This is a genomic window from Clostridium sp. CTA-19, assembly GCF_054767855.1.
Genome location: NZ_BAAABH010000022.1, coordinates 1 through 57,671, shown reverse-complemented (window position 1 = coordinate 57,671; position 57,671 = coordinate 1). Strand labels below are relative to the sequence as shown.

The following is a 57,671-nucleotide window of genomic DNA, read 5'->3' as shown; positions in this document are numbered from 1 at the left end:
TAAAGAAAGTTTAAAACCTATTATAAAGGAAAGTAAAATAGATTATAAAGAAGAATGGTTAGTAGCTATAGATTATTTTAGTAAATATCATAGTTGGATTGAAGATGAGATATATGGTAGAGAACTTGAAGATAGTTTAAAAAATAATCTAGGACCTTTTGCTTTAATTGATTTAGAGATAAATAAATCAGAGAGTGGTTATCAATGTCCATTCTGTAAAGAACATATGAACAGTATTAATTTTGCAGATAACAGACCCTTTGAACTTTCTACATATGAAGGGATAAAACGTATTGATACAATATATAGTTGTAATAAATGTAAAGTATTTGTAGCACCACAACAGGATAAAAATATGAATGAGGATAAAATGTACTATAAAAAAATGATATCTTCTAATAATTACAAGATACATTTGGATATATTTAAAGGTAATTTATAAAATTTATTATATTTTAAAAAAATATATATAGTAAATGAAAGATTACATATACTATTATAAGGCAATGGAAATAATAAGCCTCTTTATCATGTAAAAAAGTAGGTGGTATTATTAGCAAGAATTATGCTTTATTAAAAAATAAACTTTTAAAGTACAATATATCAAGTGATATAGACATTGATAAAAAAGTATATCATTATACTAATATTAGTGCTTTATACCAAATTTTAACCCAAAAATCATTAATGGTTACTAATAGTGAATTTTTAAATGACAGAGAAGAAATATTATATAGTATAGATATTATAGAAGAAATATATAAAACTATTGACAATGGAGTTATAGACATAAAGACTTTAAAAAAACTACTAGTTGATTCATTAAAATATAAATTTATTTTAAGTTTTTCTTTAAATAATGATTCAATAGGACTTTGGGGAAACTATACTAACTTTGAGGGATATAACATTGAAGTTGATTTAAAAAATATAGTAGGTTCAAAAGAAAATTTTAAAAAATATATAATTGCAAATAATAAAAGCATTACTCCAAAAGGAAACAATGCATTTTATCATGAAGCTTTTGGAAAAGTTATATATGATACTGTAGAACAAAAGGAAATTTTAAAAAGTTTAATATTAATACTGAACCAATCTTTAGATAAAAGTTTCAATTTAACAGAAGAAGAAAGAAAAATTATTAAAGAAGATGTTTTATCAAAAATACTTTACTATATAAATATATTTAAACATCCTGGATTTAAACAGGAAGAAGAATATAGGCTTGTTTTTACTTTAAATAAAGATAGTTATGATAGAGTTATTAAATTTACTAATAGAAATGGTGTAATTATACCTTATATAGAGATTAAGTTTATAAACAAAGATGGTAAATGGGAAATTCCCATAACATCCATAACTATTGGTCCTAAAACCAATATAGAACTTGCTCAAAAGGGTCTTGAAAGATTATTAGAATTACATCAATTGTACCTAGATAGTAAAGGGGAAAAAGAAGATATAACTATAGTAAAATCTCAAATACCATATCGTTAATATTATTAATTTTAAAGAGTTACCATATTAAAAATATTTTATTATGGTAACTCTTTTTAAATTTATTTCCATATATGGTACTTATTAAGAGAAGATAATGTATAATTTATATATGATATTTTATTGGTGTATTAGTGTTATGCATATGATTGCAACACTACAACATTTTATAATAAGTTTTAATATGGAGTGAGGAAACATGGAAGAATGGTTTACAATTGAAAATATAGATGAGAATACCTACTCAATAAGTGAGTATGGTCATTGGGAAAAGGTACATTCATATTTGCTAATAGGAAAGGAATATGCACTTTTAATTGACACTGGATTAGGTATAGGAAATATAAAAAAAGAAGTTGATAAATTGACTAATTTGCCTATTATAGTTATTACAACTCATGTGCACTGGGATCATATAGGAGGACATAAATTCTTTAATCATATTTATGTTCATAAACAGGATGCAGAATGGCTAAGCAAGGGTATTCCCATTCCTAATAGTGTAGTTTGTAAAAATATAATGATGGAGCCTTTTATTAAAAATCCACCAATAGATTTTAAAATAGAAGATTATAAAGTTTACATTGGTAATCCAACTAAAATAATAGAAGATAATTATATTATAGATATTGGTTCAAGAAAACTTAGGGTTATACATACTCCAGGACATTCGCCAGGTCATATTTGCTTATTCGAAGAAGAAAAAGGGTATTTATATACAGGCGATTTAATATATAAAGGAACTTTATATGCGTTTTATCCAAGTACGGATCCTCAATTGTTTAAGAAATCAATTGATAAGATAAGTAACTTAAAGGGGATAGTGAAAATATTACCTTCTCACAATGAGTTAAATATAAATGTAAATTTAGTTGAAAAAATTAAACATGGATTTAAAGAAATTGAAGACAATGGTGAATTAAATCAAGGAAGTGGCTTATTTGATTTTGGTGACTTCAAAATAAAAATATAGTAAGATAAATTACAACTTTAAAAATAAATATTAAATATATTAAAGAATTCATAACGGTGTTATTTTTAAAGATATACTAAATTTATAATATATAATTTAAAAAACTGCCTAAAATAGAATGAAACTTCTATTTTAGGCAGTTTTTGTAAGGTTCTAAGTTGACTTTTAAAATTATCCATTCAAAAACTTGGATACTTAAAATTATTATTTCTCTAATAATTCGTCATAAGGCCAGTTTTTTTGACCATCTTTAAGGATGAATAATCTTCCTTCGTCAATTCCTTTTTCTTTTAGATATCCATAAGTTCTTTCAGCACCACCAGCGCCACCAGGACAAACTATAACAATTGGATCCTTAGATTCATTAAGCTTGTCTAAAACTTTATCAAGCTTTGCTTTATCTTCATCAGTTTTCACTGGATAAGCATGTGTAGGGATTACACCTTTTATGTGGTGTTCGTTAAATTCTTCTTCAACTTGTATATCTAACATTACAACTTTATCTTTGTTTTCTATGGCTTTTTTTAACTCTTCAGCAGTGTAATATTTAAATTCACTTTTATTTTCATCTTCTTTTTTGTCTTCTTTTTGTTCACTACTTTGATTAGTAGCTGTGTTATTTTTACTTTCATTTTTAGTGTTGTTTGCTCCACATCCAGCAAGTGTAACAGATGTAGCAACAAGTAAAGCTAACATTAAACTAGCAGTTTTTTTCATAATATTCCCTCCTGTATAGAAAAATTTACATCTTTACAAACAATGAAAAATTTGTAAATTCAAATTACATTATACTATAATTTGATGAAATATACATATATGAAATACAAATAGAAACATAGATAACTATTTGTATTTAATATACTGTTATTGTTAAATATTTATTTAGTTATATTTATTTTTCTTATCAGTTAAGAAAAAATAAGTACAACTATAGTTAGTTAAAAATTAAAATATAGTAATAAATTTAAGTTAAGATTCATACTAATGCAATAGGAATTTAAAATTGTAAAAACAAAACTAAGGTGTAAAGTGGGGGAACAATAATGGCAGTTGATACTATTAAAAATGACAAATGTTTAACTTTAAAAGATATAGCAAGTTGGGTTAAAAGTAAGGAGTGCCAGTATTATTTTGTAGAAGATATTATAGATTATAAGAGTACAAATCCTATTACTAATAAAGAATATAATAAGCTTATAGAACTATTTAAATCATATTCAGATAAAAATATAAAAGATATAAAAAAATTAAAACTTATAGAAAAAGATATACCCAGTGAAGAGGAATTTATTGATACTTTAAAAGAATATAAGATTTTAAAAAAATATATAGATAATATAGAATTAGAAGATATAAATTCAATTTTTAATAATAAAAATTTTAATATAAAAACTATAAAATATAGTTTAAATTCAATCAAAAATCAATTATTGTTTTTAAATAATAATGGCTTTGAAACTTTAGTTAGTCAATATGAAAAAGATAAAAATGTGCCAGTTAAATTAAATAATTTTTATACAAATTCAATGAAACTTTTAAAAAAATTAGCATTTTTTAATAAAAGAATTTATTCTATGAATATATATGTTCCTAAAAATATAGAAATATTGGACTTTAAAAAAGAGTTAAATGAAATATATAAAGATATAAAAGAAAATGGTAAATTAACATTAAAGTGCAAGATGAAAAATATAGCTATTTTTAATCTAATAAAAAAATGTAGAATAAACAAATGTAAAATAGAAACTGTAAATCACTATTTAGTAATGTATAATTATATGAAAATGAAATCAATAGAGAAAAAACTTATCAATTATTGGAATGAAAACTGTAATGAGTTCTTTTTAGAAAGAATTAATGAAATAAATATAAGTAAGTTATTGTTTATAGAAAATAAGCTACAACAAATAAAAAATATTATAGATTTTGAAGATAGTTATAAATCACAAATTTTAAAAGAATTTGCTAGAGATAATTTAAGAGAATTTTCTATATATAACATAGATAATATAGAAGATTTATATAATTTAGTTTTAATAAAAGAAAGAGAATCTACATTGAAGAATTTAAAAAGAAAAATAGTAAAAACAAGTAGAATGTTCTCTGATATAAGTATTTTAAAAGAGTTCTATACCTATGCTTATAATTATAATTATGAAGGTATAAAGAAAATGTATACCATAATAGAAGATAATCTAAAAAAATATGAAGATATTATTATTATGGAGGAAATAATATCTAAAATAAAGTCAACACTTCCAATGTTTTATGTAAATTTAATGTCAAGAAAAAGTGAATATTTCAAGTTGGACTATGAAGAATTATTTGAGTATGTGAAGTATAAATCTTTATTAAGCGGAAATTTAAAAAAAAATAAAAATATTAGATGTAGTACAGCGATTAAAGAAAAGTATAGACAGTGCTCTTAACATAAAAGTTATATAGGGAAAGAACTCAAATTTAAATTTATTTAATAAGTTTAAAATATTTTTACTCAAGATGCAGTATTAAATTTAAAATGTTTTAGAGAAGTTCTCATTATTTAGGTATCCAAGTATTGAAATGAATAAACTTAGTAGCTAAATTGAAATCTTATATACATGATTGATTAAAATTAAAGTCAATCATGTATTTTTATTTTTAAAATTAGAAAATATTATATAAAATTAAAAAATAATAAAAAAATACATGGTTAAATTAGCATAAATGTCGAAAATTGATATATTTTAACAATAATGATATAATAAATGCAAATTTATAGATTTCATACTATATTTTTAAAATTTAAATTATTTACCTATAGAATGTAGATATATGAGGTGTTATTAATGAGCAAAAATACCAAAAAAGTATTGTCTTTTGTAGCGTTAACATATGTAATTACAATTTTATTTTTTATAATGCTTCAAGGAGTTGGTGGAAAGTCAAATCCAAAAACTTTAAATCTAATAGGATTATCAATGACCTTTCCTCTTATTTCAATTATTATTGTTGAAAAATTTATATTTAAAGATACCTTAAAAAATTTTATTAAGGTTTCTTTAAAATTTAATATTTGGTTTTTTATTGGAGTATTAATACCAGTGGTGATGGGATTAATTATTAACATAGTTAGCATTATTAAGTTTAATACTATTATTTTTTCACAAAAGGAATTTGTATTTAATGTGATAATAGGATTATCAATTGCAGCCATATCAGCCTACATAGAAGAAGTAGCATGGAGAGGATTTTTATATAATAATCTAAAATTTTTAGGAATATTTAAGTTGTCCTTATTAATAGGATTCATATGGGCATTATGGCATACCCCTGTTACTATTTTATATAAATACCCTAGTAATCCTATCATAGGAGTAGTTATCAATTTTCTACAAATGTTTGTTATATCTATAATTATTACATATATTAGGGATAAATCAAGATCTGTATTTGCAGCAGCCCTAATACATGGAATGTTTAATACTATGATTTTGTCAAGTAACATGGATGATTTCAAAATTGTGTTAATAAAGATTTTTTTAGGTATTTCAATTATAACTGCATTAACTATATATGAATTTTATAAAAAAAGTGCAAATTTAATTAATTATAAAATATAGGGATATAGGGAAATAAGCTCCAACTTAAATTTATACATCAAATTTTTGTTATCAGTTAAGAAAAAATAAGCACAACTATAGTCAGTTTCTTTCAATTAGAGGCATTAAATCTTGAATTTGAGATATAAAATTAACTGAAGCTATATCCAAGATATACAGCCGTAATAAGAAGGATAGGCGTAACAAAATATATTATCCATAAATTATTTTTCAGTTAAATTTAAAATTTAGTAATAAATATATATTAAGTAAAGCCGGCCCTAGAAAAAGTATGTTCAGTATTACTAGGAGTACATCCACTAGTAATTAACCATAACTGTTAACATATAACAAAGAATTTATAAATTAAAATGGAATAAAAATGTGGTTTTATATTAAGTTTATGTTAAAAAATAATTAATATATTTAAAAAAGTAAAATATCGTATTATACTAAAATTGTATGTTACAAAATAATACAATATAGTACAAAGTTTTTAAATGTAGGGAGATAGATAAAATGTTCAATTTAAACCCAAAAGAAGAAAAGTTTTATAAGATGTTTTGTGAGCAAGCAACAAATGTATACAATTCAGCTTTAGTTTTAGGTGAGGCTATAAATGATTTGAAAAACAAAGAAAATGTAGCTAAGAAACTAGAAAAGTTAGAACAAGAAGGTGAAGATATTCTGTCCAAAGTGATTAAAAAACTTAACACAGCATTTATAACCCCAATAGACAGAGAAGATATTTATTCTATAAGTAAATCTTTGGAAAGTATTACAGATTTAATTGGTGGGACTATGCATAGATTTACAATGTTTGATATAAACGAATCTAATGTACAAGCTGAAAATTTATGTAGCATGATTGTTAATGTTACAAAAGAAATTATGGAATTAATGAATGAAATGAAATTATTGGATAAAAAGAATAATATACCTACAAAAATAAAAAATATAAAAAATATAGAATTAAACGGCGATAAATTGTTTAGAAAAACAGTTACAGAGTTATTTAAAAATGAAAAAGATGTCCTTACAATTATAAAGTGGAAAGAAATATATCAAATGTTAGAGGATACACTAGATAGTTGTGAAAATGTAGCAAATATAGTTGAAGGGGTTGTCATGAAACATGCATAGTACATTTTTAATAACTGCAATAATAGTTGTGTTAGTAATAATATTTGATTTTATTAATGGATTTCATGACACAGCTACAGCAGTAGCAACTTCAATTTCAACAAGAGCATTATCTCCTAAAGTGGCGATTTTATTATGTGCAGTATTCAACTTTATAGGAGCCTTTATGGGAACGGCAGTTGCTAAAACAGTAGGTGATAATATTGTAAGTCATAGTGCTATACCACAATGGGTTATTATGATAGTTTTAATAGCAGCTATTGCATGGAATCTTTTAACTTGGTATTTTGCAATACCAAGCAGTTCTTCACATGCCCTTATAGGAGCCTTAGTTGGTGGAGGAATTGCTTATACATATACACTGGATGTAGTTAATTGGTATAATCTTTTTCATAGTGTAATTTTATGGTTATTTTTATCTCCAGTTATAGGTTTTGTTGCAGGATATATAATAATGGTATTATTAAATTGGATTTTAAAACCATTTAAAGTACAGGTTGTAAATAAATTTTTCAAAAAACTTCAAATTGTAGCAGCATCTTTTATGGCACTAAACCATGGAGGAAATGATGCACAAAAATCTATGGGAATGATAACGATGGCCTTATTAAGCGGTGGATTTATAAGTGAATTTAAAGTTCCTACATGGGTTATAGCTAGTTGCGCGTTATCAATGGCTCTTGGAACTTCCGTAGGTGGTAAAAAAATAATAAAAACTATGGGAAGTGGAATGGCAAAGCTTAACCCGGTAAATGGTTTTGCAGCTCAAACAGGAGCGGCAACAGTAATATTAGGAGCTACGTTATTTCATGCTCCAGTAAGTACAACACATATAATTTCAACAACTATTATGGGTGTTGGAGCATCTAAAAATATAAAATCTGTAAAATGGTCTGTTGCTCAAAATATAGTATGGACATGGGTTTTAACTATACCTGTTACTGCTTTATTTTCAGCTATACTTGTATTAATAGCTAAATTATTTGTATAAAAAAAATCCTAAAATGTGAATTTAATAAAGCATTTTAGGATTTTTTTATGTAAATTAATATAATTATATACATATTACTAATTTATTTAAAATATCTTATATGATATAATATTTTAAGTATATGAAAAAAATGCCAAGTAAAGCATATCAGTTAATTAAATTGTAAAAGTTGTAAGAGTTATAGGTTAATTTGGTTTTATACATAGAGGCATAAACTCTAATTTTAATTTATATATGAAAAATTTTCACTTAATTTATGTATAGGTTAAAATTCTAGAGAAACTATAGTATGTTTATGTACAAGCTTTTAAAAATTAGGGGGAAAAATAATTTTTATGGAGGGCGAATAAGTGGCAAAAGAAAATTGGATTAACAAGAAAAGTATGAGAAAACGAATTTTAGTTATAATAGGAATTTCAATAACTCTATTTATATATTTATTTATAAGATTAGTATATGTAATGATAATTAAAGGTGATAACTATAAAAATCAGGCAGTTATACAATGGAATAATAATGTTACAGTAGGTGCTAAAAGAGGAAGCATATTAGATAGGGAAGGAAATGAACTAGCAGTAAGTGTAGATGTTTACAGGGTTGACGTAGATTTAAAATCACTTAGAGAGTCTTTAGAAAGAGAAAATATGAAGATGACAGAAGTTTCTTCTGCTGTTGCAGGTATATTAGGTATGGAGAAAGATGAAGTTAATAAAATGATGACAGCTAAATTACCTAATGGAGATCCAGTAAACAATATAATTTTAAAAAGAAGAATAGAAAAAGAAATAGCAGATAAAATTCAAGATTATCAAAAGAAAAATGGTCTTATAGGGTTTATAATATCTCCAGATACTAAAAGATACTATACAAATAATAATTTTGCATCACATGTATTAGGACATACTAATTCAGATGGTGAAGGATTAACAGGTGTTGAATTATACTATAATAAATATTTATCTGGTGTTCCAGGAATAAAAATTGATGAACTTGATGCTTTTGATGAAAATATTCCATATGAAACAGTAGATTATACACAACCGGTAGATGGCAGGGATGTTATATTAACATTAGATGAAAATATTCAACTTTTCACAGAAAAGGCTGCACAAAAAGCGTTAGATGATAATAGTGCAAAAGCAGTTTCAATTATAGTAATGAATCCTAATACTGGAGAAATTTTAGGAATGTCAAATAAACCAGATTATAATCCTAATGCTCCTTGGGACGGAGATTTAAATAGTGAAGAGCTTCAACAACTTTGGAGAAATAGGGCAGTGAATGATGCCTTTGAACCAGGATCTATATTTAAGGTTATAACTTCTATAGCAGCACTAGAAACTGGAACAGCACACGCCGGTGATGTTTTTCAATGTAACGGAAGTTTAACAATAGATAATGAAACAATACATTGTTGGGATAGAAACGGTCATGGACCTCTTACTTTTGAACAAATTATGGAACAATCTTGTAATGTTGGGTTCATGGAACTTGGAGCAAAAATGGGTAAGGAAACCTTATATAAGTATATAGAGCAGTTTGGCTTTGGTAAAAAGACAGGAATAGATCTTCCAGGTGAAGCTATAGGAATTGTAAAAACTCCTGAGCAAATAAGTAATGTAGATCTTGCTACAATTTCTTTTGGACAAACTAATACAGTTACTATAATGCAATTTATGCAAGCATTTAACTCCATAGTTAATGGTGGAAAGCTTATAACACCACATGTTATGAAAGAGATAGCTCATTATGATGAGTCTGGAAATAAAATAGTAGACCAAAATTATAAAGCAACGGTTACAGATAATGGTGTTAAAAAAGAAAGCCTAGATGAAATAAAAAAACAACTTGAATCTACAGTTGAAGCTAATGGTGGAACAAGTGCATATGTAAAAGAATATAAGACTGGTGGTAAAACTGGAACTGCTGAGAAAGCTGGGAACGGTGGATATGCTGCTGGAAAATATGTTTCATCATATGTTGGCATGATGCCAGTAGATGATCCGCAAGTAACAATTTTAATTTCTGTAGATGAGCCAGATTCATCAGCATATTATGCTAGTCAAACAGCAGCTCCAATAGGTAAAATGTTGTTTGAAGAGCTTGGTAATTATTTAGCTTTAAATCCTAGTTATTCATCTAATAAAGCTGGTACAGGTAAAGATGTAATAGTTCCAGAGGGTAGAGGATTAAAACAATCAGAAGGAATAGATTTAATAAAAGCAAGTGGACTAAATTACAAATTAGATGGTGAAGGTGAGTATATTACAGATATTTTACCAAAGCCAGGTCACACTTTAAGTGAAGGAACTGAAATAATTGTTAAATTAGGAAAGCTAAACAATGTTGATAAAATGGTTGAAGTACCAAATTTAGCTAATTATAGTGAGACAGAAACAAATGAAATATTAAATAAATTGGGATTAAAAGGTGAATTTGAAGGTACAGGAATTGTAAAATCTCAAAATATAGCTAAGGGAAAAGTTGTTAATAAAGGTACAGTTATAAAGTGTACTTTAGAAAAATAAATATGGATTTTAAATCCTTAACAGAATAAATTAGAACTGGTATTTAAGATGATATACTTCACCTTAAGTATCAGTTTTTTAAGATTGAAAAATTATGGAGGTTATTATGGAGAAAATTTTACTTGTAGAAGATGATAGTTCAATAATTTTAGGAATAAAATATTCATTAGAGCAGGAAGGCTTTTATGTGGATATTGCAAAGACTTTAAACATTGCTAGAGATTTTATAAAGGATAATAACTATAGTCTATTGCTTTTAGATATAAATTTGCCTGATGGAAATGGTTATGATTTTTGCAATGAAATTAGGGGAAATAGCGATGTAGGTATTATTTTTTTAACTGCTTGTGATGAAGAAGTTAATATAGTAATGGGATTAGATATTGGTGGAGATGATTATATTACAAAACCTTTTAGGGTAAGAGAACTTATTTCAAGAATTAATGCAGTTATAAGAAGGAAAAAGAAATTAATCAATTATGAAGAAAAGAAGATTTTAAAATTTGATGATTTAAAAATAGATACTTTAGCTATGAAGGTTTTAAAAAAAGGTGAAGAAATCATTTTAACATCATCAGAGTATAAACTTTTACTCTTATTTATAAATAACTTTGATATAACCCTTACAAGAGAAGTTATATTAGATAAATTATGGGATGATTCAGGTGAGTTTGTAAACGATAATACTTTAAGTGTTTATATTAAAAGACTAAGAAGAAAAATAGAGGATGATCCTTCTAATCCTAAATATATTATAACTATTAGGGGACTAGGTTATAAGTGGCAATGTAGAAGGAGTGAAGATTAATAAATGAGTAAAATTTTAAAAAATCCAGAGGTAAAGAAAATTTTAACTTTATTTTTAATAGTATTTTTAATATCTACAGTTTTTGCTACAATCATGTCTATATATTTTTGTAATGCTATGAAAAAAGAAGTTATAAATTATAAATCAGCACTTGTAGGAGCTATTTCTGATAAATATCCTATGGAGAAAGAAACAATAGTAAGATTAACTATCTCTGATAATAAAAAAGATAAAATTCATGTTTTAAAAGGAACGAGTTTGTTAAAACAATACGGTTATTATAATGATATGAACTTTGAAAATGAACCTATAGTAAAACATACATTTAAAAATTATATGTTTTTTACCATGGCTTTAATTTTTACAATATTCATGTTGTTTCTAATTATCATAATCATAATACTAAAAATTTATTATAAAGAAATATATTTAGGTATAAATTTTACTGAAAGCATAATAAAGGGAAATTATAATTATAATTTAGATTCCTATAGTGATGGCTATATTGGTATTTTAAAAAGTAATATTGTTAAAATGACCTCTATTTTAAAAGAACATTTAGATAAAGAAAAAAGAATAAAAGTGTTTTTAAGTGACACTATGGCAGACATATCTCATCAATTAAAAACACCAATGACATCACTTATAATGTTTAATGAGCTTATGATTAACCCTAAAATGGATTGGAATATAAGAAAAGAGTTTTTAGAAAATAGTGAAATTCAGCTTAAAAGAATGGAATGGCTTATAAAGAGTTTATTAAAACTTTCAAGATTAGATGCAGGTGTAGTTAAATTTAAAAAAGAAAAAATAAATATTAAAAATTTAATAAGTGAAGTTAAATCTTCATTATGGTCTTTTATAAAGGAAAAAAATATAGAAATTATTTTAAATGGAAATGAAGATTCTTATTATATAGGGGATACACAATGGTCTATAGAAGCCTTTACTAATATAATGAAAAATTCTGTAGAACATACTCCTAAAGATGGAACTATAATTATAAATTATGAGGAAAACAATCTTTATTCTGAAATTAAAATAAAGGATAACGGTATTGGAATTAGTAAAAAAGATTTACATAATATATTTAAAAGATTTTATAAAAGTAGCAATATTAATAAGAGTGATAGTGTTGGAATAGGACTTGCCCTTTCTAAAACTATAATAGAAAGTCAAAATGGTTCTATATATGTAAAAAGTCATGAAGGTAAAGGTGCAGAATTTATTGTAAGCTTTCTAAAATAGTTTATAAAGATTAGTGACTAATTTGTCACTATAATATTCACTATAAAGTAATCTTAAAGGATTACACTTAATAATGTAAGTTGAAAAAATAACTTATTAAGTTTTAGAAAGGGTGTTGTAAAAATGGAAATACTTAAAGCTAGAAATTTATCAAAAATATATGGAGATAATAATAATAAAGTATATGCATTAAAAAATGTTAATTTTTCTGTAAATAAAGGAGAGTTTGTTGCCATAATAGGTGCTAGTGGTTCGGGAAAATCAACATTATTGCATTTATTAGGAGGGGTAGACAAGCCAACTGAAGGAAAAATTTTTGTTGAAGATATAAATTTAGGTTCGTTAAAAGAAAAGAAATTAGCAGTCTTTAGAAGAAGAAATTTAGGAATCATATTTCAATTCTACAACCTAATTCCTGTATTAACAGCAAAGGAAAATATAACACTTCCAGCAGAATTAGATGGCAAAAAAATAGATAAAGAGTATCTTGAAGACATATTAAATACATTAGGACTTAAAGAGCGAGAAGATCATCTTCCAAATCAACTATCAGGAGGACAACAACAAAGAGTAGCCATAGGTAGAGCACTTATAAACAAACCTTCTGTAATTTTAGCTGATGAACCTACTGGTAACTTAGATAGTAAAAGTACAAAGGAAATAATGGAGCTTTTAAAATTAACAGTTAAAAAATATAATACATCATTAATACTTATAACTCATGATTTAAATGTTGCATCTCAGGCAGATAGAATAGTTAGAATAGAAGATGGAATATTAAGTGAAGATGAGGTGATATAGTTATGGGCTTTTACTTATCACTGACAATGAAATATATTAAAAAAAATAAGAAAAGAACTATAGTAACTATTATAGGAATAATACTTTCTGCAGCATTACTTTCAGGAATAGGAACAATAGCTGTAAGTATGCAAGAAACTATGACAAGAGATGTTATTAATGACAATGGAGATTACTATGGTATATTCAAAAATCTAAAAGGAGATAAAGTTAATGTTCTAAAAGATCATGTAAAAGTTGAAAAGGAACTAATATGGAATACCTCTTATATAGGTGAAATTCCTAATGAAAAAGGAAAAAGTATTGTTATAAACAAAGTAGATAAGTTTAATGAAACACTACAACCTTATAATGTAAAAGAAGGAGAATTCCCTAAAAAAGAAGATGAAATAGCAATCACTAATAAAGCTTTAAAAGTGTTAGGAAATAAAAAAATAGGAGATAGTATAACTTTAGATGTATTAAATGAAAATAAAAAATTAGAAAATAGAACTTTTAAAATTGTAGGGCTATTAGATAGTGTAGTAATAGAAAGTAAAAGTAATAATGTGTTTATGGCATTAAGTAATTTAAACAACGTTGATAATTCTACAAATTATGATGTATATGTAAAGCTAAAAAGTAACAGAAATATAAGAGCAGAATTTGAAAGTATTGCAAAGAATTTAAATATAGAAAAAATTGATGGTAAATTACCTATTGAGTATAATGATAGATTACTAGATTGTTATGGTCAAAGTGATTCAGAAAATTTAAACGGTGTTTTATTAACTATGTCAATAATAATTGGATCTTTAGTATTAATTGCAACAATAGCTACCGTTTATAATTCTTTTTCAATATCAATAGTAGAAAGAAAAAAATTGTTTTCAACATTGGCTTCAGTAGGTGCAACAAAATCACAAATTAAAAAAATGGTTTTTGCAGAAGGAATACTTATGAGCTTAATTGGAATACCAATAGGGATTTTCTTTGGAACTGCAACATTAAATTTACTTTTTAAACTTATGAATTATTTTTTAAAAGATTCAATGATAGGGTCATTAAATTTGCAAACTGTTATAAGTGGTAAAATTATTTTAATAAGTTTTACAGTTGTATTTATTACAGTGTTAATCTCTGCTTTAGCTCCTGCACAAAAGGCATCAAAGGTATCTATAATAGATGGTATTAGAGGAAATACAGACTATAAATTAAGAAAAGTAAAATCAGGTAAATTAATAAAACTTGTTTTAGGTGTAGAAGGACAATTTGCATATAAAAATTTAAAGAGAAATAAAAGAAAATATAGAGTTACTATTGCATCTTTAGTATTTAGTATAATATTATTCTTAACTTTTAATGGAATGTTAAGTAATTTTACTACTGCTTTTGACTCAATGTATTCTTTAACTAATTATGATTTTTTTATACCTATATATGATAATTTAAAAGATGATGTTAAAGATAAAATTTGCAAAGTAGATGGAATTGAACGTGTTTCAAATTTAAAACTTTTAAGTTGCAATTCAATTATAAAATTATCAGACCTTACAGATGAAGCTAAGGAGTTAGTTGAAAAGGAGGAAAATGTAAACTTAGGTGCTAATTATATGTCTGTTGGGGATAAAGAATTTGATATAATTAATAAAAAATTAATTGATGGAAATTTTGATGAAGAAGAAGCTTTAAAAGATAATGGTGCTATTTTAGTTTTCACAAATAAAATTATAGATAATGGGAAAATATCAGATATTGAAATGTTCAATTTAAAAGTTGGAGATTATATAACTTTAACTAAAAAGGATAAGAATGTATCAGTAAAAGTTAAAATAGTAGCTCGTACAAATGAGATTCCAACTGGTGTGGAGAATGTTTTAAAAGGACCTATACTTATAACTTCTAATAAAGTTTTTGACAGTGTATTAAATGAAGTTAAAAAACAAGATAGTACTGTGGAGTTTAATAGTTCAATAAATATAAAGTCATCAAACCCAAAAGAAACAAAAACGCAGTTAGAAAAAATATCACAGGAATATTCAAGCTTTAATATAATTGATTTAACAAGTGAAAAAGAATATATGTATAGAAGTAAGGTTGGTATAATGATATTTTTAAATGGATTTATAGCAGTGGTAACACTTATAGGTGTATCTAACATAATAAATACAATACAAACTAATATTGCTCTTAGAAAAAGAGAATTTGCTATGATACAATCCATTGGTATAACACCACAAGGGTTAAATAAAATACTATATTTAGAAAGTATATATTATGGTGTTATGTCTCTTATAATAGCCATACCTATAGGGCTACTTTTATGCTATGGCATTCAAAAATCAATGAGTATGCTAGTAAATATCAAGTTTGTATTTCCATATACATCAATAATAATTTCCATAATAGGAATATTCTTTATAGTTCTTATAGCTGGATATTTTCCAATTTCAAAATTGAAAAAAGAAAATATAATAGAAAATATAAGATTAGAAAATGTATAAAATATAAATTAACTAAGCCACCTTCTCAAAATTTTGTGAAAAGGTGGCTTAAAACTTTTAAAAAAGCTAAAACAAATATAGGGAAACAAGCTCCAATTTAAATTTATTCAATAACCTTAAAATATTTTATACAAGATGCAGTGTTGAATTCTAAATGAGTCTGAGCATGTCTCACTATTTTAGGTATTTAAGTTTTTGAATGGATAATTTGGAAAGTCAACTTGAACTCTATAAAATATAGTAAAAGTAGTAACATTATATATAAAAGTTAATAATTGTATATATAATGTTGTAAATATATTATATAATGATTAGTATTAAGGAAAAATAAAATTTAGAGGAGGACTTAATGGCTAAAAAAAGATATGAAACTAAAATACCAATTATAATTATGATTATATTATTTGCTATAGTTGGATTTTTTTCTGGAGCTAAATTAAGCGTTTTTGAAATACCAATAATTCTTAGATTATGCTTAGTAGTAATTTTTACTTCTATATCTATGATATTTAATATAATAATTCATGAAATAGGACATATAGTATTAGGAGTAATAAGTGGATATGAGTTTAAAGAGCTAAAAGTATTATCATTTACTATTTTAAGAGATGATAATGGTAAGTTAAAGATAAAAAAGGATACAAAATTAAAAGGTACTGCTTATGGTGGACAAGCTGTTTTAAATATAAATAGTAAAAACTTTCATAAAAATTCCATGATAAAGATGTTTTTAGGTGGTGGGCTTTTTAATTTAATATTTTCAATTATAACTTTAATTTTAATCTTTATTATAAATAATCCATACACTAATATATTATTTGCTTTAAATTCAGTTGTAGGAATTATGTTATTTATACTTAATTTAGTAATTTACAAATCAGAATATATGTTAAATGACGGTTATTGGATATATTCTTTAGTTAAAGATAATGAAGCAGTAGATTTATTACTTTTAGAATATTTAATAAAGGAAGGGGTAGAACCTAATAAATTAGATGAAAAATATCTAAATACTAATAAAGAAAAGGCTTCAAAATATTGCTCTGTTGCCTTAGAATATTATAGATATCTTAAAGCTATACATAATTTAGATATGGAAAGTGGAAAAGAAAAAATTAAAACTATAATAGAATTTGATAGTGAATATGATATAACACCACTTATAGGAACAATGTTTACCTACACACATGATATATTCTTTTATTATGCAGTAATAGAGGATAATATAGAAAAAGCAAAAGAATATTATGATAACAACAAAAGTTTTATAGAAAATAGCAAAGCTATAACAAAAGCAAGAGCATTAGCTACCTATGAAGCAAAAATAAATAAAGATACAGAAAAAGCTAAAGTAGTATTTAAAGAAGAATTTGAAAAAATAAAAAATAATGAAGATAAGGGTCTAATCACCTTTGAAGAGAAATTTACAAATAAAATGTTATTTTAGATAAAATAATGAATTTACCAGTAAAATATTCATTAAAAACTTGTAATGCTTTGAAATTACTGAGTTTAAAAGGTGTTTTGCTGGTTTGCTTTAAAAAATAAAAATCACTGGTAAAAAAACAATAAAACCTAGCAAAATCAATGGTTAAGATGTATAATAAAAAATAAAGAATGGCTATTTTTCAATGGTTGAACCTTAACATAAGATGTATTTAAATATAAATAAATTGTCTTTTAACTTTTTCAATACTTTTCGTTGAACCTTAACATAAGATGTATTTAAATGTGATAAAGCTATAACATATCAATTAACATATAAGTTGAACCTTAACATAAGATGTATTTAAATGAATGTGAAACTATTGAATTTAGTATAGAAAAAGCTGTTGAACCTTAACATAAGATGTATTTAAATTTGGGTACCCGAAGGGCGTTATCCAAAGAGGTTAAAGTTGAACCTTAACATAAGATGTATTTAAATTGTGTTGGCCAGTACAAGCCAGAGAACTTTATTAAGTTGAACCTTAACATAAGATGTATTTAAATTCTGTATTTTGCTGGTGAATATGCAGCTGCACAATGTGTTGAACCTTAACATAAGATGTATTTAAATTAAATTTAATTGATGAAATAATTAATGATGAAGAAGTTGAACCTTAACATAAGATGTATTTAAATTCTAGTTTAGACAAAGACAATAGAAATAATTATGAGGTTGAACCTTAACATAAGATGTATTTAAATTATAAATGGATATTCTTCAATATTAAAAAATCAAAAAGTTGAACCTTAACATAAGATGTATTTAAATTATAAATGGATATTCTTCAATATTAAAAAATCAAAAAGTTGAACCTTAACATAAGATGTATTTAAATGCACACCCAATCCTATTTTTAATTTTCTATACATTTTGTTGAACCTTAACATAAGATGTATTTAAATTTTGTAACTTTAATGAATCTAGTGTATTTACCTACCATTGATAAACGGATAAATTTTAGATTTACAATCTTATGGCTGGTGCATTAACAAAAATCATAACCTAAAAGTTCTTTCTCTAATTTATCAAAATCATATTTCCTTTGATGAAAATTATTAAATGTATCTTTGTTAGAAGATGAATTTTTATATTGTCTTTTCATTATTTTTTTACCGTTAATTTTCCAATTTTTAAGAATACCTTCAACATAGCAAAGTCTAACATTCCCTTTGCTAATTGCTTCTTCCATAGCATCTATAACAGTCAATGCGTCATTATCATCTACAAGCCTATCTAAAGTTAAAATTGCATCTGTAGTTAGATTACCAAAACCGTTTTCGCTGTAGTAAGAATAAACTTTAGAGTTTATAGGATTTAAATCCTTATTTAAATTATAACTAAAATTATTAGAAGTACTACTAGTACTACTGTTAGTAGTTGTTGTTATATTATTATATATATTATTATTATCTTTTTGATTATTTATATAAAATCTATTTATAGATTTTATATTATTAAATAACATTGTTATGTTATTTAATATATTATATATATCTTTCATCAAGGAATTATCTCCATGAAGATCTTTAAAAAATCCCTTTGATACGGACATAAAATCACCTAAATCCATATTATAAGGATCTTTATCCATAGCATTATGGGGAGAATTCCAACTATTTTGCAAATTATCCGAAGAAGAAAAAGAATTATCAAGACTATCGGTATTTTTATCCATAGATATATCCGGAGATTTTTCACTATGGTTATTTTTAGAATTGTTATTATTTTTAACATCAAATATTCTATAAAAGATTTCTGTGAAACCATAAAAGGAATATGCTCCGTTATCTCTTAACACAGTATGTTTAAGAATTTTATTTCTGCAAAGCTTTTTAAGCTTTCTATAAAGTGTATCTTTTTTTATATTAAGAATAAGTAGATTTTCTAACATCATCAAAACTAACCTTTGCTTTAATGGCCTCAACTTCATTAAAATTTAATTCATATAACATAAATAAACCCTCCTAAAATTAAGCTCTCACTATTCATATATGCATTAAGAGGAGAGAGTTCCGACTCTTTTTTATGTTTTTTAAAAAAATTAGCAAGTTTATTCAGTTTTATATTACTTTTAAATTTAATATGAAACTGAATAAAAATATTATACTGTAATGAGTCTTATATAAGGAATTCATATTATATAGGGATATAATCATAGGCGTAAAGCTAAGCCTAGAAATCCCAAATTTGTAGTGTTAAAAAGTAATAATGAAAAAATTAAAAATGCTAGTCTGTGAAAATTTCAAAGAAGCTCTAAATATATTTTTATCTGATTTTTATGACTACCCGGAAAAGCGACGTCCTTGTCTGGTGCACCGGCTAATTTGTCCTTGGATTAGGTGAAAAAATCAAACAAAAATCTATAAGAGTTTCTAAATCAATTTTCAATGAATAGCTTATTTAAAATCTTTATTATTACATAATGTATTAAAAGCTTAAAAGAAAAATATTTTATTGGAATAAAGTGGCTTAGCTTTATGCACATGGGGATATAATCTCCAACTTAAATTTATACATAAAATTTTTGTTATCAGTTGAGAAAAAAGACTAACAAAAAATTGTGCTTATATCTGTAATTTTTTAAATATATAGATTATATAGTAGTTAGATTCCATAATTAAAATTTGTAAAGAAGGAAAGCTATCCAAAGGGTTAGTGCCATCTAGAAGTTACTTTTTAATAGTGGCAAAAATAAAAATATAAAATTAATGAATTTTACCAATGAAATATTCACTAAAAACTTATAATGCCTTGAAAATACTAAGTTTGAAGGAGAATTTGCTTATTAACTTAAAAAAAGAAAAATCACTGGTAAAAAACAATAAAACCTAGTAAAATCAATAGTTTGGATGTATAATGGGAAATGAAGAATGGCTATTTTTCAATGGTTGAACCTTAACATAAGATGTATTTAAATACACTATGTGGTAATGGGTTAGAAATGTTACAAAGGTTGAACCTTAACATAAGATGTATTTAAATTAGAGTTAAGTAAATCTAATCTTTAAGTATGTTCCAGTTGAACCTTAACATAAGATGTATTTAAATAAAAGATATAATCATACAATAAAAAAAATAAAAGATGTTGAACCTTAACATAAGATGTATTTAAATGCATCAAAGTAAACATATTCTGTATCCATAAACTTAGTTGAACCTTAACATAAGATGTATTTAAATACAAATAGTATTGTTTGGAGTTGAAAAAGAATATTAGTTGAACCTTAACATAAGATGTATTTAAATGAAGGAATTGTTAGAGTTTCAACAAGTTCTGTTTTGTTGAACCTTAACATAAGATGTATTTAAATGAGCGCAGTGGAGGGTATGAAAATAGAACTAGGTGGTTGAACCTTAACATAAGATGTATTTAAATAACATATGGTGATGATGGAGTGAGCCAACAGGTTGTTGAACCTTAACATAAGATGTATTTAAATTTTTCAATGCTAGCTTAGGCAAAGCCTAGTGTTTCAGTTGAACCTTAACATAAGATGTATTTAAATAAAATTACAATTCCACGGAGATTCTTACACTAATAGGTTGAACCTTAACATAAGATGTATTTAAATGTTTAAAAGAAACATAGAAGAATGTACTCGTTTAGGTTGAACCTTAACATAAGATGTATTTAAATTTGATAACTTCAACTTTTGAAGGCTCCTTTCCAAAGTTGAACCTTAACATAAGATGTATTTAAATAAACAAGGCTTTACTAAAAAAGTTGAAGCACAACAAGTTGAACCTTAACATAAGATGTATTTAAATATAATAATGAGTGGTACCAGAGTAACTATAGAAGCGTTGAACCTTAACATAAGATGTATTTAAATGAGCACCATGGAGAGCCAACCCTTAAATATATAAAGTTGAACCTTAACATAGGATATATTTAAATTTTTTTATTTATGTAGTTGAACACAGATACCTTTTAAGTTGAATATTAACATGAAATGTATTTAGATAGACAACTAAAATTTATGATTTAATTGAATTAATATTTAAAAATGAGCTTAAAAAAATACTAAGGACAGTCATAAACAAATAAATATTTAAAATCTATTTATTGATAATTTATCAATATTATGGTAATGTTTTATTAAGATTAAACCATAATATGAGATGTATTTAAATATCATTATATCTATTTATTAAAATTAAGAATTGAACTATAACATAAGATGTAAAGACTGTTTTAAATAATAAAAATGCAGTTTTAGGAAAATTAAATCATGACTAAAGAAATAATTAAAAATGAATCTTATTTTATTAAAATTGAATGTAAACAAACTGCATAATAATACTAATATAAAAAGATAGTTTAATTTCTTAGAAATCAAACTATCTTTTTTAAATAATGTATTTACATTGAATACCAAAAATGGTAACATACAACTAAAGAGTCAATCATAATATCAATAAAAGGATGTGAGTAATTGGGAAACATAATTATCAAGTTTTTTAAGAATAAGAAAACGATTTTAAGCATGCTTGGAACATTAATTTTTTCTGTTTTTATGAGGAAAAAAGACTTGTTTTTTTTAGAAAAAGATAATGAATCGTTTACTTTAATTTCTATATCTAATGCAAAACAAAACATATAAAAGGTTCTACTTTTATATGTTTTGAAAATAGTTTATATAAGGTGAAAGTACTATTGGCGTTAAATTCACCTTATATGTTTTTATTATAACAAAATTATATACAATAAACTATATTAAATGATATTAAATGGTAAAAATGAAGAGGATGGAGGTGAGGCAATGAACGTATATGAATTAACACTAAAGATATTTCTTCTTAAGGATTTAACTGTGGACAAGTCTTATGAAAAATTAACAGAATTAATTGATAAATCTCTATGTAAAGATGATGAATTATTGGCTTTACATAATGAAAATAAGTATAAATACTATACTTTTTCATTACCTTATAAATTAGAAAAAGATAAAGTATATAAAGCCGGAAATATATATTCGGTAAAAATAAGGACTATAGATGAAAAAGTATTAAAAAATTTCAAAACTGAATTAATAAATATATACACTTCATTCATTAAAGCATTAACTATTGATGTAAAGGTTATTCCCAAAAAATATATTTCAACTATATATTCATTAACACCAGTAGTAATAAAAACAGATAAAGGATATTGGAGAGGGAAAAGTAATTTATCATTAAATGAATATGAAAAAAGAGTAAAAGAAAATCTTATAAAAAAATATAATCAATTTTTCGGTGAAAAAATTAATGAGGATTTTCCATTATACGATTTCATAAGATTTGATAATAGAAAGCCTATTGGAATAAAGTACAAGAATATTATTATATTAGGAGACAAAGTCACATTAAATATAGCTAATGATGAAGTATCTCAAAAAATAGCTTATTTAGCATTAGGTGCAGGTCTTGGTGAAATGGGATCAAGGGGTATGGGATTTGTTAACTACAAATGGATGTAAGGTGGTGAGTATTATATGCTTAAAGATGCCATTGATACCTTTAAAAATATATATGAAAGAAAGGGAGAGTCTTTTATAACAGATTCTTATATACCAGTAGATGGAGATTATGTAATAGTTGAGCCTCATGAAAATACATTTAGACAATTAGATATAGTAAAAATAAAACAAGATAAAAAAACAAAAGAAATAGATAGAAGTAGTGAACACTTTAAATTTATTTGTAATGCTGATTATTTAAGTAAACTTATAGATATGAATAAGCCAATCGATGGTAAAAAAATAATACACAGTAATAATTATTTAAGCTTTTTTGTAAAAAAGGAAAATGTGAATAATGGAAAACTCAATGATGAAGTAATAGACTCCTATTATGAAATTTTAAAAAATCCTGAAATAAAATATTCTAAAGAAAAGCTTAGATTATATAAAGAAGTAGAAGATAAATATGGTAAGGTTAATGAAAATCTTATAGAAAATGTGAAAACATGGATTAAACATAATATTAAAGACTATGTTGATGAGGATAGTAAAGATAAATCATATCTAAAGATATTTTTTAAATATGAATTAGAAGAATATAAAAAGGAAAATGAGAAATATTTAATACCTAATATATTTAACAGTGTAGAGTTTAATGTGAAAATAGAAGAAGAAACCTATGGACTTTCTAATGATAATATGGGGTTAAATTCTAAAAAGCCATATTTAGAGAATAAATCAAGAAAGACTAAAGTTCCTTACTTAATATCATTAGAAGAAGTATTATTACAAAAAAAGTTTTTTGATTATCTTTTAAATCAAGTTTCAATAGGAAAGACAAATATATATATAGATAAGAAAGGAATATATCCTAAAAGTGATAAAGAATCAATGGATAATGATTTTAATGGAATATATTTTAGAATAAAAAAAGGTAAAGAAGTAGAAGTACATGATTTTGATACAATAAACCATTACAAAGCAAATATAAAACCTATAAAGCTTAAAAATGTAATAGATATAGATTTAAATAAAAGTAATCTTACTTATAATATAAGCATTACAAAGCGTAATACTATTAAAGATTTAATAAATAAAGTATTTTTTAGTAAATTTTTAAGTTCTAATTATTTTACAGAATCAAAAGATATGAATATAAATGATAATAGTTTAAAAAGAAACATATTACTTTCTAGAAGAACTTTATTTAATTGGTTTTATAAGGGGAATGAATTTACTGTATGGAAAGTTTTTGGACATAGTAGCTTAAGATTAATAAAAGGTTCTATAGAAAATGGATATATATTTAAAGCAGGAGAACAATTCAATTTAAGATGTGCTTTAAAAGAATATTTTGTAGGAGGGGAAAGTATGGCTGATGTGTTACTAGATGTTAAGGCATCACTAAGAGATAAAATATCTCAAGAAAAGACAGCATCAATAGACAATAACAAAGAATACTATTTTGCAGTAGGTCAAGTTGCAAATTATTTAATATCACTAAGTAAAGCGGCTAAAAAGACTCATTCTTTAGCTAATCCAATTATTAATGCTAAAAGTGATGAGAGAATCAAAGTAGAATTAAAAAAATTATTTGTTAAATATAATTATGCAATAGATAGAAAAATAAGTAGAAGATTTGATAATCTCATGTATATGGTTTCTGCTTATATACCAGAAGGCAAGGTTGATGATGATTTAATAATAGCAGGATATCTTCATAGTAGTTTAATATATGAAAAATCAAGCAAGGAGGAAAATAAAAATGAACAGTAGAGTTTACGGAGTTTTAGGTATAGTTTCAAGAATGAGTAATTGGAATGCTGATTTTACAGGATACCCAAAAACAACATCCTCAGGAGATATATTTGGTAGCGATAAGGCTTTTAAGTATCCAATTAAAAAAATGTGGAATGAACAAGGTGAAAAAGTTATATATATAAAATCTATGAAGTTGCAAGAAGGCAAAAAGGGGGAAATAGAGTTTATTCCAAGATCTTTAAAGGAAAGATATGAATACTTATTTAAGGGAGAAGATTTAAAAAAGGATAAGGATAGTAAAAAGGTTTTGACAAATTTATTTTCAGCAATAGATGTAAAAAATTTTGGAGCTACCTTTGCAGAAGAAGGAAATAATATATCAATAACAGGGGCAGTTCAAATTGGACAAGGATTTAATAAATATTCAGATAGTTTTGCAGAAGAACAACAGATATTATCTCCTTTTAGAGATCCTAATAATAAGAAGAATAATAAAAAAGAAGAAGAAGAGAAAGAGGCAAAATCCTCAACTTTAGGAACAAAAATAGTGAGTAATGAAGCGCATTACTTTTATCCAGTAACAATAAATCCTAAAGCATATGATGGATTTAAAGAGCTTGGTATTACAGAAGGATATACTGATGAAGATTATAAAAAATTTAAGGAAGCATCTATGATAGCAGCGACATCTTTTTCAACAAATGCTAAAATAGGCTGTGAAAATGAATTTGCTATGTTTGTAGAAACTGATGAAGATTTATATTTGCCAGATTTATCTCAATATATTATATTTGAAAAGTGTGCTGATAAGGGGAAAATAGAAATAAAATGTAATAATTTACTTAAAGATTTACAAAATAGAATAAAATCAATTGAGATTTATTATAATCCATATACAACAAATATAGATAAAAACATAGAAAATGCTAAATACTTCAATATTTTTACCAAAGAGGAAATATAAAAATGGATACTTTAAAATTTAGTTTAAAAGGAAGGACTGCATTTTTAAAAAAACCAGATGTTAACACATATTTTTATTTTACTTATGGGAATATTCATAAGGTGGCACTTTTAGGCATTCTAGGAAGTGTTCTTGGATTAAGAGGTTATAATGACCAAAATGAGAATGATAAATATCCAGAATTTTATGAAAAACTTAAAGGATTAAGAATAGGTATAGTACCAATTAATAAAGAAGGATATATTCCTAAAAAAATTCAGACATTCAACAATTCAGTGGGATATGCTTCAAAGGAACAGGGCGGAAATTTAATTATTAAAGAGCAGTGGCTTGAAGATCCTGAATGGGAGATTTATATTCTTTTAGAAGGAAATATAGAAGACAAATTAAAAGATAATATATTAGATAGAAATTTTAAATTTATTCCTTACTTAGGAAAGAATGATCATATGGCTACTATAGAAAATATAGAGATTATAAAAGATGTACAAAAAATAGATAATATAAAAAGAATAGATAGTTTATATATTAAAGACTATTTCTCTTTTAAAAATAGTAAATATGACTTTGATGAAGAGGATGATTTACAAGATACTTGGAAATATGAAGAGATGCTTCCAGTATCATTAGAAGAAAACACTAATAAATATAATCTTAAATCCTTTGTTTATACAAATTCGTTAGTTGAGAGTGCATCTTACGAATCAATATATGAATGCAATAATAAAAATATATTTTTCTTTTAGAGGGGAACTATATAGGAATTTAAAATTTGATTTATCCGATGACTATTTGATTTAGTAATTTTATTTTTAAAAAAATCAGAATGAAAATCTTACATGTCATTGGATAATCCTTTTTTAGCTTTTAAGGAAGTAAAGGTACCATCTAAATGTAAAGATTCTATTCATGAAATCAATTAAAAAAATGGGGGGATTAATATATGTATTTTCTTGATGTAAAAAAATTCCCAATAGATAAATTTATAAAAAAGAATTCAAATATATATGCTCATAAGAGCGAAAATAATAGTAGATTTGAAACTTTAAAAGAGCACTTAGAACTCTCAGAAGACTATTTATATAAAATAATTAAAGCTAAAAATTTGGACAATGTATTGATAAATTTTCAGAATTATTTGTTTGAAGAAAATTGTAGCGAAGGAACAAAAATTTTTAAAGAAATGATATTTAATATAATTTATATGCATGATATAGGTAAAATTAATTGTTGCTTCCAATATAAAAAAATGGATAATGAGTTTTTTAAGGATTATGATGGGATAAACTTTAATTACTCAAATCATTCAATGTTATCATCTCTTATTTATATTAATTATTATTTTAAAAGAATAAAAGAGTTGAAAAATGTAACATCTGATATAAAAGACAAATTAAGATTTTTCATGATGATAAATTCATATATAATATCTAGACATCACAGTCATTTAGATTCTTTTAATGAATATAAAAATAAGTTTTTAGAGGATGATGGTGAGGGAAAAAAACTTTACTTTGAGCAATTATCCATATTCGAATATTCTTATGATGATGATATAGTGTTTGAAAAAAAGCCCAAGCTTATGAAAAGACTCTTTGAATTAACAGAAGAATATTTAAATAACAAGTTAATTAGTAGTAAGAAAAAAATATATCTTTACATATATGAAAGATTTTTTGCATCATTATTACTTGGTTGTGATTATTATTCAACATCACAATTTATGAATAATTGTAAACTTAGTTATTTTGGAGAAATAACGGATATAAATAAATTCTATGATGGTTTAAAGAAAACTGAAATATATAATAAAATAAGAGATTATGAAAAAGAAAAATATTTAAAATATGATAATTTCAATGATGTAAAGGATATTAATATTTTGCGAAATGAAATGTTTTTAGATGCAGAAAAAATGTTAGAAGAAAATATTGAAAGTAATATATATTATTTAGAAGCTCCAACTGGAAGTGGAAAAAGCACTGTGTCATTAAACTTAAGCTTTAAATTAATAGAACAAGATAAAAATTTAAATAAAATATTTAATGTATATCCTTTTAATACATTAGTTGAGCAAAATATAGCTAGCTTAAATAAAATATTTGATTATGATAAAGAATTACTTGATGAAATAGCTGTTATAAATTCTTTAGTACCAATAAAGGAAGTAAAGAAAAAGGAAATAAAATATGAAGAAAATGAAGAAGTTAATTATGATAAATCGTTACTTAACAGACAGTTTTTAAATTATCCTATAGTATTGAATACTCATGTAAGTATGTTTAATTATTTATTTGGTACAGCTAAGGATGATTTATTTCCTCTTATACAATTAGCAAATAGTGTAGTAGTCTTGGATGAAATACAAAGTTATAAAAATAATATATGGAAAGAAATAATTATTTTTTTAAATTGCTATGCTGAAGTTTTGAATATAAAAATAATAATTATGTCTGCTACATTGCCGAGTTTAAATAAACTTATAGATTATGATGATTTTAATACAATAAATTTAATTAAAAATAGAGATAAATATTTTAAGAATCCTTTATTTAAAGATAGGGTATCAATAGATTTTTCTCTTTTAGGAAAAGAAGATAATACCTATGAAGATTTAAAGGAGCATGTCTTAGATACATCAAAAAATACAGAAGATAATATACTTATTGAATTTATAAATAAAAAGCGTGCTTCAGAATTTTATAATGATTTAATTATGGAATTAGGCAATAAAAAGAAGGTAATGCTTATAACTGGTGATGATAATAGTATAGAAAGAAATGACATAATAAAAAAATTAAAGAGTGAAAAAAATATTGTGTTAGTAGCTACTCAAGTTATCGAGGCTGGTGTGGATATAGATATGGATATAGGCTATAAGGACATATCTATGTTAGACAGTGATGAGCAATTTTTAGGAAGAATAAATAGATCATGCAAAAAGCCTAAGAGTATCGTATATTTTTTTGATTTAGATTCAGCATCAAGTATTTATAAGGGTGATTATAGAAAAGAAAAAAATGTAACTCTTAAATCAGATGATATACGATATATTTTAATAGAAAAGGATTTTCAAAAATATTATGATTTAATTCTTAAAAGAATTAATGATGAAAGTTCAAGTTATAATGAAAATAATATAGAAGATTTTATAAATGAGAAAATAGGTAAATTAAGTTTTCTAGAAGTAGAGAATAAGATGAAATTAATAGATGATGATAAAGATGAAGTAACAGTATTCTTATGCAGAAATATAATATTGGAAAATGGACAAGAGTTAAATGGAAAAAAAGTATGGGAAGATTATAAAGAATTACTTAAAGATGGAGAATTAAGGTACTCTGAGAAGAAAGTAAAACTTTCAAAAGTATCAAGTAATCTTAACTATTTTATATATAAGGTTAAAAGTAGAGATTTTCCTTACAATGATAGACTAGGAGAAATTTATTGCATATATGATGGAGAAGATTATTTTACTAATGGTAAGTTTGATAGAAAAAATTTTACCACAGGGGCATCTAATTTTATATAAATAGATAAGAAGCCTTTTATTCATATTAAGATTTGGGAAAAACGTATCTTATATATCTTCTTTGCTTTCATTTTTAAGAAGATGGAAACATTAAATTAGGTAAGTTCTTAGATGAATTATATTAGTAAAGTTTATAAATAGTATTACAGGACTAGTTGAAATAGTTAGAATATTATAAAAGTGTTTATATAGAAGTTCCTTTTAAATATTTAATAGTTATAGAAAAGGAGTATATTATGAAGGTTAATGGCACATTAATTAACTATTATTTTCATTGCAAGAGACAATGTTATCTGCATGGTAACAGGCTAAATTTAGAAGATAATAGTGAAACTGTAAAAATAGGAAAAGCTATTCATGAGGAAAAAAGTAAAAGAGGTAAAAATAGAGAAATTGCAATAGATAATATAAGAATAGATATGTTAACAGAGGAATACTTAACAGAAATAAAAAAATCAGATGCAGATATTGAGGCTAGTAAATGGCAACTTATATATTATTTAAAGGTTTTAAATGATAAAGGTGTGAAGCGTAAAGGAAAGCTAGAATTTGTTGAAAAGAATAAGGGTGATAAAAAGGTACTTTATTTTGATTTAGATGAAAAAATTTTAAAACAGCTAGATTTACATGTAAAGGATATAGAAAACTTGATAAGTAATGATATAGTACCAAATGTTTTAAATAAACCGAAATGTAAAAAATGTTCTTATTATGAATATTGTTATATATAAAGGGAGAATAGAATGGGAAGTACAAGATATATAACTTCTATGGGGGAGTTAACAAGAAAAGATAATTCATTATGTTTTAGAAAAAATAATAAAAATGTATATATACCAGTAGAAAATACAAAAGAGATATATTGTTTAAATGAGATTAGTATAAATTCAAAACTATTAGATTTTTTATCATCTAATAATATAATAGTACATTTTTTTAATTATTATGAAGGGTATAGTGGAACGTATTATCCTAAGAATCAGTATAATAGCGGTAAGCTTTTAGTAAAGCAAGTAGAAACTTTTCAAACTAAAAGATTGGAAGTATCAAAGGCTATTGTAAGCGGAATAGGAAATAACATACATGAAGTTTTATATCATTATTATAAGCATGATATAAAAGAGGTAAAGAAAACTTTAAATTGGATAAAAGATATTTTTTATCAAAGAGTTAATAATTCAGAAACAATAGAGGAACTAATGGCAACTGAAGGGGAATTATGGCAGAGATTTTACAGTGAGTTTGAAAATATTTTACCAGAAGATTTTGTAATGAACAAAAGAGTAAAGAGACCACCGGATAACCCTATAAATGCATTAATATCTTTTGGAAATACATTATTATATACCAAAACTATATCAGCTATATATAGAACACATCTTGATCAGCGAATAAGTTTTTTACATGAACCATCTGAGGGAAGATTTTCTTTAAGTTTAGATATAAGTGAAGTATTTAAACCAGTAATTGTATATAAAACAATATTTGAATTAGTAAATAAGAGAAAGTTAAAAGTTTCTAAACATTTTGATAAAAAAGTTAATTATTGTTTGCTGAATGAAGAAGGAAGAAATATATTTATACAAGCATTTGAAGAAAGATTAGAATCTGTTTTTAATCATAAAAAATTAAAAAGAAAAGTTAGCTATAGAACTGCTATAAAGTTAGATTGTTATAAACTGATAAAATTTATAATGGAAGATAAGAAGTTTATACCATTTAATATAAAGGAGAATATGTAAAATGGGTAAGAACATTAATTTTAACTATGCATTTGTTTTTTATGATGTTAACGAGAAACGAGTACAAAGAGTTTTTAAAGTATGCAAGAAATATCTATCTCATTTCCAAAAATCAGTATTTAGAGGAGAAATAACACCATCAAAGCTAATAGCTTTAAGAAAAGACTTAAATAGGGTTATAAATAAAGAGGAAGATTTTATTTGTATAATAAAACTTATGAACGAAAATGTATTTGAAGAAGAAATATTAGGCATTCAACTTAATAACACTGGTGAAGATTTGATTATTTAGTTGTAAAGATAAGAAATTAAAATGAATTTTACCAGCAAAATATTCATTAAAAACTTGCAGTACTTTGAAATTACTGAGTTTAAAAGGTGTTTTGCTGGTTTGCTTTAAAAAATAAAAATCACTGGTAAAAAAACAATGAAACCTAGCAAAATCAATGGTTAAGGTGTATAATGAAAATGAAGAATGGCTATTTTTCAATGGTTGAACCTTAACATAAGATGTATTTAAATCATTTTCCCTATTTTCAGTACATTTAACCTCGTAAGTTGAACCTTAACATAAGATGTATTTAAATTTATCAGCTATCATCTTGTACCTATCACTTGAATAGTTGAACCTTAACATAAGATGTATTTAAATATTTATACAATTGTTTTAGGTAATAAGAGTTCGGGTTGAACCTTAACATAAGATGTATTTAAATTTAAGAAACTCGATTAACTTAATAAAAGATTATGGTTGAACCTTAACATAAGATGTATTTAAATTCAAAACATAAATATAATGGATATGTATATAGAACTGTTGAACCTTAACATAAGATGTATTTAAATTACTTAATTGATGTTTACTTAAATTCCTGTCCTTTGTTGAACCTTAACATAAGATGTATTTAAATTCAGTTCCATTAGCTTTTATATAACATACAATGTCGTTGAACCTTAACATAGGATGTGTTTAAATTAAATTGCAAAAGCAGCAAACACATCACCACCACCGTTGAACCTTAACATAGGATGTATTTAAATTTATTTACAGATTTCACATACTCATTTATATTATGTTGAACCTTAACATAGGATGTATTTAAATTGGTGTAAATAGTGACAGGATAGTTACCTTAGCTCAGTTGAACCTTAACATAAGATGTATTTAAATTATTTACCAATCTCATTTTCAATCCAAAATTTAATCGTTGAACCTTAACATAAGATGTATTTAAATTTTGTAACTTTCATGAATCTAGCGTATTTATCTACCATTGGATTTTAACGTTAGGTTGAACCTTAACATAGGATGTATTTAAATTAAAATTTACTTGGTTTTGGTTTTTCATAACTAGTAGTTGAACCTTAACATAGGGTGTATTGAAGTTTTATTCTCTTAGTATCATATAATTGGAAACATTTAAGAAAGGTTGTTAAATTTTAAAACATATATAAATTTTCAAGTTGACTTCTAAATTTATTCATTTGAAAACGTGGATATCCAAAACAGTGAGATATGATTAGAAACAGTTAAAATGCCATACTACATTATGTATAAAAATATTTTAATGATATTAAACAAATTTAAATGATAAATTGTATCTTTATAAAACTAAAGTCTAATTAAAATTCTAAAATTAAATAAAAAATATAATTTAAATCACTGTTTAATCGGTGGTTTTTTTATTATAAAATTCATCACATTTATGGTATAATATTCATAAATTAGTAAAAAATGAGGTGTTGTGTTGAGTTTTGTAGAGTTAACGGTTACAGTTATGTTGAATAAAGATATTTACTTTGCTGACTGTGGATATGTAATTGGAAAAAATATAAATAAAGCAATGTTATTGGATGAAAGTTTAAAGGAACTTCATCCTAAGAAGGAATATAAAAATTATGTATTTAATCATTTCTATCCATTAGAAAGAGATAAAATATATAAAAAAGATAGATTATACATATTTAAAATTAGAGGATTAAGTAAAGAATTTATAGATAAAATAGAAAGCTGCTTATGTAATTTAGAAAGTAATGAATTTAATATTATTTCAACTTCTAAAAAGGAGATCGAACAAAGACATATAAAAGAATTGTATACTCAAACACCATTAATAATAACTGTAGATGATAAGCCTTGGCTTCAAAATGATGGCGATTTAGATCTGTTTAAACAAAGGTTAGAAGATAATTTAGAAAAGAAATATAAAAGCTTTTTTAATAAAGATATAGATATAAACAGTAAATTCATAAAGAGCATAGAGTTTAAAAATAGGAAACCAATGCATTATAACTATAAGAATGGAGTAAAATTATTAGCTAATAAAGTAAGTATACAGGTTGAATATAATGAAGAAGCTCAAAAGGTGGCCTTCTTAGCTAGAGCAGTGGGGTTAGGAGAAAAGAATTCATCAATAGGAGCAGGGTTTTGTAAGTAGAATATAATATAAGATATATAGTGTTCATTATGTAGATTTGGAAATGGGGAGGATTTTTACTATGACTGAAGGAAATAGTAAGATTTATAAGTTAAAAAACATAACTGATTTATGTTCTAATAATGGAGTGCAAAAATTAGAGTTGAGACTTACAGAAATAAAATCTTTAATGAGATTTTGGTGGAGAGGATTAAATTTTTATGACAAATGTAGTGATATGAAACAAGAAGAAGAAGAAATATTTGGAAATTCAGATGTTTGTAAATCACCAATAATATTTAAAATAAAAAATCAATATTTTAAAAAGGCTAGCAAAGGTCATATTGTAAACAATAGTTTAAGTATAGATTGTTTACAATCGGGAGGAAGTGCTGAGATTCAATTAAGTTTATTAAAGAGACATTTAAATAAGAAACAATATACAAATAAGGTATTTAATTTTTATGACATATTGTTAAAATTATCATTAATTTTAGGTGGAGTAGGAAATAGAAGTAGAAGAGGGTGTGGGGCTTTTAAGTTTGAAGAAGATAATAAAGAATATAATTTAAGAAATCAAATCAGAAATTATATGGAAAACTTAAATATTAGTAAGTATTATGAATTTTTTAAAGAAAATGATAAGTATTTTAAAATATTTAGGAAAGAAGAATATAAAAATAAAGGATTTCAATATCCTTACGTAGAGGAAATTCTTATTGGTAAAGAAACTATCAATGAAGAAAAATTTTATTTTAGGATAAGAGATGCTATATATGCCACAAGAAATGAAAAGTTTCAGTATAAGGACTACAAATGCGGAAAGCTTGCATGCCCAGTATATGTTACTTGTTATGGTGATCCAAATGAATTATACCCTATAATAGTAAAATTATATAATACAAATCCACATGAAACTTACGATAATTATTACAAAAAATTCAAAGAGGTGATATTATGCAGCAAAGAATAATATTATTTTCTATAGGTTCAATACAAAATTTTATAATAAATTCAAGAAAAGTGTCTGATTTATTTAATAGTAGTAAAATATTATCTAAATTAATAAGCAATGGAATGGAGTTTATAAAAGTTAAAGGAAATGGCAAATTGTTATTGCCTCAATTATTGGACAAAAGTGAAGGGTTACCTAATTATTTTATTATGAAATATGAAAGTAATAAGCATTTAGGGGAAGAACTTGAAGAATATATAAGACAAAATTATATTGATATGCTTATGAATGGTAGCATTAAGACTAGTTTAGAAAAATATAAAAATCAAATAGAAAGGCAGTTAAACTCATCATTAGACATTTATTGGGTTGAATACGATTTAGAGGAAAGCTTTGATTTAAATGATTCTCATAAATATGTGCAAGTATATTATGAGATTTATAAATATTTTGAAGCTGTTAAAAATGTAAAGAAATTTAATAATATTTGGGAGGAAGGGAAAAAATGTTCTATATGTGGAAGTAGAAATGCAATAGTGGTTAGTTCTAAGAATAAAAAAGAGCCTTTCGGAATTCAAAAAATATATAAGTATCAAAATTTTGAAGAATATAGTCTTTTTGAACTGGTAGAAAAATTAAAAAATAAAGATATCAATTTACAGCTGGATGAAATTAAAAAAGTTAAAAGATATGCTAAAAAAAATAACTTGGAATCAAAAGATATAGATATAAAATTAAAAGAAAATGAAACGCTTTGTGGAGTTTGTTTATTAAAAAGAATTTATAAAGGAGAAAAAATACATTCGCTTGCACAAATAACTTTATCTAGTTGGGTTGAAAATGAAAAAAAACATGGAAGATATAATCAATATAAAGAAGTTATAGATAGATTAAATAAAGAAGATAGTAATTTCGATGATTATGAGTGTATGTATAAAGAAAATTGGGACAAGATATTAAAAAATTTAAAGGTAAATAATAAAGGTGAATTAAAAGAAGAACTTATTCAAAAGTTAAGTAATAAAAATTTGCCTAAATATTATTGTATGTATCGCATGGACATTGATAATTTAGGAGAATGGATGAGTGGTAAATATAAGAATAGTGATAAAAACCTATATGAATATCAAATTGATTTATCACAAAGAATATATAAATTTTTTAATAAACTAAGGGAAAATTATTTTAAAGAAAATTCAAAAGGTATTTTAGTATATGCTGGTGGAGATGATTTATTAGCATTAATACCTGTAGATGAAATATTTAAATTAGAACAAAATGCAAGAGCTTGTTTTAAGGAAGAAGTGCAAGTTGAAGAGTATAAAAACATTACATATTCAAAAGGAATATTTGTTGCGCACTATAAAACACCATTAGGAGAAATTACTAGAGTTTCTAAAGAAGAACTTGAAAAGGTTAAAGAGAAGTTTAAGGAAAAAGCAAATGACTTTGATAAAGAAAAAAACGCTACGGTTATATCTATAATGACGGAAGGATATAGTAACAGGAATGTATATTTTAAAAATAATTTGAATGGGGAGGAAACAGTTGAATTTATCTTTGAAGAATTAGTAAATTACTTTAATAAAGGTGAATCAACTTATTTTCATGAGCAATTGCAAAGTGAATTTTGGAATTTAGGCAGAAATATTGATAAAGGTTATCAAAGGGACATACTGATAAATATGTTTGAAGTAGAACAAAAAAGATTAATGAAAAGAAGCATTTTAAAAAATAGTATTGCAGAAGAGAAAATAGATGAGGTAAATAAAAAACTTATAAATTTTTTAGAAGTAAACTCATCAAAGGAATTAGAAATAGATTTTGAAAATTACTTTAACTTATTTCATATAATTAGAAGTTTAAAACAGAATATGGAGGTGAAGTAATATGAATTTTGATAATATTATGCAAATAAAGCCTAATGATAATTTGTTTTTAGGAAGTGGGAAAAACTTTTCTAAAGGAGAAAATACTTGGTTAGGTACAAGAATGATACCATATCCTTCTGTTTTTTATGGGGCAATATGTTCTACTATGCTAGTTCAAGATGAAGAAAGAAGAAAGAAGTATATAGATAATAAGGATTTAGATTCAGATCCGAGAAAATATCTAAGTTTAGGAAATGTGTATTTGTATAATGAAGAAGATGATGAAGTTTATATGAATGCACCTTTAGATTTATATTTAGATGAATATAAAGAGTGTCATTACGCAATTATAAAAAAGATAAAAAATAATATTAATTGTTCAGAAGAAAGAATGTCACATTTATTTTTTTATGATATAGAAGGAAAAAGTCAAAGAGCAGATAAGAGGTTTATAGAACTTGATATTTTTTATGATTCTTACTATGAATTTGATGGAAGCATTGAATTCAGAGAATATTGTGATATCGTAGCTAATTCTTATAAAGTTGGAATTGAAAGAGATAAAAACTACATAGCTAGAGAAAAACATCTATATAGGATAGATTTAACTGAATTCAAAAAAGAAAAGTGGAGCTACTTAGTTGAATATAATATAAAAGATTCTTGGTGGAATGGAGAAGCTAAAAATATTAAAGATGGATATTTAAAACTTGGGGGAGAAAATAAAGTTTGTAGATTTTATACCTGTGAGAAAAATAAAAAATTGATGGTATATAATAATCTTTATAATCAAATAAATGATACGGAATATGTCAAAATGATAATCACATCTCCATGCATATTTGAAGGAAATGATTATATTCCGAAATTTAAAAATACAGAAGTGATAGCAGCATCCACTGGAAAGCCTTATGATATTGGGGGATTTGATATGGCATTTAATATTCCAAAACCTATGAGCAAAGCAGTACCTGAAGGTTCAGTATATATTTTGAAAAATAAAGATTTTAATAACACATCACTAAAAGAAATAAGAAAAATTATTGATGATGAGGTTTTAATAGATAAAACATATAAAAAACAAGGTTTTGGCATGTTTGAATTAGTTCCATTAGATAAATCACAATTTGAGGGAGAGGAAATGCATGGATAAAAAAATAAAATTTGATTCAATGGTTATTTGTTCTACTTTAAATCAAATGGTAAATTATATTGTTATAAAAGAGCATAACATAAATATTAATGATATCTATAATATAAGATTAAAAAATGGAAGTGAAAAGTTTAATTATGATAAGTGGGATGAAAATCTAACAAGTTCTTTAAGTGGAAAATTTGATAAGGATAGAATAATTGAATATAGTGAAAAACAGATCTCAAATCATAAAAACATTGTCAAAAAACTAATAAAAAAGTTTGGAAGTGCTAGTTCTGAATTTGGAAGCTATCCATTAAAAGAAGAAAAAATATTGTGGAATATAACAGGTGGACAAAGACACTTTGTTATGGCTATAACTGAATATGTATATAATCATAGACCAGAAGATGTAATAGTGTATTTTGAAGGTGATAAAGAAAAAATGTACTATTATGCTAAAAATAAAAATATTCAACAGGAAGATATACTAGGATATAATATGACTATTCCAATAGCATTAAGACTTATGGGATTTGAGGTTTCACAAAGGGAGGTTAATAAAGTTTCTGAGTATTATAATTTTCTAATATCAAATAATGCAAATGAGTTTCGAGAAAAGTGTATATTACAGGATAGAAGGAAAATTAACGATAAGAAACCAGAAGACTTTTACGAACAACTAGAGTCGGAGCTTAAATGGTATAAAAAGTTTTATGATATATATTGCAATAGTGAAATATTAAGAAAGATTCTTATAAATTCAAATAGATTTAAAACAGATAGTACAAATGAAAAAACTAAGTTTGACATGATAACAGAAGATATTGAAGCATATATAAAGGAAATTGATAATGAAATAAAATCAAAAAATGATACTAATGTTAATGTTAATATTAATGATGTTTTTGATGAAAAAGGTTTTGATATATTAAAGAAAAGTATAGAGAATCACTTAAATGGAAAGGTATTTGGTTACATATTAGAGCATATGACACTTTATAAAGTATTAGACGTAATAAAAAGTAATAAGAGATTGTTAGAAAATATAGCAGATATAGACACAAGCGTAAAAATAAAATATGGAACTGATAAAAGTAAAGACAAGCTTGGATTGATTGATGAATTTGATATTTTAATTGTAACTAAAAAAGGTAAGGTTATTATGCTTGAATGTAAATCTGGAGGAATGTCAAGTGATAATGCTAAAAGCCATAATTATTCTATTTATGCGGTAGCAGGAGTTTATGGTGCGCCTATATTAGTGTGCCCCATAAAGGATGGTGACGTTGGTAAAAAAGAAACATTTGATACAAAAGCGATTGTATCAGGTAAAAAAGCATGTGAAGAAAATACTGATGTTTATGAACATGTTAGAAGTGCTAAATATGCTGCAGATAAAGCAAAATTAAGTATCTTTTATATAGATAAGATAGCAGAGGATATAAAAAATAATAAAAAGATAGAAGGAGGAAGATTTAAGTGTTTAAAGGAGTAAATAAAATATTAATAAAGGCAATAACACCTATACATGCAGGAGTAGGTAGAGCTTTAGGACTTATAGATATGCCTATTCAAAAAGAAAAGCATACAGGAATACCTAAGATAGAAGGTTCAACAATGAAAGGATCTATGAGAGAAAGCTATAGGTTAAAAAAGTATAAAGAAAAAAATAATGAAGATATAGTAAGAAAAGAAGTAGATAAACTTTTTGGACCAGAAGATGGACATGAGAGTGCTGGAATAATAGGATTTACTGATGCTAAACTAATATTTTATCCAGTAATAACACTAGATGGGATATTTGCTTATGTTACCTGTTCTTATTTATTAAATAGATATTTTGAAGATAAAGCCCTGATAAATAATACAGAGTTTAATAATAAATTTAAAGATTTATTAGAAGGAGAATGCAAAATATTAAATAATAAATGTGAGAATGTAAAAAATGAAATAATACTTGATGAATATTGCTTTCAAGAAACTGATAAATCAAATAAAGTATATGAGGACTTAGACTTAAGAGAATTTAATTTAGATTCCCAAAAACATGTTGTTGTTATATCAGATAATGATTTTATAGAAATTATTAGCTTATGTAAGGAAATAGTTACAAGAAATAAAATAAATCCAGAAACAGGAGTAGTCGATAAAGACGCAGGATCATTATTTACAGAAGAGTATTTACCAGCAGAATCTATTTTATATGCTTTAGTATTGCAAAATGGTATAGAAGATAATGAAAATTTATATGATACATATATAGAAAATGACCTACCTAAATATGCTCAAATAGGTGGAAATGCTACAATAGGAAAAGGAATAGTAAAAATAACTAACAATTCACAAGGTGGTGAAAGCAATGTGTCAAACAATTAATATTAAAGATTTAAAAAGAAAAAAAGCAAGTTTTGCATTTAATTCAATAGAACATATACAGTCGATAGGAGATAAGGAGTTTAAACGTCAATTTAAAAGTCATTTAGGAAATATACCTATGTATATATATACTAATGGACTTATAGCCACCATAGCTTTTATTCTTAAAAAAATGGGAACTGAGTGTGAAAGAGAAAAAGGAAAAGATAAACAAAGCTATTATGAAATAGGTAAAATATTAAGAGATTATTTTAATAAGAATTTTATAGAATATGGTGATAGATTCAAGGAGAAATTATTAGAGGATATAATGAAAGAACTTATAAAATGCGATTCTAAATCATATAGGAGAATTACATTAGATATTTTATCAATTTTAGAATGGCTAGTTAGATTTTCAGATGCTATGCTTGAAGGTGAAGGTGACAGTAATGAGCCAAAATAAATTAAATAGAAGTTGTATTAAGCATAATGAAAATATTAATATAGAAGACAAGTATCCGATTGAAGTTAGCAAAAATGTATATAGAAAAGGTACGGAGAAGTTTATTTTTTATAGAAATCTGGATATAAGTAACTTCAAGAGATCAAAAGAAGATGAATGTAATTTAAGATATTCTTTACAAAAAAATGTTGTAAGAGAAAGTGGTAAAAAAGAAAGAAGATATTTAGGAAAAATAAAAACTAATAATGAAAAAATAAAATGTATTGGAGAATTAGAAAGATTAAAGCCTAACTATCACCAATCAATAGTTAAGGAATATATAGAATCAATTAAAAAATATTGTAGTGAATTAAATTTTTCAGTGAATAAAATAGAAGGTATTACTTCATATAGGCTTGTGGTAGGACTAGGAAACCCAAGTGTTACAGAAACGTCAATGACTCTTCATAATATATATGGAATACCTTATATTCCTGGACAAGCATTAAAAGGTATAATAAGAAGTTATTTTTTACAAAAATATTTTGATATAGAAAAAAAGGAATTTAGTATAATTAAAATTAATGCTGCTGAATTTAAAGCGAAAGAATTATATAAAATTATTTTTGGTGATGACTATTATGGAGAAGCCAACGAAAAAGGAAGTATAATCTTTTTTGATGCATTTCCAGTCAGTAATGAAATAATAATAGAAAAAGATGTAATGACTCCACATTATAGTAATTATTATGGGAAGGGATGGAACCCTACAGATGAATTTAGTACTAATCCAATACCATTTTACACAGTAAAAAATACTAAATTTAATTTTATATTTGCATTGAGTAGGCAAAAAATTAATGTAAGTGAAGATAAACTTATTTATGCTCAAGATTTAAAGGAGTTTATTTCAAAATTAATGAAAGAAGCTCTTCAAGAACATGGAGTAGGATCAAAAACTTCTGTAGGATATGGATACTTTAATGATGTTAAAGCGATTGAGGATAAAAAAAGTAAAAAAGAATCTTTCCCAAATGATATTCAAATTGAACTTGATCAAATAAATAAAATTTTAGATAAAAACAAGAAACATGAGGCTATCATGAATTTTTATGGTAATAATGATGTAAGCAAACTAGGAAAAGAACAAAAAAGGCAATTAGCTAAATACATGAAAGAATGTTTATAGAACCTGCATTAGGAAAATAAAAATGATGTAAACATTAATTAAATATTTATTAGAGTTAATATAAGATATAGCAGACTTGAATTTATTAGTTATTAGGGGGAATTATTATAGATATAAATAGTATAAAAAGTTCATTATTTATTGGAATGAAAATTCAAAAACCAAAGAAAGAAACAGAAATAATAAAAATTATAGATGATGGATTTTATTATAAAATCGGAGAAAAAAACAAAAAGAAAGTTACTTACGATGAAATAGAAGAAGCTATTAAAGAGATAAGTGAAAAAGGAATAATAACTAGACAATGGTATAAAGACAAATTCCCCAAAACATCTAAAAATAATCCATGCAATTTTACTACTATTGGTGGAATATTAGTTAAAGTTGAATTAGCTGAATATACAGTGGGAAAATATTTATATAAAAAGAATAAAAGTAATAATTAATACGTAGACTGTACTGAAAATACGATTATGGAAACTTTATTAAAATATGAAGGAGAGAAATTCCTTCAAAATATGAGATAAGCTTTTGTTTATGAAGTAAAATGAAGCTATAGAGAAACAAGTTGGCATTTAAATTTATTTAATGACTTTAAAATATTTTTACATGAAATAGATTATTGAATTTTAAGTGTTTCAAGCATGCCTCATCATTTTGAATATACAAATTTGGAATGAGTAAATTTAAAATCTCATATATATTTCCAAGTGTTACTAATTATAATATACTCATAAGTGATATAGCCAAAGGATTAAAAATAGGAAAAGTAACAAAAATAAATTAATTGTAAGATGTATTAAATTTTATTTGAAGGATGATTACAAGTAACGTAATGATATTTCAACAATAAAGTTAAACTTATAATATTAATGAACTAATTTATAAATAAAGTGAATTAAAAATTCCAACCTATTCTAACTGATGAAATAAAAGACTTAGAGTAGGTTTTTATTGTGAATGAAATATATTTTACTTATAAAAGAATAGTGGTTTTGAATTGAAAAAGTATAAAAAATAATGGATTTTACCAGCGAAATATTCATTAAAAACTTGTAATGCCTTGAAAATACTAAGTTTGAAAGGTATTTTGCTTATTAATCTTAAAAAATAAAAATCACTGGTAAAAAAACAATAAAACCTAGCAAAATCAATGGTTAAGGTGTATAATTTAAAATGAAGAATGGCTATTTTTCAATGGTTGAACCTTAACATAAGATGTATTTAAATTAGTATTACTGTATACTAATAATTGTAAAAGATATTAGTTGAACCTTAACATAAGATGTATTTAAATTATAGTTTTAACATTATAGTACCAGCTAACTACATAAGTTGAACCTTAACATAAGATGTATTTAAATAGAAGTAGGTGAGGTGCCTGCAGAAGTTATAAGAGAAGTTGAACCTTAACATAAGATGTATTTAAATCTATTAAGTCTTTTCATAAACCTTTTTTGATATTTAGTTGAACCTTAACATAAGATGTATTTAAATGCACTAAATGCCACTAGTTGTTTATCTTTTTTATTTAGTTGAACCTTAACATAAGATGTATTTAAATTCACGTGGAGAAGAAGTTATGAAACTTTTACTTGTAGGTTGAACCTTAACATAAGATGTATTTAAATTGCATACCTTGTGCTGCATTTATAGCATATTCTTTCGTTGAACCTTAACATAAGATGTATTTAAATTCTTTAGCACCTATAACTTTAATATTTCTATCAAATGTTGAACCTTAACATAAGATGTATTTAAATTAGTTTCTTTCCAAGCTTATTACAATAGATTTAAGTTGAACCTTAACATAAGATGTATTTAAATTTAGGCTGTTCATGGAGACATTTAGGAGAAGAAATTTGTTGAACCTTAACATAAGATGTATTTAAATTTGGTGATTGAACTTATGCCATCATTTCCACCTGTAGTTGAACCTTAACATAAGATGTATTTAAATTATGTTTAGCTTCTGAAGGTTTTAACTTAGTCTTTGTTGAACCTTAACATAAGATGTATTTAAATTTAGCAAAATTTAAAGGATTTTTAATTTTTGTGTTGAGTTGAACCTTAACATAAGATGTATTTAAATAAGCTTTTAAAAACGGTAAAAAAATTAACGCCAGGTTGAACCTTAACATAAGATGTATTTAAATCATTCTCTTCCTTATCAATTACATATTGTTTGTTACGTTGAACCTTAACATAAGATGTATTTAAATAGAGTAGAATGTCACATATCATGTCCTTACAAATATGTTGAACCTTAACATAAGATGTATTTTAAATTACATTAATTTTATGAAATAATTATAGATTTAAATTTTATTAACAAATAGAATATGCCTATCCTAAAGTGTTATATTTAATACTTAGGATAGGTTTTTATTTTAAAAAGATTTTAATATATGATGGATATTAAATGTATAATTAAAGTAGTAAAAAATATAAGAATTTTACCGATAAATACCTAAAGTTACTTTATGCAGAAAGGGGTAAATTATGAAATATAGTATTACAGATTTAGCAGAAATTCTTGGATGTACTACAAGTGCTATTCACTATTTTGAGAAAGAGCATTTAATTGAAGTGGAAAAAGGAAAAAACGGTCATCGTTATTATAATGTTGTAGATGTATTTCGATTACTTTCTTATACGAAGTATCGTTCAATGGAAATACCTATGAAAACCATCATTACACAATTTGGTGGGAAGGAAAATAATTATAAGTTGATAGAAGAAAGAGAGACAATGTATCAATTAGAAGCTTTAAAAAAGGCTGAATATTATATGAATTTAGCAGATGCTATTGGAGAACATCTTATTAGTATAAGAAGAATTAAAGAACTATTAAATCAATATGAATTTGCAAAGTCACCTGAAATAACAATTATGTGTGATGATGAATGTGGATGGCTTTCAAAAAAACGTAACTCCCAAAAGATAATTCATCAATGGGTAAAAGTAATGCCTACAGTTCAATTAGGGGTATTTGATTCAAGAATGGGAATGAGCAGTTTTGGATATTTAGTGAAGACAGAAAAGAGAAAGGAACTGAACTTACCATTAGGATTACATACCAAGGAATTGAAAAGTACATCTTGTATACATACAATTGTAATGGCAGATGAGGATTTTACACAATATCCTCAAAAAGTATTTAAAGAAGCCTCTGAATTTATAATGAAAAAGGGGTTGGAATTAGGTGAAATAGCCTGGGGGAAGATATTATTAGTTGAGGTTGAGAAAGGCTCAAAGTTACATCCTTATATAGAATTATGGATTTCGATAAAAATATAACAATATCCCCTTGAAAGTAAAGCTCCTTTATGCTCTATACTGAAATTAACAGGAAAACATTAAAAATATAAATGTGAATTCAGAAAGGAGAAAGAAAATGAAAGATAAATATAAGGTGCTTTATGATCCAATTAAAATTGGAAAATTGGAGATTAAAAATAGATATGTTTTAGCTCCAATGGGACCAGGTGGAATGTGTAACGCTGATGGTAGTTTTAATAAAAGAGGAATTGAGTTTTATGTAGAACGTGCAAAAGGTGGAACAGGATTAATTATGACAGGTGTAACTATGGTGGAGAATGCCATTGAAAAATGCGCATTACCATCTATGCCATGCCCAACAATTAACCCTTTAAATTTTATTACAACAGGTAATGAGATGACAGAAAGAGTTCATTCATATGGAGCTAAAATCTTTTTACAATTATCAGCAGGTTTTGGTAGAGTAAGTATACCATCTATTGTAGGAAAGGTAGCTGTAGCACCTTCTAAAATTCCACATAGATTTTTACCAGGAGTTACATGTCGTGAATTAACTACAGAAGAAGTAAAAGAATATGTAAAAGCTTTTGGAGATTCAGCAGAAATTGCAAAAAAAGCTGGATTTGATGGAGTTGAAATTCATGCAGTACATGAAGGATATTTATTAGATCAATTTGCAATTTCTTTCTTTAATCATCGTACTGATGAATATGGTGGGTCACTTGAAAATCGTTTAAGATTTGCATGTGAAATTGTGGAAGAGATTAAGCAAAGATGTGGACAAGACTTCCCAGTATCTCTTAGATACAGTATAAAAAGTTTCATTAAAGATTGGTGTAAAGGTGGATTACCAGGGGAAGAGTTTGAAGAAAAAGGAAGAGATATTCCAGAAGGAATTGAAGCTGCAAAGATACTTGTTGCAGCAGGATATGATGCCTTAAACGGAGATGTTGGATCTTACGATTCTTGGTATTGGAGTCATCCACCAATGTATCAAGAGAAAGGGCTATACCTTCCATATAATGAAATACTTAAAAAAGCAGTAGATGTACCTATTATTACAGCAGGAAGAATGGAAGATCCAGAATTATCAAGTGATGCCATATTATCAGGAAAAACAGATATGATAGCTTTAGGAAGACCACTTCTTGCAGATGCAGAGATTCCAAATAAGATTTTTGAAGGTAAATATGATAAAGTTAGACCATGTTTATCTTGTCAAGAAGGATGTATGGGAAGATTACAAAACTTTGCAACGGTATCTTGTGCTGTAAATCCTGCCTGTGGACGTGAAAAAGAATATGGATTAGAAAAAGCTGAATGTATTAAAAAGGTACTTGTTGTAGGTGGCGGTGTTGCAGGAATGGAAGTAGCAAGAGTTGCAGCTATTCGTGGACATAAGGTTACATTACTTGAGAAAAAAGGTTACCTTGGAGGCAATATTGTACCAGGAGGAGTTCCAGATTTTAAAGATGATGATCGTGCACTTGTTAAGTGGTATGAAGGTACACTTAAAGAGTTAGGTGTTGAAATAAAATTAAACGTGAATGTATCAAAAGACAGTATTAAAGAGTTTGAAGGTTATGAGATACTTTTAGCAACAGGTTCTACTCCAAGAACACTTTCTATTGAAGGTGCTGATAATGTTTATTCAGCAGAAGATGTTTTAATGGAAAGAAAAAATGTTGGAGAAAAGGTTGTTGTAATTGGTGGAGGTCTTGTTGGATGTGAAACAGCTCTTTGGTTAAAACAACAGGGAAAAGATGTTACGATTGTAGAAATGCAAAAGGATATTCTACAAGTAGGTGGCCCTTTATGTCATGCAAATCACGATATGCTTAATGATTTAATTAAATTTAATAATATTAATGTTAAGACAAATTCTTATATAAGAAAGAAAACAGATAAAGGTTTTGTGTTAAATACAAATGGAAAAGAATCAATTATTAAGGCTGATAGTGCTGTTATAGCTATTGGATATTTATCTGAAAAAGATTTATATAATGAAGTTAGATTTGATATTCCTAATGCAAGGCTAATTGGAGATGCTAATAAGGTTCAAAACATTATGTATGCTATTTGGAGTGCATATGAAGTAGCTAAAAATATTTAAGATGCCTTTATAAAAACTAGATATGGATATATGTCCATATCTAGTTTTCATTTTTAAGGATTATTATTATAACTTTTGTTTTTTTATATTTATTATTTAAATAAAATTCTTGTTTGAATAATTTTTAGTATATTAGATATAGCATATGAATTTTTACACATGTTCTAACTATTGAAATAAAAATTCAAAGTAGGTTTTTATTGTGAATGAAATATATTTTACTTATAAAAGAATAGTGGTTTTGAATTGAAAAAGTATAAAAAATAATGAATTTTACCAGTAAAATATTCATTAAAAACTTGTAATGCTTTGAAATTACTGAGTTTAAAAGGTGTTTTGCTGGTTTTCTTTAAAAAATAAAAATCACTGGTAAAAAAACAATAAAACCTAGTAAAATCAATAGTTTGGATGTATAATAAGAAATAGAGAATGGCTATTTTTCAATGGTTGAACCTTAACATAAGATGTATTTAAATACTTGTTCTAGCTATCTCATATTTACATTTTCTTAAGTTGAACCTTAACATAAGATGTATTTAAATTGGTAAAAGTAGGGTATGAAGGGGTTTGTTTTATGGTTGAACCTTAACATAAGATGTATTTAAATTCAACAAGAAATATTGGATACACTTAATAATTATTGTTGAACCTTAACATAAGATGTATTTAAATGTTATAATTAAAATATAATAAATACGAAAAGGGGTGTTGAACCTTAACATAAGATGTATTTAAATTAGAGTTAAGTAAATCTAATCTTTAAGTATGTTCCATGTTGAACCTTAACATAAGATGTATTTAAATCTCTTTTCCATATAAACTCTTAATCCTGATTTTGTTAGTTGAACCTTAACATAAGATGTATTTAAATTCATTTGTTAATCGTAGGGGAAAGTGGGTCAGGTAAGTTGAACCTTAACATAAGATGTATTTAAATAAATTTGATTGATTGGATATGGGAGCAAAACGGATAGTTGAACCTTAACATAAGATGTATTTAAATTCTATATACACACGCATGGCAGAAAAATCATGTAGGTTGAACCTTAACATAAGATGTATTTAAATCTTATTCTAGACATTATAATTCCCCCCTAATAATTCCTGTTGAACCTTAACATAAGATGTATTTAAATCCATATATGTTAGTTGTTTTACTAAAATCTATCTTGTTGAACCTTAACATAAGATGTATTTAAATGGAGCTTAGAAGAAGAGATTTAAAAAATAAAATAAAAATTGAACCTTAACATAAGATGTATTTAAATTAAAATGGAGTATCCACTACACTTACATCAAATAATTGTTGAACCTTAACATAAGATGTATTTAAATGAAGATAATGAAACAGATAAAAAAGAAGAAAAAAAGTTGAACCTTAACATAAGATGTATTTAAATAGAAATGATAGCAGTAGATGAAAAAATTAATTCTGGTTGAACCTTAACATAAGATGTATTTAATTTGTAAGGGGGTTTCCCTTTGCAATATGCGTTAAGTAGTTGAACCTTAACATAGGATGTATAGTTAAATATATTGAATTTTATTTATTTAGCATTTCTTTTTTATAAAAATTAATATTTTAGGTAAGAATAAACTCAGGATTATTGAATAGTGGATAGTTATAATAAGGAGTGAGTTTATGCCATTAATAACATTTGAAGATATAAAAAATAATAAAGAATTTAAAACTTACATAGAAATAGGTGATAGACACTTAGGTGTAAAAGGATATACAAAACACGATTTTGGGCATGTAATAAAGGTTGCAGAAACTGCAGGTAATATATTAGAGCATTTAGGATTTAGTAAGAGAGAAGTGGAACTTGCAAAGATTGCAGGATATATACATGATATTGGAAATATGGTAAATAGACAAGAGCATGCTCAAACAGGAGCATGTATTTGTTTTAATATTTTAACTAGATTAGGTATGAGTCCAGAAGAAATAGGTATTATAGTATCTTCAGTTGGAAATCATGATGAAGAAGTTGGAATTCCTATAAATCCAGTAGCTGCAGCATTAATATTAGCTGATAAAGTTGATGTAAGACGATCAAGGGTAAGAAATACTGATTTTGCCACATTTGATATACATGATAGAGTAAATTATGCTGTAGAAAAAGCAGATGTAAAAGTTCATAAAATAAGCAGAAAAATAGAGTTAGCATTAACAATAGATACTACTATATGTCCGCTGATAGAATATTTTGAAATATTCCTTACCCGTATGTTGCTTTGTAAAAAGGCAGCAGACTTTTTAAAGGCTGAATTTAACTTAATAATCAATGAAACTAAAATGTTATAGGGTTCCAAGTTGATTTTTAAAATTATTCATTCCAAAACTTGGATACCTAAAATAGTGAGACATGCTCCGAATCATTTAGAATTCAATACTGAATCTTGCACGAAAATATTTTAAAGTTATTGAATAAATTTAAATTTGAGCTTGTTTCCCTATATGATTAAAAAAATTAATATTAGAGTTATATAATGATAATCTTATAAAATTACCATTATATAACTCTTTTTTATGTAATGAAAATAAAATTTACTACGAATAAATTTCAAAATATAAAAAATACAAATATAGTGGTTTTGAAAGTAATGGTTCTAAGATGGAATTTTAGGAAGTTTAAGACAAAATTGTTACATTTAATGAATAAAGTATACTATTTTGTTTAAATATGTATTAAAATACATATATAAGAATTTATAGGAGACTATAAAAATGATTTAATTATATAACAATAACTAATAATTATGTTAAATTTATATTAAAAGATGGGAGAATATTATGGGAGATTTTAAAGTTAGAGAAGTAATTAATAAATGTTTTGTTTTTGGAACTTTAACATTGTCTTTTGCTAATTCTATATGGCTATATTTTATGTCTCAACATAATGCTATAAGTGAATTTTTAGCATGGATAGCAATAGCGATAGCAGCTATATCTACAGCTATAATGTTTTGTTTTTATATTAAAGATAAGGGAAATGAAAAGGTAAGGCAATTAGTAAGTATACCTTATGCTATAATTTATGCTATTGGCTTATTTGGAAGTAAAAGTACGTTGTCACCAATACCTATACTTTTACTAGTTGTTATTTGCATGGTTTATTTAGAAGAAAAATTTTTATTAAGAATTTTAATAGGTGCATCAATATTTAACATTATTTGGATTATATTAAATATTGGAAATGTAGCGATACAATCAAAGGTTATTTTTTTAGAAGTAATTATATTTTTATTCTTTATATTATCATATGTGGTAACAAAAATTTCTAATAAAGTTAGAAAAGCAGGATTACAGGAAAAAGAAAGGACTATTAAACTAGTAAGTGAACAAAAAGAAATAATAGAACAAATGAAAAAGGCAACAGAGCTTTTAAATACTAATAGTAATTCTATTGAAAATACATTTAATATAATAGAAAAATCTTCTGATACTATTCAAGTTGCAATAGAGGAAATTTTAAATGGTTGTGAGGTAACAGCAGTAAGTATAGAGGATCAAAATGTTGCATCAAATAATATAAAAAATGATATTGAAAGTACAGTAAAAGAATCTATTGAAATGGGTAATCATTTTACTGAAAGTAAAAATACTTTTATAAACACTTTTAATATAGTTGAAGAGTTAGGAAATAAATCAAAAATAATAAAAAGCAAAAATGATAATGTTCATAATATATCTAAGGATTTAGTATCAAAAACCAATAAAGTTATTTCTATAATTAATATTATTGAAGATATATCAGATAAAACTAATTTATTAGCGTTAAATGCTGCTATAGAATCAGCTAGAGCAGGTGAATATGGAAAAGGCTTTTCTGTTGTTGCAGAAGAAATAAGAAAGCTTGCAGAGCAAAGTAAAGAATCTTCTCAAGAGATAAGTAACATTATAGGGAGTTTAGAAAGTGAGGTTTTAAATGTTTCTCAATCCATAACAGATGTTTCAAATATAATGGGTGAGGAAGATACTTTAGTAAAGACAACTACTGAAAATTTAGAGGCATTAAAAACAGAGATGATTACTTTGGAAGGAAAAGTTATAAAAGTTAATGGAAGAATAAATCAAATAAATGATGATAACTTAAAAATTAATGACAGAATAGAAAACATGGCATCGATTTCAGAAGAAACCTTAGCTAACTCTCAAAGCACCAAATCAGAAATAGATATGCTTTTTGAAGAGGTGAAGAATGCTAAAAAATATTTAGAGGAATTATTAGTTTTAGCGGAACAAATGACAACTTACATTTAACATTCTAAGTTAAAATTTTAATTTATAAATTTGACAAATTAGAAAATTGAAAATTGTCCATTTCAGTAAGTGGATAGTTAAAAAGATACTGTTAGCAATGCTTTTTAACTGTCCACTTTTACTTAAGATTATTAATTTAAAATAAAAGTTATATTATTATTCTCTTGTAAGTTTTTCTATGATATTCTCATGTTCTGGATATTTACTCATTAAATCACTTCTTGAGAAAAGTTTAAAATCATCAAAGTGGAATCCAGGAGATACCATACATCCTACTAAAGCAAATCCATCTTCGTTCATGCTTGAACCAAATATGTATCCTTTAGGAACTAAAACCTGTGGTGATTCGCCTTTTTCTATATTTAAACCTAATTGTTTTGTTATTAGTTCACCGCTAGGAGAAATCATGTATATTGTTAAAGGGGAACCACTGTGGTAGTACCACATTTCATCGGATTCAAGAATATGAAAATTAGAAACTTCTCCAGTTCTTAATAAAAAATATATACTGGTCCAAAGGTGCCTAGAGTCATTAGTATGATTAACTTTTATGTTTTCATCAGATTGGAAACATTCTTTAAAATAGCCTCCTTCAGGATGAGCAATCATATCTAAAGATTTTATAAAATAGTCTGCGTTTCTTATCATTTTTGCAATCTCCTTTATCAATTAAAATATTTATAAACAATATTAATACATTTGTTATAGATTTACAAGAAAAAAATATGACTAATAAATAAAAACTTATTTCAGTAATGGTTTTTGCGCAAAATAAGAACTTTATGTAATTTAAAACATATTATGTATATAGAGTATTGAAAAGGGAGTTTTGTTTATGTTAAGAGAAATTTGTATTGATAAAAGATATTTAGAAAATATATCTGGAGGAAATGACAGGTATAAATCTAATGATTATATTATTCAAAAACATAATGGTCTTGAGATTTGGAATAGTTTTTATAGGCAAACATCAGGAAATATGGTTCAAATGGATTTAGTTAAACAAGCAGTAAAGGGAACTTTTGAAAAAGCTTTTTTTGAACTTGCAAAAATTTCAGGAAGGTTAAGTAATGATGAGGTTTTAAAATTTCATGTAAACTTTTTTGAAAATATGTTTATGCAACATGCAAATAACATACCATGCTTTAAAAAAGTAAAAGAAAAATCACCGGATAAAATGGAGTTTCAAAGAATAGTAGAAACTCATGTAAATAGATTTAGAAAGACATTTCAATTTCATGTTGAAAAGTTTCAGTGTAATAAAACTATGAATCCTTCAGAAAATATGGAGTTAACCAATGAATTAAATAAATGGTTTGATGATTTTAATAGTAAGCTTAATGAGTTTATGGCATTGAGTAAGGATTTAACTTTAGAGCAGTCTATGGAGTTACATGATACAATGGTGGAAACCATAATTAGATTACATGTTGAAAATTTAGAGTGCTTTAAAAATCTTAAAACAGGTGCTGTAGATGGTATGAATTTAAAAGATATAATAACTAATCATCAAAAGAGATGTAGAAATGTATTTAATATGCATGTAAATATGTTTAATTGTGAATAATATAGGGATGCAATCTATAACTTAAATTTATTCATCAAATTTTTGTTATCAGTTGAGAAAAATAAGAACAAATATAGTTAGTTAAGAATTATTGAAGAAACTGAGTATCAGTTTCTATAAATTTAAAAATACGTTGAGAATTACTAGGAACAAAGTGAGTAGTAATAACCTCAACTATTCACTATTAACTCTTAACTAAAATAATCTGTTAGTTATTGAAAAAATATTAATTTAAGTTTTCTCATTTGATAAATGAATAAGTTTAAGATTTAATTTGGGAACCCTATATAAATATATTTAAAATGTAAAATTTTAATAAAAATCTATTGACACTTTTCTTTAAACCATTTATAATCACTAAAAAGTAGTAACTTCGTATAACTCCAATAATATGGTTTGGGGGTCTCTACCAGGTACCGTAAATTCCTGATTACGAAGAAGAGAGTGTAACATTATCTTCTTCGTAATCAGGAATTTTTTTGTTATGTTACATAAAATATTTTATATAATAGGGGGAATTTATTAATGAAAAATTGTTTGCCAAAAATAGATTTACATTGTCATTTAGATGGAAGTGTTAGACCAGAAACAATACTAGATTTAGCTAAAAAGGAAGATGTTAAACTATTTTCATATGATATAGATGATATAAAAAAGGCACTTATAGCACCATTTGATTGTGAGTCTTTAAATGAATATTTAGAAAGATTTAAAATACCAAATGATATAATGCAGTCAAAAGAAAGTTTAAAAAGAATAACCTTTGAATTATTAGAGGATGCAGCAAAGGAAAATGTTAAATATATAGAAATAAGATTTGCACCATTACTTCACACATTAAAAGGGTTATCAGTAGATGAGATTATACAAAGTGTAATTGATGGTATAAAACTTGGGGAAGAAAAGTATGAGATAAAAGGAAATTTAATATTAAGTTGTATGAGAAATATGGGCGAGGATGCAGCTATAAAAATTATTGAAGAAGGAAAAAAATTCTTAGGAAATTATGTTGTTGCCATAGATTTATGTGGACCAGAAGAAAAGGGATTTGTACATGATTTTGTAAAAGCCATAAGACTTGCTAGAGAATATGGATATAGAGTAACTATTCACGCTGGTGAAACAGGATTTGGTATAAATGTTTTAGATGCAGTAAAACTTTTAGGTGCAGAAAGAATAGGTCATGGAATATTTATAACTAACTGTGATGAAGCTTATAAAATAGTAAAAGAAAAAGGGATAACTCTTGAAACATGCCCAACAAGTAACGTTCAAACTAAGGCTGTAAAATCTTTTGATAGCCATCCGTTTTATGATTTTTACAAAGATGGAATCAACGTTACAATAAATACAGACAATAGAACAGTTTCTAATATAGATATGACAAATGAATGTAATATTGCCTTTGAGAAATTTAAAATAAATAATGATGATTATAAGAATATATATTTAAAAACAGTGGAAGCAACATTTGCAGACGAAGACACTAAAGAGTGGTTAAAACAGTTTATTTAGTTAAATGAATTATTTAACTTAGAAAAATTAAAAATAATAATAAAAAACCTGTGTTAAAAATAAGATTTAAATTTTTAAATACAGGTTTTTTCTATATAAAATTATAGGTTAAGAGTTATTTATTACATTTAAATGTTTACAAAATGCTAGAATAAAAACAGAATATTATGAAAATTATGTATATTAATATAGTATATATTTACCAAATGAACTATAATGAAGTTAAAGCTTTAAAACCTACGGATCTTAGTATAAATGAAGGTGAATTTACTGCCATTATCGGTCCAAGTGGTTCAGGGAAAAGTACACTACTACATCTTTTAGCAGGTCTTGATAAACCATCAAGTGGTAAAGTGTATATTAATGGAAAAGAAATATATTCTATGAGTGAAAAGGAGCTTTCTAAGTTTAGAAGAACTAATATAGGATTTATATTTCAGTTTTTTAATCTTATTCCTATACTTTCTATAGAAGAAAATATTAAATTACCAATTTTAATGGATGGAAGAAAAGTTGATGAAGATTATTTTAATGAAATAATAGAAACTTTAGGACTTACCGATAGAAAAAGACACCTTCCTGGAGAAGTATCAGGAGGACAACAGCAAAGAGCATCAATAGCACGAGCATTAATTACAAAACCTTCAATAATATTTGCCGATGAACCTACTGGAAATTTAGATAGTAAAAATAGTGAAGAAGTAATGGACCTACTTACAATGTCAATTAAAAAATATAATCARACTTTAGTTATGATAACACATGATCCTAAAATAGCAGAAAGAGCAGATAGAATAATAACTATATCTGACGGCGAGATAAGTGGAGATAGGAGGACTCATTAATGAAAAGTTTTTGGGGGCTTATTCCACGTAATATATTTAAAAATAAGAAAAGAAATTTTTTAATAGGAGTATCAATTATGCTAGCAGCAGCCCTTATTACCTCTTTGAGTATAATTGAAAGCTCTATAATTAAAAATGCAAAACAGGGATATATAGATGCTTCTGGCGGAATTTATGATGTTATGGCATATCAAAATGGATATAAAAACATGAGTAAATTCAAAGAAGATGAAATTTTTAAAAAGGCAACAATAGTTACTAATGTTGGTATTCATAAAGTTAAAGATTCTAAAACAGAAATATCAATAGATGGTTATGATGAAAATGCAAAACATATTTTAAACTTTAAACTTTTAAAAGGTAAATATCCAGAAAAAGAAAATGAAATAGCAATTGAATCTTGGATTTTAGATGAAATAGTTCCAAACTATAAATTAGGAGACAAGATAAATTTAAGTTATGAAAATAATAGTTCACAAAACAAGAAATTAACCGGTGAAAATGAATTTACATTAGTAGGTGTTATAAAATACACAAGAGAAGAAGATTCATTAAAAAATAGAGGTAAGGCATATATAACTGATGATTATGCTAAAAAAATAGTTAAGTATTTTCCCGTAAAATATAGTGCATATGGAATAAAAAAAGATAAATATTCTTTAGAAGATATTGATATTATATTAGGCGTTACTAAGGATTATGAACAAATGTCTATATACCATAATTATTTTAAAGAATTTGCCTTAGATGGAATAAAGGTTTTAAATGGAACATTTAAAATGATATTTTGGATTGTGGGAGTAGTAGCAGCAATTGTTATTTATAATATCTTTAACATAATGGTTACAGAAAGAACTAAAGATTTTGGTATATTTAGAGCTTTAGGTACATCACCAGGGAAAATTAAGGTTTTAGTTGTTTTAGAAGGTATTGCTTTAGGGGTGATATTTATACCTATAGGTATATTAATTGGAGGAGCTTTTATAACATTACTTATAAATAATGCCAATATATCAAATTTTTATATACCTAAAGATGGATTAAAATGGTCTTGCATAGTGGGATTCTTATCTATAATAGGTGGTTCGTATTTCCCAGCTAAAAGAGCCTCAAAAATAGCACCTATGGAAGCTATTTTTTCAAATAATAATTTAGAGTTGAAAGGTCATATGTTGAAACCGGGATTGGAACCAGAAGAAAAATTTAGAAAAAATTTTTCATTTATATCTAATATGGCCTATTTAAATTTAATTAGAAATAAAAAACGTTTTATAACAACAGTCATATCTTTTAATATAACAATAATAATGTTCTTTGCAGTCAATTATATAATAACTACTATAAATCCTGTTAAATCTTTCAAAAAAGATTTTTCGTCAGATTTTATTATAACAACATCTACAGATAAAAGAATAAGTGAAACTTTTATAGATGATATATCAAATTTATCATCAGTAAATGTAGTTTCAAAAGACAAGGTATTAAGTTGTAATGTACAGATTCCTAAAAGAGCCTTAACTAAATCAGGATATAATTATTTAAAAACTGAATCTAAATCAAATAAATCTGAACTTGATAATTTTAATAATGGAATATATAAATTTATTAGTGATATCCATGGATATGATAAAAGTGAAATAGAAAAGTTCAGGGAGTTTGTTATAGATGGAGAAATTAATTTAGATGATATGCAAGAAAAATCATATGCAATATTAATCCAAAGTCAATATAGTAAAGTTAAAGTAGGAGACCTTGTGGAAATCATGGCTCCAACATATGATAATGATGGTAACATTAAGGGAAATAAAATTATTGATTTTGTAGTTGTAGCATTGTTAGATGAAAATAAAGTGAAAATAGGTGAACGCTCAATAATTCCTATAATATCTAATGAAGCAATGACGAAATATTTAAATTTATCAAATTATAATAATATAAAAATAAATATAGATTATAAAGATAAATATGAAGATATAAAATCACAATTAAATGAAAAAATAAAAAATAAAAAGGAACTATCATTGTTAGATTATAAATCTGAATTAGAAAAGATAAAAAAAGATAGTAAGGCTAGAGTATTTATACTATATAGTTTTATAACAACTGTTTGTATAGTTGTAGTAATAAACATTGTAAATGTTATGAATATGAGTGTGATTTTAAGGAAAAAAGATATAAGTATGCTAAGAGCCATAGGAATAGGCAACAAAGGAGTAAAAGAAATGATATTAAAAGAAGGATTTTTTTATGGGATTTTTTCAGGGGTATCAGGTTCTATATTAGGAACTATAGTTTCATTTTTTATGTATAGTATAATAAAAAAACATATAAATGCAACAGTATCATGGAATATACCAATTATATCTATTATAGTTGCAATAGTTGTATCATTGATAATATGTTTATTAGCATCATTATTACCATTAAGAACTTTGTTTAAAGATAGCATTATACAATCTATAAGAGATATAGAATAGATTTATTTATTAAAAATATTATATATATTTTAAAAGGGGATGAGTTTTTGGAACTTTTAAGAACTGAATATTTAACTAAAAGYTATGGATYTAAAGAAACRGAAGTTAAAGCTTTAAAACCTACGGATCTTAGTATAAATGAAGGTGAATTTACTGCCATTATCGGTCCAAGTGGTTCAGGGAAAAGTACACTACTACATCTTTTAGCAGGTCTTGATAAACCATCAAGTGGTAAAGTGTATATTAATGG

The 57,671-nt window shown here is 25.2% G+C and carries 43 protein-coding genes, 5 CRISPR repeat arrays and 1 riboswitch (1 of these 49 running past the window's edge); of the genes, 40 read left to right on the top strand and 3 right to left on the bottom strand.

Translation table 11 applies throughout. The features are described 5' to 3' along the window. The 3 genes from ACYUE0_RS12605 to ACYUE0_RS12595 all read left to right on the top strand — a co-directional run. A protein-coding gene (locus ACYUE0_RS12605; protein ID WP_460270857.1) for a hypothetical protein crosses the window boundary here: on the top strand, positions 1-442 show its 3' portion. 260 nt of this gene lie to the left of the window's left edge; the window shows 442 of its 702 coding nt (coding positions 261-702); its start codon lies beyond the left edge, outside the window; the stop codon is at positions 440-442. A gap of 245 nt (positions 443-687) precedes the next feature. Further along, the gene (locus tag ACYUE0_RS12600; protein ID WP_061995655.1) at positions 688-1,497 is read left to right on the top strand and encodes a DUF2971 domain-containing protein; all 810 of its coding nucleotides are present in this window, start codon (positions 688-690) and stop codon (positions 1,495-1,497) included. Between the two features lie 199 nt (positions 1,498-1,696). Beyond that, positions 1,697-2,470: an MBL fold metallo-hydrolase gene (locus ACYUE0_RS12595; protein ID WP_061995656.1), complete on the top strand. Its 774-nt coding sequence runs from the start codon at positions 1,697-1,699 to the stop codon at positions 2,468-2,470. Between the two features lie 204 nt (positions 2,471-2,674). Here the strand turns inward: ACYUE0_RS12595 and ACYUE0_RS12590 are convergent, their stop codons facing one another. Next, positions 2,675-3,187, bottom strand: a complete 513-nt coding sequence (locus ACYUE0_RS12590; protein WP_082761209.1) for a rhodanese-like domain-containing protein — start codon at positions 3,185-3,187, stop codon at positions 2,675-2,677. A 326-nt stretch (positions 3,188-3,513) separates the two neighbouring features. On the opposite strand from ACYUE0_RS12590, the gene ACYUE0_RS12585 reads away from it, so the two are divergent. From ACYUE0_RS12585 to ACYUE0_RS12540, 10 genes are all read left to right on the top strand, one after another. Then, positions 3,514-4,899 carry a hypothetical protein gene (locus tag ACYUE0_RS12585; protein WP_460270856.1) on the top strand — a complete coding sequence of 462 codons (1,386 nt, stop codon included), beginning with the start codon at positions 3,514-3,516 and terminating at the stop codon, positions 4,897-4,899. Positions 4,900-5,298: 399 nt separating this feature from the next. Then, on the top strand, positions 5,299-6,072 hold the full coding sequence (locus tag ACYUE0_RS12580) for a CPBP family intramembrane glutamic endopeptidase (protein ID WP_460270855.1): 774 nt from the start codon (positions 5,299-5,301) through the stop codon (positions 6,070-6,072). Between the two features lie 498 nt (positions 6,073-6,570). Further along, a complete protein-coding gene (locus ACYUE0_RS12575) occupies positions 6,571-7,194 on the top strand; it encodes a DUF47 domain-containing protein (protein WP_460270854.1) in 624 nt (207 codons plus the stop codon). Then, entirely contained in the window at positions 7,187-8,185 is a 999-nt protein-coding gene (locus ACYUE0_RS12570; protein ID WP_061995661.1) for an inorganic phosphate transporter, read from the top strand. The genes ACYUE0_RS12575 and ACYUE0_RS12570 overlap by 8 nt, the downstream gene beginning before the upstream one ends. A gap of 350 nt (positions 8,186-8,535) precedes the next feature. After that, complete coding sequence (locus ACYUE0_RS12565) at positions 8,536-10,713, top strand: stage V sporulation protein D (RefSeq protein WP_061995662.1); 2,178 nt, start codon at positions 8,536-8,538, stop codon at positions 10,711-10,713. A gap of 106 nt (positions 10,714-10,819) precedes the next feature. Continuing rightward, a complete protein-coding gene (locus tag ACYUE0_RS12560) occupies positions 10,820-11,521 on the top strand; it encodes a response regulator transcription factor (RefSeq protein ID WP_061995663.1) in 702 nt (233 codons plus the stop codon). A 3-nt stretch (positions 11,522-11,524) separates the two neighbouring features. After that, positions 11,525-12,769 (top strand): sensor histidine kinase, encoded by a 1,245-nt coding sequence (locus tag ACYUE0_RS12555; protein WP_460270850.1) that lies wholly within the window; start codon positions 11,525-11,527, stop codon positions 12,767-12,769. A 123-nt stretch (positions 12,770-12,892) separates the two neighbouring features. Continuing rightward, on the top strand, positions 12,893-13,570 hold the full coding sequence (locus ACYUE0_RS12550; protein ID WP_460270849.1) for an ABC transporter ATP-binding protein: 678 nt from the start codon (positions 12,893-12,895) through the stop codon (positions 13,568-13,570). A gap of 2 nt (positions 13,571-13,572) precedes the next feature. Continuing rightward, on the top strand, positions 13,573-16,053 hold the full coding sequence (locus ACYUE0_RS12545; RefSeq protein ID WP_460270848.1) for an ABC transporter permease: 2,481 nt from the start codon (positions 13,573-13,575) through the stop codon (positions 16,051-16,053). Positions 16,054-16,402: 349 nt separating this feature from the next. Continuing rightward, on the top strand, positions 16,403-17,500 hold the full coding sequence (locus ACYUE0_RS12540) for a site-2 protease family protein (RefSeq protein WP_460270847.1): 1,098 nt from the start codon (positions 16,403-16,405) through the stop codon (positions 17,498-17,500). Between the two features lie 187 nt (positions 17,501-17,687). Further along, positions 17,688-18,444: direct repeats of the CRISPR family, unit length 30 nt; unit sequence GTTGAACCTTAACATAAGATGTATTTAAAT. 83 nt (positions 18,445-18,527) lie between these two features. Here the strand turns inward: ACYUE0_RS12540 and ACYUE0_RS12535 are convergent. Next, a complete protein-coding gene (locus ACYUE0_RS12535; protein ID WP_460270885.1) occupies positions 18,528-19,436 on the bottom strand; it encodes a DnaD domain protein in 909 nt (302 codons plus the stop codon). A gap of 993 nt (positions 19,437-20,429) precedes the next feature. After that, a CRISPR array of direct repeats spans positions 20,430-21,507; the repeat unit is 30 nt; unit sequence GTTGAACCTTAACATAAGATGTATTTAAAT. Positions 21,508-21,978: 471 nt separating this feature from the next. Between ACYUE0_RS12535 and ACYUE0_RS12530 the strand changes: the two genes are divergently transcribed. The 22 genes from ACYUE0_RS12530 (at position 21,979) to ACYUE0_RS12425 (ending at position 51,017) form a co-directional block, all read left to right on the top strand. Continuing rightward, positions 21,979-22,146, top strand: coding sequence for a hypothetical protein (locus tag ACYUE0_RS12530; RefSeq protein ID WP_460270846.1), 168 nt, complete (start codon positions 21,979-21,981; stop codon positions 22,144-22,146). A gap of 159 nt (positions 22,147-22,305) precedes the next feature. After that, positions 22,306-23,004, top strand: coding sequence for a CRISPR-associated endoribonuclease Cas6 (gene cas6, locus ACYUE0_RS12525; RefSeq protein WP_460270844.1), 699 nt, complete (start codon positions 22,306-22,308; stop codon positions 23,002-23,004). A gap of 15 nt (positions 23,005-23,019) precedes the next feature. After that, the gene (gene cas8b / locus ACYUE0_RS12520) at positions 23,020-24,762 is read left to right on the top strand and encodes a type I-B CRISPR-associated protein Cas8b/Csh1 (protein ID WP_460270843.1); all 1,743 of its coding nucleotides are present in this window, start codon (positions 23,020-23,022) and stop codon (positions 24,760-24,762) included. Next, positions 24,752-25,711 (top strand): type I CRISPR-associated protein Cas7, encoded by a 960-nt coding sequence (locus tag ACYUE0_RS12515; RefSeq protein WP_460270842.1) that lies wholly within the window; start codon positions 24,752-24,754, stop codon positions 25,709-25,711. The genes cas8b and ACYUE0_RS12515 overlap by 11 nt, the downstream gene beginning before the upstream one ends. Before the next feature lie 2 nt (positions 25,712-25,713). Continuing rightward, positions 25,714-26,457, top strand: coding sequence for a type I-B CRISPR-associated protein Cas5b (cas5b, locus tag ACYUE0_RS12510; protein ID WP_460270841.1), 744 nt, complete (start codon positions 25,714-25,716; stop codon positions 26,455-26,457). A gap of 197 nt (positions 26,458-26,654) precedes the next feature. Further along, positions 26,655-29,243: a CRISPR-associated helicase Cas3' gene (cas3, locus tag ACYUE0_RS12505; protein WP_460270840.1), complete on the top strand. Its 2,589-nt coding sequence runs from the start codon at positions 26,655-26,657 to the stop codon at positions 29,241-29,243. A 236-nt stretch (positions 29,244-29,479) separates the two neighbouring features. Further along, positions 29,480-29,974: a CRISPR-associated protein Cas4 gene (gene cas4, locus ACYUE0_RS12500; RefSeq protein WP_061995699.1), complete on the top strand. Its 495-nt coding sequence runs from the start codon at positions 29,480-29,482 to the stop codon at positions 29,972-29,974. Between the two features lie 12 nt (positions 29,975-29,986). Continuing rightward, positions 29,987-30,985, top strand: a complete 999-nt coding sequence (cas1b, locus tag ACYUE0_RS12495) for a type I-B CRISPR-associated endonuclease Cas1b (RefSeq protein WP_460270839.1) — start codon at positions 29,987-29,989, stop codon at positions 30,983-30,985. Between the two features lies 1 nt (position 30,986). Beyond that, entirely contained in the window at positions 30,987-31,277 is a 291-nt protein-coding gene (cas2, locus tag ACYUE0_RS12490; RefSeq protein ID WP_061995676.1) for a CRISPR-associated endonuclease Cas2, read from the top strand. A gap of 200 nt (positions 31,278-31,477) precedes the next feature. After that, a CRISPR array of direct repeats spans positions 31,478-32,372; the repeat unit is 30 nt; unit sequence GTTGAACCTTAACATAAGATGTATTTAAAT. A 361-nt stretch (positions 32,373-32,733) separates the two neighbouring features. Beyond that, a complete protein-coding gene (gene cas6 / locus ACYUE0_RS12485) occupies positions 32,734-33,423 on the top strand; it encodes a CRISPR-associated endoribonuclease Cas6 (RefSeq protein ID WP_460270838.1) in 690 nt (229 codons plus the stop codon). 61 nt (positions 33,424-33,484) lie between these two features. Next, complete coding sequence (gene cmr1, locus ACYUE0_RS12480; RefSeq protein WP_460270837.1) at positions 33,485-34,375, top strand: type III-B CRISPR module RAMP protein Cmr1; 891 nt, start codon at positions 33,485-33,487, stop codon at positions 34,373-34,375. Beyond that, complete coding sequence (cas10, locus tag ACYUE0_RS12475; protein WP_460270836.1) at positions 34,360-36,246, top strand: type III-B CRISPR-associated protein Cas10/Cmr2; 1,887 nt, start codon at positions 34,360-34,362, stop codon at positions 36,244-36,246. Before cmr1 ends, cas10 begins: the two co-directional genes overlap by 16 nt. A 1-nt stretch (position 36,247) precedes the next feature. Continuing rightward, a complete protein-coding gene (gene cmr3, locus ACYUE0_RS12470) occupies positions 36,248-37,381 on the top strand; it encodes a type III-B CRISPR module-associated protein Cmr3 (RefSeq protein WP_460270835.1) in 1,134 nt (377 codons plus the stop codon). After that, the gene (locus ACYUE0_RS12465) at positions 37,374-38,861 is read left to right on the top strand and encodes a DNA-binding protein (RefSeq protein ID WP_460270833.1); all 1,488 of its coding nucleotides are present in this window, start codon (positions 37,374-37,376) and stop codon (positions 38,859-38,861) included. The genes cmr3 and ACYUE0_RS12465 overlap by 8 nt, the downstream gene beginning before the upstream one ends. Further along, on the top strand, positions 38,846-39,742 hold the full coding sequence (gene cmr4 / locus ACYUE0_RS12460; RefSeq protein ID WP_460270832.1) for a type III-B CRISPR module RAMP protein Cmr4: 897 nt from the start codon (positions 38,846-38,848) through the stop codon (positions 39,740-39,742). The genes ACYUE0_RS12465 and cmr4 overlap by 16 nt, the downstream gene beginning before the upstream one ends. Next, entirely contained in the window at positions 39,726-40,187 is a 462-nt protein-coding gene (cmr5, locus tag ACYUE0_RS12455; RefSeq protein ID WP_460270831.1) for a type III-B CRISPR module-associated protein Cmr5, read from the top strand. Before cmr4 ends, cmr5 begins: the two co-directional genes overlap by 17 nt. After that, entirely contained in the window at positions 40,174-41,355 is a 1,182-nt protein-coding gene (gene cmr6, locus ACYUE0_RS12450) for a type III-B CRISPR module RAMP protein Cmr6 (RefSeq protein WP_460270830.1), read from the top strand. Before cmr5 ends, cmr6 begins: the two co-directional genes overlap by 14 nt. A gap of 146 nt (positions 41,356-41,501) precedes the next feature. Next, positions 41,502-41,801 (top strand): hypothetical protein, encoded by a 300-nt coding sequence (locus tag ACYUE0_RS12445; RefSeq protein ID WP_460270829.1) that lies wholly within the window; start codon positions 41,502-41,504, stop codon positions 41,799-41,801. A 754-nt stretch (positions 41,802-42,555) separates the two neighbouring features. Next, positions 42,556-43,643: a CRISPR direct-repeat array (repeat unit 30 nt; unit sequence GTTGAACCTTAACATAAGATGTATTTAAAT). Positions 43,644-43,857: 214 nt separating this feature from the next. Continuing rightward, a complete protein-coding gene (locus ACYUE0_RS12440) occupies positions 43,858-44,655 on the top strand; it encodes a MerR family transcriptional regulator (RefSeq protein WP_460270828.1) in 798 nt (265 codons plus the stop codon). 97 nt (positions 44,656-44,752) lie between these two features. Next, complete coding sequence (locus tag ACYUE0_RS12435; protein WP_460270827.1) at positions 44,753-46,750, top strand: FAD-dependent oxidoreductase; 1,998 nt, start codon at positions 44,753-44,755, stop codon at positions 46,748-46,750. Positions 46,751-47,196: 446 nt separating this feature from the next. After that, positions 47,197-48,281: a CRISPR direct-repeat array (repeat unit 30 nt; unit sequence GTTGAACCTTAACATAAGATGTATTTAAAT). Between the two features lie 111 nt (positions 48,282-48,392). Further along, positions 48,393-49,058: an HD domain-containing protein gene (locus ACYUE0_RS12430; protein WP_010297494.1), complete on the top strand. Its 666-nt coding sequence runs from the start codon at positions 48,393-48,395 to the stop codon at positions 49,056-49,058. Between the two features lie 489 nt (positions 49,059-49,547). Beyond that, positions 49,548-51,017 (top strand): methyl-accepting chemotaxis protein, encoded by a 1,470-nt coding sequence (locus ACYUE0_RS12425; protein WP_460270825.1) that lies wholly within the window; start codon positions 49,548-49,550, stop codon positions 51,015-51,017. 156 nt (positions 51,018-51,173) lie between these two features. Here ACYUE0_RS12425 and ACYUE0_RS12420 read toward each other — a convergent pair whose 3' ends face one another. Then, positions 51,174-51,665, bottom strand: a complete 492-nt coding sequence (locus tag ACYUE0_RS12420) for a cupin domain-containing protein (protein ID WP_010297487.1) — start codon at positions 51,663-51,665, stop codon at positions 51,174-51,176. Positions 51,666-51,852: 187 nt separating this feature from the next. Here ACYUE0_RS12420 and ACYUE0_RS12415 point away from each other — a divergent pair, with 187 nt between their 5' ends. The 5 genes from ACYUE0_RS12415 to ACYUE0_RS12395 form a co-directional block, all read left to right on the top strand. Continuing rightward, on the top strand, positions 51,853-52,584 hold the full coding sequence (locus tag ACYUE0_RS12415) for a hypothetical protein (RefSeq protein ID WP_460270824.1): 732 nt from the start codon (positions 51,853-51,855) through the stop codon (positions 52,582-52,584). 353 nt (positions 52,585-52,937) lie between these two features. Continuing rightward, a riboswitch (purine riboswitch) is annotated at positions 52,938-53,037 on the top strand. Positions 53,038-53,109: 72 nt separating this feature from the next. Continuing rightward, positions 53,110-54,099 (top strand): adenosine deaminase, encoded by a 990-nt coding sequence (gene add, locus ACYUE0_RS12410; RefSeq protein ID WP_460270823.1) that lies wholly within the window; start codon positions 53,110-53,112, stop codon positions 54,097-54,099. A gap of 167 nt (positions 54,100-54,266) precedes the next feature. After that, complete coding sequence (locus ACYUE0_RS12405) at positions 54,267-54,944, top strand: ABC transporter ATP-binding protein (protein ID WP_460270822.1); 678 nt, start codon at positions 54,267-54,269, stop codon at positions 54,942-54,944. Beyond that, the gene (locus tag ACYUE0_RS12400) at positions 54,944-57,421 is read left to right on the top strand and encodes an ABC transporter permease (RefSeq protein WP_460270821.1); all 2,478 of its coding nucleotides are present in this window, start codon (positions 54,944-54,946) and stop codon (positions 57,419-57,421) included. Before ACYUE0_RS12405 ends, ACYUE0_RS12400 begins: the two co-directional genes overlap by 1 nt. A gap of 47 nt (positions 57,422-57,468) precedes the next feature. Further along, a partial coding sequence (locus tag ACYUE0_RS12395; RefSeq protein WP_460270820.1) for an ATP-binding cassette domain-containing protein occupies positions 57,469-57,671 on the top strand: 203 nt, incomplete at its 3' end.

Excerpts from the sequence above, each read along its gene's own strand:
- ACYUE0_RS12400 (WP_460270821.1), top strand. The coding sequence starts at position 54,944 with ATGAAAAGTTTTTGGGGGCTTATTCCACGTAATATATTTAAAAATAAG.
- cas2 (WP_061995676.1), top strand. The coding sequence starts at position 30,987 with ATGGGTAAGAACATTAATTTTAACTATGCATTTGTTTTTTATGATGTT.
- ACYUE0_RS12435 (WP_460270827.1), top strand. The coding sequence starts at position 44,753 with ATGAAAGATAAATATAAGGTGCTTTATGATCCAATTAAAATTGGAAAA.
- ACYUE0_RS12560 (WP_061995663.1), top strand. The coding sequence starts at position 10,820 with ATGGAGAAAATTTTACTTGTAGAAGATGATAGTTCAATAATTTTAGGA.
- cmr5 (WP_460270831.1), top strand. The coding sequence starts at position 39,726 with ATGTGTCAAACAATTAATATTAAAGATTTAAAAAGAAAAAAAGCAAGT.
- cas1b (WP_460270839.1), top strand. The coding sequence starts at position 29,987 with ATGGGAAGTACAAGATATATAACTTCTATGGGGGAGTTAACAAGAAAA.
- add (WP_460270823.1), top strand. The coding sequence starts at position 53,110 with ATGAAAAATTGTTTGCCAAAAATAGATTTACATTGTCATTTAGATGGA.
- ACYUE0_RS12585 (WP_460270856.1), top strand. The coding sequence starts at position 3,514 with ATGGCAGTTGATACTATTAAAAATGACAAATGTTTAACTTTAAAAGAT.
- ACYUE0_RS12425 (WP_460270825.1), top strand. The coding sequence starts at position 49,548 with ATGGGAGATTTTAAAGTTAGAGAAGTAATTAATAAATGTTTTGTTTTT.
- ACYUE0_RS12595 (WP_061995656.1), top strand. The coding sequence starts at position 1,697 with ATGGAAGAATGGTTTACAATTGAAAATATAGATGAGAATACCTACTCA.
- ACYUE0_RS12445 (WP_460270829.1), top strand. The coding sequence starts at position 41,502 with ATGAAAATTCAAAAACCAAAGAAAGAAACAGAAATAATAAAAATTATA.
- cas3 (WP_460270840.1), top strand. The coding sequence starts at position 26,655 with ATGTATTTTCTTGATGTAAAAAAATTCCCAATAGATAAATTTATAAAA.
- ACYUE0_RS12535 (WP_460270885.1), bottom strand. The coding sequence starts at position 19,436 with ATGATGTTAGAAAATCTACTTATTCTTAATATAAAAAAAGATACACTT.
- ACYUE0_RS12550 (WP_460270849.1), top strand. The coding sequence starts at position 12,893 with ATGGAAATACTTAAAGCTAGAAATTTATCAAAAATATATGGAGATAAT.
- ACYUE0_RS12600 (WP_061995655.1), top strand. The coding sequence starts at position 688 with ATGGTTACTAATAGTGAATTTTTAAATGACAGAGAAGAAATATTATAT.
- ACYUE0_RS12575 (WP_460270854.1), top strand. The coding sequence starts at position 6,571 with ATGTTCAATTTAAACCCAAAAGAAGAAAAGTTTTATAAGATGTTTTGT.
- ACYUE0_RS12540 (WP_460270847.1), top strand. The coding sequence starts at position 16,403 with ATGGCTAAAAAAAGATATGAAACTAAAATACCAATTATAATTATGATT.
- cas10 (WP_460270836.1), top strand. The coding sequence starts at position 34,360 with ATGCAGCAAAGAATAATATTATTTTCTATAGGTTCAATACAAAATTTT.
- ACYUE0_RS12515 (WP_460270842.1), top strand. The coding sequence starts at position 24,752 with ATGAACAGTAGAGTTTACGGAGTTTTAGGTATAGTTTCAAGAATGAGT.
- ACYUE0_RS12580 (WP_460270855.1), top strand. The coding sequence starts at position 5,299 with ATGAGCAAAAATACCAAAAAAGTATTGTCTTTTGTAGCGTTAACATAT.
- ACYUE0_RS12415 (WP_460270824.1), top strand. The coding sequence starts at position 51,853 with ATGTTAAGAGAAATTTGTATTGATAAAAGATATTTAGAAAATATATCT.
- cas4 (WP_061995699.1), top strand. The coding sequence starts at position 29,480 with ATGAAGGTTAATGGCACATTAATTAACTATTATTTTCATTGCAAGAGA.
- ACYUE0_RS12440 (WP_460270828.1), top strand. The coding sequence starts at position 43,858 with ATGAAATATAGTATTACAGATTTAGCAGAAATTCTTGGATGTACTACA.
- cas5b (WP_460270841.1), top strand. The coding sequence starts at position 25,714 with ATGGATACTTTAAAATTTAGTTTAAAAGGAAGGACTGCATTTTTAAAA.
- cas8b (WP_460270843.1), top strand. The coding sequence starts at position 23,020 with ATGCTTAAAGATGCCATTGATACCTTTAAAAATATATATGAAAGAAAG.
- ACYUE0_RS12545 (WP_460270848.1), top strand. The coding sequence starts at position 13,573 with ATGGGCTTTTACTTATCACTGACAATGAAATATATTAAAAAAAATAAG.
- ACYUE0_RS12590 (WP_082761209.1), bottom strand. The coding sequence starts at position 3,187 with ATGAAAAAAACTGCTAGTTTAATGTTAGCTTTACTTGTTGCTACATCT.
- cmr1 (WP_460270837.1), top strand. The coding sequence starts at position 33,485 with ATGACTGAAGGAAATAGTAAGATTTATAAGTTAAAAAACATAACTGAT.
- ACYUE0_RS12555 (WP_460270850.1), top strand. The coding sequence starts at position 11,525 with ATGAGTAAAATTTTAAAAAATCCAGAGGTAAAGAAAATTTTAACTTTA.
- ACYUE0_RS12420 (WP_010297487.1), bottom strand. The coding sequence starts at position 51,665 with ATGATAAGAAACGCAGACTATTTTATAAAATCTTTAGATATGATTGCT.
- cmr6 (WP_460270830.1), top strand. The coding sequence starts at position 40,174 with ATGAGCCAAAATAAATTAAATAGAAGTTGTATTAAGCATAATGAAAAT.
- cmr3 (WP_460270835.1), top strand. The coding sequence starts at position 36,248 with ATGAATTTTGATAATATTATGCAAATAAAGCCTAATGATAATTTGTTT.
- ACYUE0_RS12430 (WP_010297494.1), top strand. The coding sequence starts at position 48,393 with ATGCCATTAATAACATTTGAAGATATAAAAAATAATAAAGAATTTAAA.
- cas6 (WP_460270844.1), top strand. The coding sequence starts at position 22,306 with ATGAACGTATATGAATTAACACTAAAGATATTTCTTCTTAAGGATTTA.
- ACYUE0_RS12465 (WP_460270833.1), top strand. The coding sequence starts at position 37,374 with ATGGATAAAAAAATAAAATTTGATTCAATGGTTATTTGTTCTACTTTA.
- ACYUE0_RS12570 (WP_061995661.1), top strand. The coding sequence starts at position 7,187 with ATGCATAGTACATTTTTAATAACTGCAATAATAGTTGTGTTAGTAATA.